General features: G+C 45.9%; 56 protein-coding genes and 1 riboswitch (1 of these 57 running past the window's edge). Of the genes, 42 read left to right on the top strand and 14 right to left on the bottom strand.

Annotated elements, in window-relative coordinates; translation table 11 throughout:
* Positions 1–18, top strand: partial view of a flavin monoamine oxidase family protein gene (locus ACFSUO_RS04365; protein ID WP_382391448.1) — the final stretch only. Its footprint begins 960 nt before the window's first position; only the last 18 of its 978 coding nucleotides appear in the window; its start codon lies beyond the left edge, outside the window; the stop codon is at positions 16–18.
* 408 nt (positions 19–426) lie between these two features.
* On the opposite strand, the gene ACFSUO_RS04360 is transcribed toward ACFSUO_RS04365, so the two are convergent.
* On the bottom strand, positions 427–600 hold the full coding sequence (locus ACFSUO_RS04360; protein ID WP_382391446.1) for a hypothetical protein: 174 nt from the start codon (positions 598–600) through the stop codon (positions 427–429).
* A gap of 240 nt (positions 601–840) precedes the next feature.
* On the opposite strand from ACFSUO_RS04360, the gene ACFSUO_RS04355 reads away from it, so the two are divergent.
* The 8 genes from ACFSUO_RS04355 to ACFSUO_RS04320 all read left to right on the top strand — a co-directional run bounded on the left by ACFSUO_RS04355 (position 841) and on the right by ACFSUO_RS04320 (position 6,489).
* Positions 841–2,088: a YeeE/YedE family protein gene (locus ACFSUO_RS04355; protein WP_382391643.1), complete on the top strand. Its 1,248-nt coding sequence runs from the start codon at positions 841–843 to the stop codon at positions 2,086–2,088.
* 149 nt (positions 2,089–2,237) lie between these two features.
* Positions 2,238–2,486: a type II toxin-antitoxin system prevent-host-death family antitoxin gene (locus ACFSUO_RS04350; protein WP_382391444.1), complete on the top strand. Its 249-nt coding sequence runs from the start codon at positions 2,238–2,240 to the stop codon at positions 2,484–2,486.
* Entirely contained in the window at positions 2,483–2,812 is a 330-nt protein-coding gene (locus ACFSUO_RS04345) for a type II toxin-antitoxin system RelE/ParE family toxin (RefSeq protein WP_382391442.1), read from the top strand. Before ACFSUO_RS04350 ends, ACFSUO_RS04345 begins: the two co-directional genes overlap by 4 nt.
* A gap of 88 nt (positions 2,813–2,900) precedes the next feature.
* Positions 2,901–3,653 carry a GNAT family N-acetyltransferase gene (locus ACFSUO_RS04340; protein ID WP_382391440.1) on the top strand — a complete coding sequence of 251 codons (753 nt, stop codon included), beginning with the start codon at positions 2,901–2,903 and terminating at the stop codon, positions 3,651–3,653.
* Positions 3,654–3,711: 58 nt separating this feature from the next.
* The gene (locus ACFSUO_RS04335) at positions 3,712–4,284 is read left to right on the top strand and encodes a Uma2 family endonuclease (protein WP_382391438.1); all 573 of its coding nucleotides are present in this window, start codon (positions 3,712–3,714) and stop codon (positions 4,282–4,284) included.
* Between the two features lie 125 nt (positions 4,285–4,409).
* Positions 4,410–5,327 (top strand): heme o synthase, encoded by a 918-nt coding sequence (gene cyoE, locus ACFSUO_RS04330; RefSeq protein ID WP_382391436.1) that lies wholly within the window; start codon positions 4,410–4,412, stop codon positions 5,325–5,327.
* Positions 5,328–5,461: 134 nt separating this feature from the next.
* Positions 5,462–5,737 (top strand): GNAT family N-acetyltransferase, encoded by a 276-nt coding sequence (locus tag ACFSUO_RS04325; RefSeq protein ID WP_382391434.1) that lies wholly within the window; start codon positions 5,462–5,464, stop codon positions 5,735–5,737.
* 92 nt (positions 5,738–5,829) lie between these two features.
* Complete coding sequence (locus ACFSUO_RS04320) at positions 5,830–6,489, top strand: transporter (protein ID WP_382391432.1); 660 nt, start codon at positions 5,830–5,832, stop codon at positions 6,487–6,489.
* A gap of 177 nt (positions 6,490–6,666) precedes the next feature.
* Here the strand turns inward: ACFSUO_RS04320 and ACFSUO_RS04315 are convergent, their stop codons facing one another.
* The 3 genes from ACFSUO_RS04315 to ACFSUO_RS04305 form a co-directional block, all read right to left on the bottom strand.
* Entirely contained in the window at positions 6,667–7,644 is a 978-nt protein-coding gene (locus tag ACFSUO_RS04315) for a DmpA family aminopeptidase (RefSeq protein WP_382391430.1), read from the bottom strand.
* A gap of 349 nt (positions 7,645–7,993) precedes the next feature.
* Positions 7,994–9,370 (bottom strand): alkaline phosphatase, encoded by a 1,377-nt coding sequence (locus tag ACFSUO_RS04310; RefSeq protein ID WP_382391428.1) that lies wholly within the window; start codon positions 9,368–9,370, stop codon positions 7,994–7,996.
* A gap of 234 nt (positions 9,371–9,604) precedes the next feature.
* Positions 9,605–10,267 (bottom strand): hypothetical protein, encoded by a 663-nt coding sequence (locus ACFSUO_RS04305; RefSeq protein WP_382391426.1) that lies wholly within the window; start codon positions 10,265–10,267, stop codon positions 9,605–9,607.
* Between the two features lie 206 nt (positions 10,268–10,473).
* A riboswitch (FMN riboswitch) is annotated at positions 10,474–10,619 on the top strand.
* A gap of 206 nt (positions 10,620–10,825) precedes the next feature.
* Between ACFSUO_RS04305 and ribD the strand changes: the two genes are divergently transcribed.
* From ribD to ACFSUO_RS04265, 8 genes are all read left to right on the top strand, one after another.
* Positions 10,826–11,932, top strand: a complete 1,107-nt coding sequence (ribD, locus tag ACFSUO_RS04300; protein WP_382391641.1) for a bifunctional diaminohydroxyphosphoribosylaminopyrimidine deaminase/5-amino-6-(5-phosphoribosylamino)uracil reductase RibD — start codon at positions 10,826–10,828, stop codon at positions 11,930–11,932.
* Positions 11,913–12,518: a riboflavin synthase gene (gene ribE / locus ACFSUO_RS04295; RefSeq protein ID WP_382391424.1), complete on the top strand. Its 606-nt coding sequence runs from the start codon at positions 11,913–11,915 to the stop codon at positions 12,516–12,518. The genes ribD and ribE overlap by 20 nt, the downstream gene beginning before the upstream one ends.
* 15 nt (positions 12,519–12,533) lie before the next feature.
* Positions 12,534–13,745 carry a bifunctional 3,4-dihydroxy-2-butanone-4-phosphate synthase/GTP cyclohydrolase II gene (locus ACFSUO_RS04290; protein WP_382391422.1) on the top strand — a complete coding sequence of 404 codons (1,212 nt, stop codon included), beginning with the start codon at positions 12,534–12,536 and terminating at the stop codon, positions 13,743–13,745.
* Positions 13,746–13,806: 61 nt separating this feature from the next.
* The gene (ribH, locus tag ACFSUO_RS04285; protein ID WP_382391420.1) at positions 13,807–14,277 is read left to right on the top strand and encodes a 6,7-dimethyl-8-ribityllumazine synthase; all 471 of its coding nucleotides are present in this window, start codon (positions 13,807–13,809) and stop codon (positions 14,275–14,277) included.
* A 322-nt stretch (positions 14,278–14,599) separates the two neighbouring features.
* Positions 14,600–14,731, top strand: a complete 132-nt coding sequence (locus ACFSUO_RS04280) for a hypothetical protein (protein ID WP_382391418.1) — start codon at positions 14,600–14,602, stop codon at positions 14,729–14,731.
* A gap of 5 nt (positions 14,732–14,736) precedes the next feature.
* Complete coding sequence (locus ACFSUO_RS04275; protein WP_382391416.1) at positions 14,737–16,617, top strand: ABC-F family ATP-binding cassette domain-containing protein; 1,881 nt, start codon at positions 14,737–14,739, stop codon at positions 16,615–16,617.
* Positions 16,618–16,723: 106 nt separating this feature from the next.
* On the top strand, positions 16,724–17,695 hold the full coding sequence (locus tag ACFSUO_RS04270) for a DMT family transporter (protein WP_382391414.1): 972 nt from the start codon (positions 16,724–16,726) through the stop codon (positions 17,693–17,695).
* A gap of 92 nt (positions 17,696–17,787) precedes the next feature.
* A complete protein-coding gene (locus ACFSUO_RS04265) occupies positions 17,788–18,459 on the top strand; it encodes a hypothetical protein (RefSeq protein ID WP_382391412.1) in 672 nt (223 codons plus the stop codon).
* 179 nt (positions 18,460–18,638) lie between these two features.
* Here ACFSUO_RS04265 and ACFSUO_RS04260 read toward each other — a convergent pair whose 3' ends face one another.
* The 3 genes from ACFSUO_RS04260 to ACFSUO_RS04250 all read right to left on the bottom strand — a co-directional run bounded on the left by ACFSUO_RS04260 (position 18,639) and on the right by ACFSUO_RS04250 (position 21,702).
* A complete protein-coding gene (locus ACFSUO_RS04260; RefSeq protein ID WP_382391410.1) occupies positions 18,639–18,878 on the bottom strand; it encodes a hypothetical protein in 240 nt (79 codons plus the stop codon).
* A gap of 26 nt (positions 18,879–18,904) precedes the next feature.
* Positions 18,905–20,245 (bottom strand): CoA-disulfide reductase, encoded by a 1,341-nt coding sequence (locus ACFSUO_RS04255; RefSeq protein ID WP_382391408.1) that lies wholly within the window; start codon positions 20,243–20,245, stop codon positions 18,905–18,907.
* Positions 20,246–20,367: 122 nt separating this feature from the next.
* Positions 20,368–21,702, bottom strand: a complete 1,335-nt coding sequence (locus ACFSUO_RS04250; protein WP_382391406.1) for a sodium-dependent transporter — start codon at positions 21,700–21,702, stop codon at positions 20,368–20,370.
* Between the two features lie 210 nt (positions 21,703–21,912).
* Between ACFSUO_RS04250 and ACFSUO_RS04245 the strand changes: the two genes are divergently transcribed.
* The 8 genes from ACFSUO_RS04245 (at position 21,913) to ACFSUO_RS04210 (ending at position 29,668) form a co-directional block, all read left to right on the top strand.
* Positions 21,913–23,094 (top strand): aminotransferase class I/II-fold pyridoxal phosphate-dependent enzyme, encoded by a 1,182-nt coding sequence (locus tag ACFSUO_RS04245; RefSeq protein ID WP_382391404.1) that lies wholly within the window; start codon positions 21,913–21,915, stop codon positions 23,092–23,094.
* Positions 23,091–24,758, top strand: coding sequence for a thiamine pyrophosphate-dependent enzyme (locus ACFSUO_RS04240; protein WP_382391402.1), 1,668 nt, complete (start codon positions 23,091–23,093; stop codon positions 24,756–24,758). Before ACFSUO_RS04245 ends, ACFSUO_RS04240 begins: the two co-directional genes overlap by 4 nt.
* A gap of 30 nt (positions 24,759–24,788) precedes the next feature.
* A complete protein-coding gene (locus ACFSUO_RS04235; protein ID WP_382391400.1) occupies positions 24,789–26,285 on the top strand; it encodes an aldehyde dehydrogenase family protein in 1,497 nt (498 codons plus the stop codon).
* Between the two features lie 371 nt (positions 26,286–26,656).
* Entirely contained in the window at positions 26,657–27,829 is a 1,173-nt protein-coding gene (locus ACFSUO_RS04230) for a saccharopine dehydrogenase family protein (protein ID WP_382391398.1), read from the top strand.
* Positions 27,830–27,906: 77 nt separating this feature from the next.
* A complete protein-coding gene (locus ACFSUO_RS04225; RefSeq protein WP_382391396.1) occupies positions 27,907–28,698 on the top strand; it encodes an IclR family transcriptional regulator in 792 nt (263 codons plus the stop codon).
* A complete protein-coding gene (locus ACFSUO_RS04220) occupies positions 28,695–29,012 on the top strand; it encodes a DUF3870 domain-containing protein (protein WP_382391394.1) in 318 nt (105 codons plus the stop codon). The genes ACFSUO_RS04225 and ACFSUO_RS04220 overlap by 4 nt, the downstream gene beginning before the upstream one ends.
* A gap of 240 nt (positions 29,013–29,252) precedes the next feature.
* Entirely contained in the window at positions 29,253–29,444 is a 192-nt protein-coding gene (locus ACFSUO_RS04215; protein WP_382391392.1) for a hypothetical protein, read from the top strand.
* Positions 29,441–29,668: a YczI family protein gene (locus tag ACFSUO_RS04210; RefSeq protein ID WP_382391390.1), complete on the top strand. Its 228-nt coding sequence runs from the start codon at positions 29,441–29,443 to the stop codon at positions 29,666–29,668. The genes ACFSUO_RS04215 and ACFSUO_RS04210 overlap by 4 nt, the downstream gene beginning before the upstream one ends.
* A gap of 99 nt (positions 29,669–29,767) precedes the next feature.
* Here ACFSUO_RS04210 and ACFSUO_RS04205 read toward each other — a convergent pair whose 3' ends face one another.
* From ACFSUO_RS04205 to mreBH, 4 genes are all read right to left on the bottom strand, one after another.
* Complete coding sequence (locus tag ACFSUO_RS04205) at positions 29,768–31,219, bottom strand: NAD-dependent succinate-semialdehyde dehydrogenase (protein WP_382391388.1); 1,452 nt, start codon at positions 31,217–31,219, stop codon at positions 29,768–29,770.
* A 21-nt stretch (positions 31,220–31,240) separates the two neighbouring features.
* Positions 31,241–32,443: an acyl-CoA dehydrogenase family protein gene (locus tag ACFSUO_RS04200; protein ID WP_382391386.1), complete on the bottom strand. Its 1,203-nt coding sequence runs from the start codon at positions 32,441–32,443 to the stop codon at positions 31,241–31,243.
* An 85-nt stretch (positions 32,444–32,528) separates the two neighbouring features.
* The gene (locus tag ACFSUO_RS04195; protein WP_382391384.1) at positions 32,529–33,680 is read right to left on the bottom strand and encodes a CaiB/BaiF CoA transferase family protein; all 1,152 of its coding nucleotides are present in this window, start codon (positions 33,678–33,680) and stop codon (positions 32,529–32,531) included.
* A 669-nt stretch (positions 33,681–34,349) separates the two neighbouring features.
* Entirely contained in the window at positions 34,350–35,357 is a 1,008-nt protein-coding gene (gene mreBH / locus ACFSUO_RS04190) for a rod-share determining protein MreBH (protein WP_382391382.1), read from the bottom strand.
* Between the two features lie 452 nt (positions 35,358–35,809).
* Between mreBH and ACFSUO_RS04185 the strand changes: the two genes are divergently transcribed.
* Entirely contained in the window at positions 35,810–36,685 is an 876-nt protein-coding gene (locus ACFSUO_RS04185; RefSeq protein WP_382391380.1) for a CAP domain-containing protein, read from the top strand.
* A gap of 37 nt (positions 36,686–36,722) precedes the next feature.
* Here the strand turns inward: ACFSUO_RS04185 and ACFSUO_RS04180 are convergent, their stop codons facing one another.
* Entirely contained in the window at positions 36,723–37,892 is a 1,170-nt protein-coding gene (locus ACFSUO_RS04180; protein WP_382391378.1) for an MFS transporter, read from the bottom strand.
* A gap of 262 nt (positions 37,893–38,154) precedes the next feature.
* On the opposite strand from ACFSUO_RS04180, the gene ACFSUO_RS04175 reads away from it, so the two are divergent.
* The 5 genes from ACFSUO_RS04175 (at position 38,155) to ACFSUO_RS04155 (ending at position 41,604) form a co-directional block, all read left to right on the top strand.
* The gene (locus ACFSUO_RS04175; protein ID WP_382391376.1) at positions 38,155–39,150 is read left to right on the top strand and encodes a glutaminase; all 996 of its coding nucleotides are present in this window, start codon (positions 38,155–38,157) and stop codon (positions 39,148–39,150) included.
* Between the two features lie 60 nt (positions 39,151–39,210).
* Positions 39,211–39,876, top strand: a complete 666-nt coding sequence (locus tag ACFSUO_RS04170) for an SOS response-associated peptidase (RefSeq protein WP_382391374.1) — start codon at positions 39,211–39,213, stop codon at positions 39,874–39,876.
* A gap of 76 nt (positions 39,877–39,952) precedes the next feature.
* The gene (locus ACFSUO_RS04165; protein WP_382391372.1) at positions 39,953–40,423 is read left to right on the top strand and encodes a low molecular weight protein-tyrosine-phosphatase; all 471 of its coding nucleotides are present in this window, start codon (positions 39,953–39,955) and stop codon (positions 40,421–40,423) included.
* Positions 40,424–40,443: 20 nt separating this feature from the next.
* Positions 40,444–40,740 carry a YtxH domain-containing protein gene (locus ACFSUO_RS04160; RefSeq protein WP_382391370.1) on the top strand — a complete coding sequence of 99 codons (297 nt, stop codon included), beginning with the start codon at positions 40,444–40,446 and terminating at the stop codon, positions 40,738–40,740.
* Positions 40,741–40,770: 30 nt separating this feature from the next.
* Positions 40,771–41,604 carry a YihY/virulence factor BrkB family protein gene (locus tag ACFSUO_RS04155; RefSeq protein ID WP_382391368.1) on the top strand — a complete coding sequence of 278 codons (834 nt, stop codon included), beginning with the start codon at positions 40,771–40,773 and terminating at the stop codon, positions 41,602–41,604.
* Between the two features lie 20 nt (positions 41,605–41,624).
* Here ACFSUO_RS04155 and ACFSUO_RS04150 read toward each other — a convergent pair whose 3' ends face one another.
* Positions 41,625–43,562 (bottom strand): heavy metal translocating P-type ATPase, encoded by a 1,938-nt coding sequence (locus tag ACFSUO_RS04150; protein ID WP_382391366.1) that lies wholly within the window; start codon positions 43,560–43,562, stop codon positions 41,625–41,627.
* Between the two features lie 296 nt (positions 43,563–43,858).
* Between ACFSUO_RS04150 and ACFSUO_RS04145 the strand changes: the two genes are divergently transcribed.
* Positions 43,859–44,725 (top strand): transporter substrate-binding domain-containing protein, encoded by an 867-nt coding sequence (locus ACFSUO_RS04145; protein WP_382391364.1) that lies wholly within the window; start codon positions 43,859–43,861, stop codon positions 44,723–44,725.
* Positions 44,726–44,728: 3 nt separating this feature from the next.
* Positions 44,729–45,406, top strand: a complete 678-nt coding sequence (locus ACFSUO_RS04140; RefSeq protein ID WP_382391362.1) for an amino acid ABC transporter permease — start codon at positions 44,729–44,731, stop codon at positions 45,404–45,406.
* A 47-nt stretch (positions 45,407–45,453) separates the two neighbouring features.
* Here ACFSUO_RS04140 and ACFSUO_RS04135 read toward each other — a convergent pair whose 3' ends face one another.
* A complete protein-coding gene (locus tag ACFSUO_RS04135; RefSeq protein WP_382391360.1) occupies positions 45,454–46,704 on the bottom strand; it encodes an MFS transporter in 1,251 nt (416 codons plus the stop codon).
* Between the two features lie 263 nt (positions 46,705–46,967).
* On the opposite strand from ACFSUO_RS04135, the gene ACFSUO_RS04130 reads away from it, so the two are divergent.
* The 9 genes from ACFSUO_RS04130 to ACFSUO_RS04090 all read left to right on the top strand — a co-directional run bounded on the left by ACFSUO_RS04130 (position 46,968) and on the right by ACFSUO_RS04090 (position 57,570).
* A complete protein-coding gene (locus ACFSUO_RS04130; RefSeq protein ID WP_382391358.1) occupies positions 46,968–47,360 on the top strand; it encodes an OsmC family protein in 393 nt (130 codons plus the stop codon).
* A gap of 276 nt (positions 47,361–47,636) precedes the next feature.
* Positions 47,637–48,458 (top strand): YfkD famly protein, encoded by an 822-nt coding sequence (locus ACFSUO_RS04125; RefSeq protein ID WP_382391356.1) that lies wholly within the window; start codon positions 47,637–47,639, stop codon positions 48,456–48,458.
* A gap of 163 nt (positions 48,459–48,621) precedes the next feature.
* Complete coding sequence (locus ACFSUO_RS04120) at positions 48,622–49,932, top strand: Na+/H+ antiporter family protein (RefSeq protein ID WP_382391354.1); 1,311 nt, start codon at positions 48,622–48,624, stop codon at positions 49,930–49,932.
* 61 nt (positions 49,933–49,993) lie between these two features.
* Positions 49,994–50,794 (top strand): delta-lactam-biosynthetic de-N-acetylase, encoded by an 801-nt coding sequence (gene pdaA, locus ACFSUO_RS04115; protein WP_382391352.1) that lies wholly within the window; start codon positions 49,994–49,996, stop codon positions 50,792–50,794.
* Between the two features lie 404 nt (positions 50,795–51,198).
* Positions 51,199–52,776, top strand: coding sequence for an acyl-CoA synthetase MbcS (gene mbcS / locus ACFSUO_RS04110; protein WP_382391350.1), 1,578 nt, complete (start codon positions 51,199–51,201; stop codon positions 52,774–52,776).
* Positions 52,777–53,037: 261 nt separating this feature from the next.
* Positions 53,038–55,170, top strand: coding sequence for an ATP-dependent Clp protease ATP-binding subunit (locus ACFSUO_RS04105; protein ID WP_382391348.1), 2,133 nt, complete (start codon positions 53,038–53,040; stop codon positions 55,168–55,170).
* A 330-nt stretch (positions 55,171–55,500) separates the two neighbouring features.
* Complete coding sequence (locus tag ACFSUO_RS04100) at positions 55,501–56,370, top strand: ComEC/Rec2 family competence protein (protein ID WP_382391346.1); 870 nt, start codon at positions 55,501–55,503, stop codon at positions 56,368–56,370.
* A 156-nt stretch (positions 56,371–56,526) separates the two neighbouring features.
* A complete protein-coding gene (locus ACFSUO_RS04095; RefSeq protein WP_382391639.1) occupies positions 56,527–57,372 on the top strand; it encodes an SPFH domain-containing protein in 846 nt (281 codons plus the stop codon).
* Between the two features lie 15 nt (positions 57,373–57,387).
* Positions 57,388–57,570 (top strand): toxin-antitoxin system HicB family antitoxin, encoded by a 183-nt coding sequence (locus ACFSUO_RS04090; RefSeq protein WP_382391344.1) that lies wholly within the window; start codon positions 57,388–57,390, stop codon positions 57,568–57,570.
* The last annotated feature ends 101 nt before the right edge of the window (positions 57,571–57,671 follow it).

Below are 57,671 nucleotides of genomic sequence, written 5' to 3'. Positions count from 1 at the left end.
TACAAAATGCATTTATGATACGCTTAATCTGACAACATACCTCAGACACTTTTTTGATGGAACTTTCTTCTTCAGTAAAAAAGTTTCATCAAAATTGTAGAAGTTTTTTGATGCATACAAATGGTGAATGCAAGTGGGTATGATTAAGGTGATTAAAGGGGCAGGTAACTATTACTGCACCCTTTTTTCATATGTCAAAAAGTAGGTGTGTTTTGGACAATAGTAACAACTGTTATTTTATGAGGTAGCGAGGAGGTAATAGTAACCAGGATACCGTTGATGAATGAATAAAAGGGATTGAATAAGTAAAAAGAAGAACGAAATGAAAAGCCATTATCTATTGGTGTCATTGCGACGTCAATAGGTAATGGCTTTTTCACTTAACCAATAGGAAGACTCACAGGTAGTATATGTTTAATTAATCAATTATAGCCGTCCTGTTAATTGAATAATTCTATTGTAAGTTTCTTCTCTGGCCTTCGGAGGCAAGCCTGGATCTTGAAATAGGGAAATTAAGTCCTGTACTTCCTCAATTAATTCATAATAGGAGAAGTCGCATTGTTTGATGTTTCCTGTAAATAAAACTACATTATCTTCCATCTATGAAACCTCCAAGGATGAAATGTCGCCCATGTCACACTACCGCTATTACCCGTTTAAAAAATTTGTTAAACATACATATTTAAATTAATCATGATTGATGGCAGATGAGTTTATGTACCTGAACGATCTGAAATTCCGCCACGGGAAAAAGTCTTTGACACATAAGTGCTGACACGCTATTATAATAACTGTAATTCATAGTAATTTTATAGGAAAAGGGTGTTTATATTGGGATCTATAAATGTTCAGCCGATAGATAATACCAAACCACCGAAAAGGCAAAAAGATACCGAACTGAATAGACCGCAACTGCCGCTCATTATCGGTGGGCTGGTGGTTGGGGCGGTACTGCTGGTGTATTTGATGGTAACACAGACAATTGTGCAGCCGCTATTGCTTGTGATTGGTCTTTTGCTTGGGTATACGTTATTCCACGCGAGATTCGGCTTTACTTCGGCATTTCGCCGGATGATGAGTGTCGGAAATGGTCAGGCAGTAAGATCGCATTTAGTTATGCTCGCGGTTGCCGTTACATTGTTCGCGCCGATTCTGGCTTTTGGCTATTCCTTTTTTGGTGACGGTGTTTCTGGTTATGTATCACCAGTTGGCGTCAGTCTCTTCGTCGGTGCATTTATGTTTGGTGTTGGAATGCAGCTTGGCGGGGGGTGCGCTTCCGGTACATTGTACGCAGTTGGCGGTGGACGCTCAGTTATGTTCGTGACATTATTATTTTTCATTGTTGGTTCCACGATCGGCGCATACCATCTGCCGTTTTGGACGGAGGATTTACCGGCTTTTGAACCAGTATCGCTTGCGACATCAACAGGCCTTGGCTATACCGGTGCATGGGTGCTGTCGATAGGTCTGTTTGCATTGATTGCCTGGATTACACTGGTCGTGGAACGAAAGAAGCGGCCACCGAGAATGGCGCCGAAACCGTCAGCAAATGGCTGGAAGCGGATTTTCCGGGGATCCTGGCCACTATTTGCAGCAGCGGTCGTACTTGCCGTGCTGAATGCGCTGACCCTTATGACCCGTGGTGCACCATGGGGCATTACGTCGGCTTTTGCTTTATGGGGATCCAAAGTGGCACAGTTTTTCGGAATTGATGTGGCCAGCTGGGGGTACTGGCAAGGTGCCAATGCAGCGGTGCTGGATGCATCCATTTTCGCTGACTCAACAACGGTCTTGAATTTCGGCGTTATTTTGGGAGCATTTCTGGCTTCTGCTGCTGGCGGGTTGTTTAAGCTGTCCAGATTCAGCGGAAAAAATGCGGCGGCCTCCGTGTTTGGCGGCTTGTTAATGGGCTATGGCGCCCGTTTAGCTTTCGGCTGTAATATTGGTGCTTATTTCGGCGGCATTGCTTCCTTTAGTCTGCATGGCTATATCTGGGGTGTGATGGCACTTGCCGGAACTTTCCTGGCGCTATATTTAAGGCCAATGTTTGGATTATCCGTGCCAAAACCAAAAGATTCCTTCTGCTAGATGAAAGCAGCTCAAAAACAGGGCATTCCTTTGTGGAGTGTCCTGTTTTGTTATAGGCTGGATGGTTAATATTCATCGTAAAATGTTACGTTGTATTTTATGTATTATTAGCATATAATATCATTAACTATTAATGGAGGTTTTAAAAAATGACTAATATTAAACCGGTTTCGGATTTGAGAAATTACAACGAAGTTCTACGTTCTTGCCAAATTGGTGACCCGGTATATTTGACTAAAAATGGGAGGGGCCGTTATGTTCTCTTAGATATTAAAGAATACGAAAAACAACAAGCCGTCATTAAGTTGTTTTCCAAACTGACAGAAGCTGAAGACGCAGTGAAAACAGGTGAAGAATGGAAAACACTTGATGATTTAAAGAAAGAGTTGGAGGGTTGATTCTGAAGTACAACATCCGAATTAATCCGATGGTTATTAGCGATGTTCAAGAAATGAAGGCTTATATATCCGAGGACAACCCTGAAGCAGCAAAGAGTATGAGTGAAACTATTTTTTCTAGAATTGAAAGTTTAGCAACGTTTCCGGAAATGGGTGTTTCCCTAGCAGCAAAAACGCATTTGAACACAGATTATCGTTTCCTTGCTTGTGGAACGTATTTAGTTTTCTATAAAATTGAAGGTGAATTTGTTTCTATATATCGTGTTTTAAATGGGGTGCAAGATTATTTAAACATTCTTTTTGGTGATGATTTGACACAAGACTAGTGAAGGGCAGTATTTTCGTGGATCGTAGACCCTGTTGATAAAAATTAGGTGATATACAAAGATAAATACTCGGGGGAGGGCACTGCATATGGGAATGCCAACATTTGGGAACATCCTGACAATCGGCCATGTTCAAGCGGAAAACGAACTGTACAAGCATTATCATTATCCGGAGATGCTGATCAGGTATGACAGTAATTTCATTGCGTTTAAACGGATGCCGTCTATACATGAATTCAAGGAGACGGAGGAATTTCTAAAAGCCTTTCATCTAGTACATAATCAAAGCCACTTAAAATTTGAATTCCCGGATAATGAAAAGCCGGATGAGGGGTTATGCCAGTATTTTAAGGACAGCGGATATGATGTTGGGTGGTTGGAACTTTATTTCATTCGGCCTCATGACTTTTTGGGATCAGGCAAACATGCTGCTATCACTGTTTCCGAGGTGACGGAAAGAAATTTGAATGACTTCATTGATTTGCAATATGAAACAGACAAACAAAATGGGGAAACCTTTGCCGAGGGGAAAGTGGATCTGAACAGGCAGCAGTTTGAAGATGAAAAATTTATAAAGGTTCTCGCTTATTACGGAGGCGCACCAGCTGGGACAATGAATGTGATTGTCTCGGACAAATTTGTAGAAATTGATGATCTCGCTGTGCAGGAGGTGTTCAGGCGTAAAGGTATCGGTTCTCAACTGCAGCAGTTTGTCATGGACAGGTTTCCGGATCATACGGTGATTCTCGTTGCTGACGGGGAGGACACACCAAAAGAGATGTACCAGCGGCAGCGGTATAAGTGTGCTGGTTTCAAGTATGAGGTGCAAAGGATTGATTAAGGAAATAGGGATAGAAAAAATGGTATAATAAAGGAAAATGAACCTTGAGGTGGTTAAAGTGTCAATACCTAAGGACAATCGGATATACACGTACTCCGACTATATGTCATGGCCGGATGATGTCAGAGCTGAAATTATTGAAGGGATTCCTTATATGCAAGTTGCTCCTTCCAGAATTCATCAGGAGATATTATCAGAAGTGCATAGGCAGATTGCTAATTATCTGATTGGGACAGGGTGCAGCGTATATCCCGCTCCATTCCATGTTGTGCTTGACGCAGAAAAGGAAGGGAAACAGGATGGCCAAAATGTATTTGAACCTGACATCACGGTTGTCTGTGATCAATCCAAGCTGGATGAAAACGGATGTCAAGGGAGCCCTAATATGACAGTGGAAATCACGTCACCATCAACAGCAAGAAAAGACAAAATCGAAAAGTTTAATAAATATGAACAGGCTGGCGTAAGAGAGTACTGGATTATCGAGCCGCAGGAAAAAGTCGTCACTGTTTTTACTCTCCAGGAAAATTACCGATTTGGCAGACCGGGACTGTATTCGACGGAAGACAAAGTAGAAGTTTCCATTTTTGATGATTTGATCATTGATTTGAAAATGGTGTTCGATCGGTAGTTTGCTAAAAGGGGGAGGCATTGCTCCCAGGTGGTTCGTCCTCCATTATCTCCCAATACATTCTGCTTACATATTTAGCTCAAAACTATTACAATAGAGAGTGAATATATATGTGATAAGGATGAATGGGAATGAGTAAGACTGCTTTAGATATAAATGCATCAGCTAATTCATCGCGATGGTCGGATTTGCAGTCCCTGTTTAAGGTTACGGTGCTGGTGGCCAATGCGGTACCGGTTTTTGCTGGCTTCTGGCTGGCCGCTTATTTTACAGGGGCATCGTTTGCGGCTAACCTGGATATATTCCTGTTGGTGATGATTGGCAGCACATTGGTGATGGGCGGTGCGCTCGTTATCAATAATTGGTATGATACCGATATTGATCAGATCATGGCCCGGACGCAATCACGGCCGACCGTAACTGGAAATATTCCACTCCGGACTGTGCTGTGGATTGGAATCGCCACCAGTGCTCTTGGATTTATTTTATTAATGTTTACGACATGGGAAGCGGTGCAATATACGTTTATCGGCTGGTTTACGTATGTGGTGCCATACACGATGTGGACCAAACGCCGTTATACGCTGAACACGGTGATCGGCAGTATTTCCGGTGCGGTGACACCGCTTATTGGCTGGGCCGCGCTTGCACCGGCGTCACACATTGTGCCAATTGTTCTGGCGCTTATCATTTTTATTTGGCAGATGCCGCACACCTTTGCCATTGCCATCCGCAAATATGATGAATACAAGGCGGCGGATGTGGCGATGCTGCCAGTTGTTCATGGCATGGAAATAACGAAGCGGCAAATGGCTATCTATATAGCTTGTTTGCTGCCGCTGCCATTTTATTTATTTTCACTCGGAACCACATTTGTCGTAATTGCAACGGTGCTTAACATCGGTTATTTGGTATTGGCAATGAGCGGACTGTTCACCAATGATGATGAAAAATGGGCGCGTAAGATGTTCCTTGTGTCGGTCAATTATCTGATGATTATCTTCGTCATGGCGATTGTCGTGACGCTGCCTTGGTTGGGATAATGACCGGAGATTACTTTTGCCTGTGATGGGAAAACTATCATAAAGGATGTTTTCATGGAGGCAGCACCTACTCCAAATTAAGCTGGGAATGGTGATTGCCTGTGTGGATAAAATTGAGGTAAGGAGGCTGTTCTATGGAAATAAAAAAAGGCGACGGAAAATTTTACATCGGGGATGATGAACAAAATCCTACGGCAGAAATTACGTTTAAGCCACAAGGTAATGATACATTCGATGTGGATCATACGTATGTCTCGGAAGAACTCCGTGGACAGGGGATCGCCGGAAAGCTGACAGACAAAATGGTATCCTTTGCACGTGAGGAAGGCAAGAAAATCAAGCCGACATGCCCGTACGTTAAAGAAAAAATGGAAAAAACATCGGAATACCATGACATGCTGGCTGACTAATAGCCGTACTGCACATGGAAAACAGCGCCAGGGTTACGTCACCCTGGCGTTTGTCGTATAATCGCCATAGGAAAAATAGAAGAGGGATACCCATGCAAAAAGTGGCAAAAACAATCTATGAAACGATTATGATTCTCCTCGTCATGCTTACCATTGTGACGATATGGACCAATGACACGTATAATACCACGATTAGCTGGATTGTGTGGGGTGTATTTTTTCTCGACTTCACGGTTCGTTTCATGACGGCTGAAGCGAAGTGGACTTTCATTAAACAAAATCCATTTCTGTTCATTGCCATTATCCCATTTGATCAGTTTTTTCAGATGGCCAGAATTGTCCGCATCATCTATTTGTTCCGGATCAAAACGATTGCTAAATATTATGTCGTCCCCTTCGTTGAAAAACTGACAATTCGGTCCAAATCTCTGATTCTGTTATTTGTTCTCGCTTTGCTGCTCGCAGAAATGGTGCTTATTCAGACGGTGGAGCCATCGATTGAAAGCCACTTGGAAGCATCACTGGCAGTGTTCGGCTACTTGCTCTTTTTTGGACATAGAGTGTTTGAAATCGAACAGGCTGTATCTGTCTGGACACTGACAGCCGTCTCCGTTCTCGGCATTGCCATGCAGGGACTGGCGCTGCAATGGGTGTTTAACAGGGTGGACCTACTTTTCCAGCGGTTTAAAGATAAGCACGCGCGTGAAGCGGAAAGGGAAGAACAGCCGGAATTTAAAGCAAACGGAAAATAGATTCGTTTCGAGAGGTTATCTCATCAGGATATTAATGGGATAACCTTTTGTTTTTTAACGATATATTGAAAAATGCCAAATTCTAGTGTGACAACGCCGAATTTTGCTGCGAAAACGCTAAAATTGATCTGAAATCGCCAAAGTTTAGCGTGGAATCGCCAAAGGCTGGTGTCTAATTCAATCCAGCGGTGCTTTTTCCACCATACGTCCTTTCCGTCCTTCTGTTGTTTCGGCATTTCGTAGCGAGCTGATGACCGCTTCTTCTGTTGCTTCCACGACGGCCTGGAAAAGTTCGTTCATTACCGGGTGATCGTCACGGATAAACGACAGGCTGTCCATCTGTGAGTCTGATTGATGATCATACGTATTAGCGGTGGAAAAAGCGAAGGCAATATCACCGCTGCCATGGCTGATATGGCTGCCGGCCCTGCCTAGTCCCGCAGCACAGCGTTTGGCAAGCCGCTGCAGCTGTCGGTCATAAAGCGGTGCGTCCGTTGCGATCACAATCATGATGGATCCATCCGGGGTATCCATTTGTACCTGGTTGAAATCGGCAAAACGTGCATCCTCCCGTTTGCCGAAGTTGCTGAGTACGAGACAGCCGACGGTATAGCCTTCTGCGACGCGTGACGCTGTTCCAATTCCGCCTTTATACCCGAAGCAGACCATCCCTTTGCCTGCACCGATGGCTCCTTCTTCAACCGGACCATCGGAAGCGGATTTGATTGCTTCAATCGCATGTTCCGGTTGGACCGCCTGCAGCCTCATGGCATTTAAATAACTGTCATTGCATTCGCCGACAACGATGTTGATGGAACTTTCCGTATCACCGATGCCTGGATCCTGTTCTAGCATATAAGTCAGCGTTCCCTGCATGACCGCACCAACGCTGAATGTGTTTGTAAGCATGATCGGTGATTCGAGCAGCCCCAGTTCATCTACTTGTACCAGTCCGGCCGTTTTCCCGTAGCCGTTGATGACTGCGCTGCCTGCCCGCACTTTTTGGCGGAATAAATTCCCGTCATGGGGTAGAATAGCAGTAACCCCAGTGCATACTGTATCCTGGTCATTGACTTTTTCATATAGCGTTACATGGCCAGTTTTAACCCCGGCAACATCAGTAATACCGTTCATTTTTCCCTTCCTCAGCTGCATATCGCTGCTCCTTTCCGTGAAAAACTCTACCTGTATTATAGCAGACTAATCCCGAGTGGGAAGGAATTTTGAAAGCAGAGAAAGATTTAAGAAGAGAGATTGCGGTCACGCTTATAAAGAAAATATCCCCCCGGCGCGGGGGTATCGACCTGTTGGCAAGAAGTATCAACCGGTTTAAGTAGAAAATCGACCAGAATGGTGGAGAATCAACCGGTGTGGCTGGAATATCAACCGGTTGCAGAGAAGTATCAACCCGTTTGGCGGAGATATCAACCTGATAGTTTCTTATCTCCAGGTTCCTCAACCAAAAAAGCTGCCACAATAAAAGTGACAGCCAGAATCTATTCATCTACTTTAAAAAGTTGAAGACTTCGTTTGCGATATCTGTGTTGTCGATGAGGCCTGAGAATACTTCGCTTTTCGGCCCGTATGCGTAGACAGGCACATCAACACCGGTATGGCCGCTTGTGGTGAATCCCGCACCAGCGCGTTTGTTAAATACGTCGGAAATGGCGCTGTATACTGTATCGAAATCATCCGATGCAGCAGCCTTTTTAATGGCATCCAGTTCTTTTTCTGTGAATGTGAATTCCACGTACTCATTCAGAACACCTTCAACTGTAGCACCATCCACGATCTCCTGTGCCATGAATTCTGGTGTGCGCTCCGTTGCTTCAATTGCCTCTGGGTAAAAATTATAGTCACCGTCACGTCCAATAGAGAATCCGCCGGTCGAATGATCCGCTGTCAGCACAACTTGGGTATGCTTGTCCTGTTTCGCAAATTCAATAACAGTTTCAAAAGCCTTGGCGAGGTCTTCCATTTCGCTCATGGCACTGACAGCGTCGTTGGCATGTGCTGCCCAGTCAATCTGGCTTCCTTCCACCATCAGGAAAAAGCCGTCTTTTTCTTTATCAAGCTGTTCCAGCGCTTCTTTGGTCATGTCATCAAGTGATGGGATGTTTTCTTCGCGGTCAATGGCTTTCGGGAGCCCAACCGGTGCAAACAAACCAAGAAGCTGCTCACTATCATTTGCCTGCATTTCTTCCGTTGACGTTACATAATTGTAGCCGTCATTTTTAAATTCTTTAACCAAGTTCCGGTCTTCACGCTTAAAATAGTCTGTTCCGCCGCCAAGCATGACATCGACCTTGTGTTTTCCACTTATCATGTCGTCATAAAAATCATCGGCGATTTCATTATAGTTGTGTCGGGACGGATCGTGTGTACCAAATGCAGCTGGCGTCGCATGGTTGATTTGAGATGTTGCAACAAGGCCTGTTGCCATACCTTTTTCTTTAGCAGCTTCCAGCACAGTTTTGACATTCTCCCGGTCGTTATCAACGGCGATCGCACCATTGTATGTTTTGACCCCGGCAGACATGGACGTTGCGGCAGCTGCCGAGTCGGTGACATTTTCCTCAGAGTCCTCAGGGTTCGTAACGGCATTGCCGACAAAGTGATTATCAAATACTGTTCTTTCCATTTTAGCAGTGGACGGGTCGTCATTCATGTATCGGTATGCTGTCGTGAACGATGGACCCATGCCGTCGCCAATCAGGACGATGACATTTTTCACTTTTCCATTATTGGGCGCATTGAAATTACCTTTTCCATTTCCGTTGCCGTTTCCATTCCCCGCTTGGGAAGATTCCGTGTTCACCGCCAGAAAAGTTCCGGCAACCAGAATACAAACAGCAGCCAACGTCAGAATTCGTTTGAACATCAATTCCCCTCCTAAAAATATATGAATCTATTTCTATCGTATAGTATACCGATTTCATGTGAAATAGTAGTTTAGGTGTGAGTTTTTCCCACGTGAAGGGCTGAATCTAGTGCTTTGGTATGGAACGTAACTAGTCCATAAATCTTTCTATCTATTTTATACAGTCAGAATGTACCTTCTATTAGATCGAATAAGAAAATGGCACACATAGTAATGTGCACCATTTATAGTAAGTTATTTTTTAAGATCCACTTCTATATCAATTTCTTCGCCAATATCTTCAAAGTTGTCATTACTTGCAGCGCTAAAAATTAGTCGTATCGATTCCACGTTTTCAGCCTTGGAATTTTCCAAGATATAAAAGGAGGTTCCTGATTTATTTACCTGACCTATGAATTCTCCATCTATATGTTCACTCATTAACATATCTGGCTCTAACTGTTCACCAGTATTCGTTGTCATGGTTGCCTGAGAAGCATAAAAGCTGACTGTTTCTTCTGATGTATTTTCCACATTCATATCAACTTGAATATATTCTAATTGATCTGTTTCCATTATTTCTGCTAGATCCCCCTTGAGATTCGCTGACACACCATTTACTTTTTCAATGGTTAAGTTAATGGGACCTGACTCAAACGTACCTACGTCATCTGTACGGCTAACAAGTGTTTGTTCGCCATTGTCTGAAGTTACCGTATCCCCTACTTGGGCTTCGGTTTCTTTATTTTCCTCTTGTGTCATGGTTTCTCCATCATCTGCTGTATTCGAATCTTCTTCATTTTGTTGCTCTGTACCCTGGTCATCGGATTCCTTTGCTGCGTCGTTATTGCTGCTTCCCTGCCCGCAGGCTGACAAAAATAAAATTGCTGACAAAAGTAATACCGAAAATTTCCTCATGGTTGAGTTCCCCTTTTAATAAAATTAAGCCCATACCGAGATGCCATTTATCTAGGATTGTGTGTTCATCTCTAGGCTCAGTTTAATTATACAAATAAGGGTGTACAAATTAATGTATATCTTTTTAGTCGTAATTGTTGACTAAATCCGTCAACATAAGGTACATTTATCATAATCAGCTAAAATAAAATAACTGAATACACAAGATATTCCTTCGGGGCAGGGTGAAAGTCCCTACCGACGGTGATGAGGCACAGCTTCAAAGTCCGTGACCCGTGCGGTTTTATACCAAGCGGTGGACCTGGTGAAAGTCCGGGGCCGACAGTGACAGTCTGGATGGGAGAAGGAATTTTTCGGGTGGTATGCAATTGGACTGCATACAAGTAGCGTGTTTGGCTGCTTGTGTGTGGCTGTTTTGTATATAGTACATACCTGTAAAAAATTCTGCTCTTATACCTCTGAAGGAAATTCAGGGGTTTTTTTAATGTGCTGAAAAACAATGATGCGATGAACGAAGACAGCCCAGAATGCTGTCAGGACTCGTGGAGGTGTGCTGTGATGGATGATGAATACTTTATGAAACTCGCCCTGAACTTGGCCGGGTCTGCTGTGGGGCAGACAAGTCCCAATCCCCCGGTTGGTGCCCTTGTCGTCAAAGATGGCGAAATTCTTGGAATGGGTGCCCATATGAAGGCGGGGGAGGCTCATGCCGAGGTGCACGCGCTTTGGATGGCGGGAGACAGAGCGCATGGTGCAGACATCTATGTCACACTCGAGCCGTGCAGTCACCATGGGAAAACACCGCCATGTGCCGACCTAATTGTGGAGAAAGGAATCAGGCGTGCTGTCATTGCTGTCATGGACCCGAATGAAAAAGTCGCCGGGCGCGGAATCGAGAAATTGCGTGCGGCTGGAGTCGATGTGGAGCTTGGGCTGCTGGCGGAAGAAGCCACGAACGTTAATCGCGCGTTTTTTCATTACACGCAAACAGGAATGCCGTATGTAACGTTAAAGACAGCAACCAGCCTTGATGGGAAAACCGCGACAAAAACAGGGGACAGCAAGTGGATTACTGATGAGGCGGCTCGTACGGATGTACACCGGTATCGTCATGCGCATGATGCTATTTTGGTGGGGGTGAATACGGTGCTGGCTGATAATCCGCGTCTGACGGCCCGATTGCCGAAGGGCGCGAAAAATCCGCTCCGCATCATTCTTGACTCCAATCTGCGCACGCCACTGGAAGCCAATGTCGTTTCTGACCGGCAGGCGAAGACATGGATCATTACCGGCGAACAGGTGTCAGATGCAGCGATTAGCCCCTATGAAGAACTTGGCGTAACAGTGATCCCGCTTCCGGCAACAGATCCTGATACAGTTCTTCGCTATCTGGGACGTCAGCGCATCATGTCATTGTTCGTGGAAGGCGGTTCGGCCGTGAATTGGTCGTTTATTGGGAGCGGACAGATCAACCAGCTGGTGCAGTACATGGCTCCAAAGCTGATTGGCGGGAAGGATGCACCTGGTGTTGCTGGTGGAGAAGGATTTGATTCCATGAAGGATGTTTTGCCGATCAGGATTACATCTACGGAAATGATTGGGGAAGCTATCAAAATAATTGCCGAGCCACAGGAGGTTGATGCAGATGTTTACAGGAATTGTTGAAGAAATGGGGAGGATCAGACAACTGGATCAGGTTTCTGAAACAGCGGTGAGGCTGACAATAGACGCGGCAGTTGTGCTGAAAGACGTGCGGATTGGTGACAGCATCTCAGTTAATGGCATTTGTCTGACAGTTACCGATGTTTCGGATGATGCATTTGGGGTGGATGTCATGCCGGAAACGATGAAGGCTACTTCTCTGCGCATGTTGAAAGAAGGCGCATTTGTTAATCTCGAGCGTTCCATGCCGGCTGATGGCAGGTTTGGTGGGCACTTTGTCACCGGCCATGTCGATGGAACGGGCACCATTGTCCGAAAAACAAAGCAGGAAAATGCAGTTTACTACGATGTGGCCATCCAGCCGGAATTGACCGCTTATTTCATCATGAAAGGTTCGGTGGCTATCGATGGTGTCAGCTTGACGGTGTTCGGTATCAGCGGCAATGAAATTACCCTGTCACTGATTCCGCATACCGTGTCGCAAACCGTACTTGGAGCAAAAGGTGAAGGAGATTGTGTCAATGTGGAATGTGATGTACTGGCAAAACATGTGCACAGCTTAATGAACCATCCACGCAAGCAAAACTAAAACCAGACAAAGGAAGTGGATAGGATGTTTAATAGCATTGAGGAAGCAATCCATGACTTGAAAGCGGGGAAACCGGTCATTGTCGTTGATGATGCCGACAGGGAAAACGAGGGTGACCTGGTTGCGCTATCGGAAAAGGTAACACCGGATATCATCAATTTTATGATTACGCATGGGAAGGGGCTCGTTTGTACATCCATTAAGCAGGAATTGGCCCGGAAACTGGAGCTTTCACTTATGACGGGGGAGGACAGCGATCCTTTTGAGACGGCATTCACGGTTAGTGTCGACCATCAGGACACAACGACAGGTATCAGTACGGGGGACCGGTCCGAAACGATTCGTGCATTCACCCACCCCGATACGGGGGCGGCAGATTTTAAACGGCCTGGCCATGTCTTTCCGCTGATCGCCAAAGACGGCGGCGTGCTGGAGCGTCCGGGCCATACAGAAGCGTCTCTTGATCTTGCAGAATTATGCGGGGCATTCCCGTCGGGGGTTATTTGTGAAATTATTAAAGACGACGGCACAATGGCACGTGTCCCGGATCTAGATAAAATGGCGGAAGCATTTGATCTCACACTGATAACAATAGCTGATCTCATCACATACCGCAAACAGCGAGAAATACACGTCAAGAGAGAGGTGGAGACAAAACTGCCGACAGCATTCGGAACATTTCATGTATATGGGTACACGAATGATTTGGACGGCAAGGAACATATCGCACTCGTCAAAGGAAACATCCATCCGGAAGAGTCGGTGCTTGCCCGGGTGCATTCGGAATGCTTGACCGGTGACGTATTCGCCTCTCATCGCTGTGACTGTGGTTCCCAGCTGCATGAAGCGCTGAGGCAGATGGACGCGGCCGGTTCCGGCGTGCTCATCTATATGCGCCAGGAGGGCCGTGGTATTGGGCTTTTGAACAAATTGCACGCTTATCAGCTGCAGGATGCCGGGATGGATACGGTGGAAGCAAACGAACAGCTGGGATTTGCACCGGATATGCGCGACTATGCGATAAGCGCACAGATATTAAGCGATTTGGGTGTCACACATGTGAAGCTCCTGACGAATAACCCGCAAAAACTGGATGGACTGCAGGCTTATGGAATCGGAATTGACGAACGGATACCGCTTGAGACAGGTGTTCGGAAGGAAAATGAGCATTACATTCATACAAAGATACACAAGATGGGCCATTTATTGCATTTGCAAAGGGACTGAAACCCTCCCTGTAGGCAGTTGTCTATTGGAGCAACAAATTACTTTTAAGGAGATGTTCGTGATGGGAAAAACAGTGGAAGGAAGTCTGGTTGGAACGGATTTGAAAATCGGTATTGTTGTGGCCCGGTTCAATGAATTTATTACTGGAAAATTGCTTGATGGTGCACTCGGCACACTTAAACAGCATGGGGTTAACGAAACAAACGCAGATGTTGTCTGGGTGCCGGGGGCTTTTGAAATTCCGGTCATTGCCCGTAAAATGGCAGTGAGCGCTGACTATGATGCGGTGATCACGCTTGGTGCAGTCATCCGTGGGGCAACCCCGCATTTTGACTATGTTTGCAGTGAGGCAGCGAAAGGGGTATCCAGCGTCTCAATGGAGTCCGGCAAGCCAGTTATTTTCGGGATTTTGACGACCGAGACGATTGAGCAGGCCATCGAGCGCGCAGGAACAAAAGCGGGCAACAAAGGAGCAGAAGCAGCGGTGGCCGCAATAGAGACGGCTAATGTTGCGCGAGAATTGGATGCATGATACTACACCGGGGGTCGCTTTCCCCGGTTTTTTGCTGGGTGGATCCAGGCATACAGATTTTCCTTTGAGCCAAGGAACACGGCATAGTTTTTCATAATAACGTCAGGAAGTATAAATTATGGATGACCTTATAAGAAAAACTCCGGCATACGCTATGAGGCAAGGCGAATGCCGAGTTTTTCTAATGGAAAAGTGACGGCTGGTGAGATAAACTAGAAGGAGAGTATTCGTATGTCTGGAGGGACGGACAATTAAATTTTTAGGCTATCAAATTATTGGAATTGGCGTCATTTGGGCTGGTATGGCCTTTTTCTTTCAGGAAATGGACCAGCTGAGTAAGATTATATTTTATGCTGTGACTTCGTGGCTGCTGTTTTTAGTCGTGCTGTTCATTAAACAGCTGCTGAAAGGCAAAAAGCAGAATGATGACGATGAGTCTGCATTAGGAAGGTAATAAACATGCTTACAATCGATAATCTATATAAATCATACGGCGAGAAAACGTTACTCAATGGGATATCCTGCATGATAAAGCCGCACGATCGAATTGGGCTGATCGGTGTGAATGGGACAGGAAAGTCAACATTTCTGAAAATCATCGCTGGCATTGATACTGCTGAACGTGGTTCCATCAGCCATGCCAAAGACTACCGGGTGGAATACTTGGCACAAGAGCCTGACCTTGACCCGGATCTGACGGTCATGGAGCAGATTTATTATGGGGACGCGGCCATCATGAAGGTGATGCGCGAATATGAACAGACGCTTCTCGATCTCCAGCATGCACCCGGCGATGAGGCGATTCAGGAAAAACTGCTTGCGAAACAGCAGCAAATGGATGAATATGAGGCATGGGAAGCCAATACGGCCGCTAAAACGATACTTACCAAATTGGGGATCACTGACTTCAGCCGGCATGTGCGGGAACTATCGGGTGGCCAGCGGAAAAGGGTGGCGATCGCCAAAGCATTGATCCAGCCTGCCGATTTGCTCATTCTTGACGAGCCGACCAACCATCTTGATAATGAGACGGTGGAATGGCTCGAACATTATTTGACATCGTATAAAGGTGCACTATTGCTTGTTACACACGACCGTTATTTCTTAAATCGTGTTACCAATCAGATTTTTGAACTTGACGAGGGCAATTTGTTCACTTATGAAGGAAATTATGAAGTATTCCTGGAAAAGAAGGCAGAACGAAAAGCACTGGAGAAAAGCTATGAGGAGAAGCACCGCAGCATGCTGAAGAAGGAAGTCGCCTGGTTGAAGCGGGGACCAAAAGCCCGTGGCACCAAGCAAAAAGCACGCATTGACCGGGTTGAAGAAATGAAGCAAAAAGAATATGCTTCCGAATCCCGTGATGTGTCCTTTGAAGCAGGATCAGCCCGGCTCGGGAAAAAAGTGATGGAACTGGAGGGCATTGCCAAATCCTATGATGGAAAGCAACTGCTTGAGGACTTTAATTTCCTTATAGTGCCGGGGGATCGCCTTGGTATTGTCGGTCCGAACGGTTCAGGCAAATCAACGCTATTGAATATCATGGCTGGTCGTGCGGAATCGGATCATGGTCATGTGGAAACAGGTCCGACGGTTAAGATTGGTTATTACACGCAAACGGATGAAGAACTGGACGGCAGCAAACGGCTTATTGACTATATTCGGGAGACAGCTGAGGTCATTCAGACAAAAAGTGGCGATGAAATCACGGCAGAACAGATGCTGGAACGATTTTTATTTTCCAGGTCCGAACAGTGGAACTATATCCGTAAACTGTCAGGTGGCGAGAAGCGGCGTCTTTATTTATTGAAAATCCTAATGGCTGAGCCGAATGTACTGCTTCTCGACGAGCCGACTAATGATCTGGATACACAGACATTGGGTGTCCTGGAGGAGTATTTGGAGCAATTTCCGGGTGTTGTTATTACGGTATCACACGATCGCTATTTCCTTGACCGTGTTGTCGACCACATGCTTGTCTTCAAAGAAGAAGGGCAAGTGGAACATTTCTACGGCAACTATCACGAATTGCTGGAACATGAAAAACAACAAGCACAGGAACAAAAACAAGCAGAACCGAAAAAAACACCCAAAAAGCCTGCTCAGAAAAAAATGTCCTACCATGATAAAAAGGAGTGGGAAACGATTGAGGATGACATAACTGAATTGGAAACCCTCATCGAAGGACTGCAGGACCAGATTGCTAATGCTGGAAGTGATGCCGGAGCGGTGCATGACTTATATAAGGAACAAAAGGAACGGGAACAGGAACTGGAAGCCAAACTGGAACGCTGGGAAGAACTTTCTCTGCTGGCAGAGGAACTGGAAAACAGGCAATGACCGGAATGAATAAAGATCGGCCCATCCTTTTGCAGCCCGGCATTGGCAGGATAATGCCGGGTGTTGTATGTACGCTTTACCACGGATCAACAGGAGATGAATCACGATGAAGAAACTATTGACGACTAGATGGGCAGTCATCAGCATTGCTGTTTTCTGTTCTATTTTATGGGGGAGTGCCTTTCCGGTATTAAAGGTAAGCTATACGGAACTGCAAATGGCAGCAGATGATGTCATTGCGAAGATTGTTTTTGCTGGGATACGCTTTTTGCTGGCCGGGCTCATTTTATTGGTCGGCATGGCGTTAATACGTCCGAAAGCATTGAAAGTTACCCGGAAGCAGGTGTTGGTGCTGACGATTTTTGGTATTGTCCAGACCTCACTGCAATACTTTTTCTTTTATAACGGACTTGCCAATACATCGGGAATGCAGGGTGCCATCCTCGTGTCCAGTGGAACGTTTTTCACGGTGCTGCTGGCGCATTTCTTTTACCGGGATGACCGGCTGAACTGGGCGAAAACAATTGGGCTTGCTGCAGGATTCACTGGCATTGTCGCAGCCAACTGGGGAGAAGAGTTTCAGTTCAGCTTTCAACTGACAGGGGAAGGATTTATGATCATGGCCGCTTTGACAGGTGCAATCGGTACCATCATGGCCAAAGAGCTGGCTGTTGGCATTCACCCGTTTGCCCTGACCGGGTGGCAGCTAACCATTGGTGCCAGTCTTATGCTTATATTCGGCCTGCCCCAGATGGAGCCTGGCGCAATGGTGTTTACTCCGCTTGGCTGGGGGCTGCTTTTATATGCGGCCGTTCTGTCAGCAGTCGCGTTTGCCTTATGGTACTCCCTGCTGAAATACAATAAAGCAGGCGAAATCAGTATTTATAAATTTATGACACCGGTATCCGGAGCCATCCTATCAGCGATGTTCATTCCAGGCGAGAACCTGACCATCATGATACTAGGTGCACTCGGGCTTGTGGCTGTAGGAATCATGGCTGTTAACCGACAGCGTGAAAAACCGCTGCAGCAGGAAAATGCGGTCGAGTTGAAAGAAAAGGCAGAAAGCAAGGCATAAATTTGTGTTTTCACTAAAATTATGTTTAATTTATATGGTATGATGGAAAATAAAAAACGATATAATGTTTGTATATAGAAGGAGGTATCATCATGAAGTTATTTCAGGTCAGAAAAGGGCAGTTCGTTTATTATAAAAACGAACTTCACAAAGTATATTCCGTGAAGCCAATGTTCAAGCAATCCGTTCACTTGTACCGACTGAAAGACATGCAGCAGGACATAACAAGTGCGCCTAACATTGAACCGTGCCGGCCAAAACATCATGATACATTCATTTTTTACGGCAGACGGTATACAATCGATAAGAATAAGAAGCCTGAAACTGGTGACTACATTCTAATTACGAAACCGGCACCTGACTTTCTGGATCATTATTCCTTGAACGAAATTGAAAAAGTCGACAGCGTGGAAGATGGAAACGTGGTGACGACCAGGGATAATGGAGTTAAACATAGTGAATATGTTGTCATGGTTCCAGGCAAAACGGAAGACAGCGAAGATATAGCATATTATGACAAAGCACTTGTATCCGAGGCACAGCTCCAGGAGGACGAAACCGTTGGCCTTTCGGAAGAGAATGATAACTTTGATGGCCCAGTTGTCGGCGACATTTATTATGATGCCGAAAATAATGTAAAAGCAATGATTGTAGCGATGACGGACGATGAAGTCATCTTCGGTCATCAGGTGAGAGCACATGTGAAAGACTTGATGGATGAGAACAAATACAAACTGATTTACCGCTTTGAAGAAGGATTTTAAGAGTAGCTCCTGAAGGTTTTGCTTTCGGGAGCTTTTTTGTGTAGGTTTTTATCGCATACCGTTTGATTGACTGCCCTGAGCGGTTGATATTCCAGCCACACCGGTCGATTCTCCGCTGCAACCGGTTGATATTCCAGCTACACCGGTCGATTCTTCGCCGCAACCGGTTGATACTCCAGCTACACCGGTCGATTCTTCGCCGCAACCGGTTGATATTCCGGCCACACCGGTCGATATTCTGCCGCAACCGGTTGATATTCTGTCACATCGGTCGATACTCCGTCGCCACTGGTTGATATTCTAGTCACTCCGGTTGATATACTGCCGTAACCGGTTGATACTCTCCGCAAATGGGTTGATGTTACCGAATCCAATCTGTCCTCTTTTTCTTCTCCTACTAAAAAAGGAACACCAGCCACACAACAAGAGCGGCTGGTGCCTATATCTATTCCAGCATGCTGGAAGCTTTATAACCAATAATGTTGACCGGGTCTTTCGGTGATGAATAAGGCGGTGCGTAGGCAAGCTCTAAATCGGATAAGTCGCGTACGGTCAGTTTGCCTTTCATGGCGGTAGTCAGTACTGCAAGCCGCTTATCAACGCCATCCTTGCCGACAACTTGTGCTCCGTACAGCGTTCCATCCTGCGCACCAAACAGCAGCTTTATCATAAGTTTCTCTGCACCTGGATAATACCCGGCGTGGGAGCGTGCTTCGTGTTTCACTTCCCGATAGTTGACTCCCAGTTCGTCCAGTGAATACTTATTTTCGCCGGTCGCGCCAACAGTCATGTCAAACACTTTGAAAATTGCCGACCCTTGTGTTCCGCTGTAAGCAAGATCTGAACCATTTAAATGACTGGCAATGATAAATGCCTGGCGGTGTGCCGGCCATGCAAGCGCAACATGCCGAGGTGTCTGGAACTGGCGGTCATTTGTCTCCACCACGTCACCCAAGGCATAGATATCCGAATCGTTTGTCTGCATAAATTTATTTACCTTAATGGCGCCGGTTTCGCCGATTTCCAGTGAACTGCTGACAGCAAGCTCTGTATTCGGTTTAATCCCCGCGGCCAGCAATGTCATGTCAGCCTGGACACTTTTTCCACTGGACAGGTGCAAGACGGCTCCATTATCGGAAAAAGAAGCAAGCTCCTCATCCAGCAGGAGCTGTACCCCTTGTTCCTGTAAATGATCTTCAATGGTTTTTGCCATATCTTCGTCAACCAGTTTGGCCACTTGTTTTGACCGGTCAATGACGGTGCAGTGAATGCCGATTTCCTGCAGATTTTCCACCATTTCCATCCCGATAAATCCAGCACCAATAATCGCACATGTTTGTGGTTTATGAGCTTCAATATACTGATTTATTCGGTCCATATCCGGAATGGTGTGCAATGTGAACGTCCGGTTTTTGTTCATTCCCTTAAAGGATGGCATAACTGCCGTGGCCCCGGGGGATAGAATCAGCTTGTCATATGTTTCGTGATGTTCACCCGATTCATGCTGGCAGGTTACCTGTTTTTGTGACCGGTCAATTGCTGTAACTGCTGTGTTTGTTTGGATATGCACATCGTATTTTTGGGAAAACTTCTCTGTGTCAACGAGCAAATGATCCCGTTTTTTCACGGCTCCGCCGATATAGTAGGGCATTCCGCAATTGGAAAACGCGATATGCTCGCCTTTATCAATGAGCAGAATCTCCGCATCCTTATCCTGTCGCCTAAGCTGTGCTGCAACGGTTGCACCACCACCAACGCCACCAACAATGACAATTTTTCTAGCCATGCAAATTACCCCCTTGAGGTAGAATCCCGATATTTGAAGTGAAAATCCCGAAGTTCACAAGAAAAATCCCGATGTTCACATTAAATTGCCCGAAGTTCACAGGAAAAATCCTGATGTTCCCATTAAATAATCCCGAGTGAATACAGAAATACAACTAGGATGGTGATAGGAGTAACCCAGCGCATAATCTGAAACCAGACCTGGAAACTTCCTGCTCCCAAACTGCTACTGCTTAAAAATTCATTCTGCATCAGGCTGCGGTCCATTTTTAAGCCGATAAACAGGGCGATTAAAAAGCACCCTCCAGGCAGCATAATGTTGCTGACAAGAAAGTCACTGGCATCAAAAACAGTCAGCCCGAAAATTTTGAAGTCTGCCAGAGTATTGGAGGATAAGGCAGCCGGGATTCCGGCAATAAAAACAACAAGCCCCGTCAGCCAGGCAACTTTGGTCCGCGAACGGTCTTTGCCAGCTGTCATTGCTGCGGTTATGATTTCCACCATACTGAATGCTGACGTAAAGATAGCGAACAGGAATAACAGCAGGAATAAACTGAGAAATACCTCACCCATCGGCATTTGGGCGAATGCTGCCGGAAGCACCATGAACAGCAGCCCGGGCCCTTCCGCAGGTTCCAGTCCGAATGAAAAGACAACAGGAAAAATAGCCAGTCCGGCCAGCAGTGATACAAAGATATTCATAATGGAAACAGATATTGCTGAAAACGGCAAGCTTACTTCTTTTCCCAGATAGGAACTGTACGTTACCATCACAGAAATACCTACTGCCAGCGCAAAGAATGACTGCCCAAGCGCATATAGTATCCCTTCGGCAGTAATTTTTGAGAAATCAGGTTTCAAAAAGAATGCCAATCCCTCCGCTGCTCCTGTAAAAGTTACAGAACGGATAACCAGGACAATAAAAAAGATGAACAATAATGGCATCATGATTTTGTTTGCTCGTTCAATCCCGTCTTTAATGCCAAACGATACGATCAGAATAGCGATTGCCAGAAACAGTCCGAGCCCGGTAATGGATATCAGCGGACTGCCGGTAATCGTACTAAATAATTGTTCATAGTCTGCCCCCGGTGAAATGACCGTACCTGTAAGAGACATGCCTGCATAAATGAGCACCCAGCCACCGACAACACTGTAAAACGACAGAAGAATGAATGCACCGGCCACCCCCCAGCGGCCAATGATGGACCAGCCAGTCCCTGGAGCAAGTTTCTTGTACGCGGTGACCGCCTCCTGCTGAGCTCCTCTTCCAATAATAAATTCCGCAATTAAAAGCGGAAGGCCGATAATCAATGTAAAAGCGATAAACAGAAGGAAAAAAGCGCCCCCGCCGTTCATCCCAGTCATGTAGGGAAATTTCCAAATTGCCCCAAGGCCGATAGCAGCACCGGCCGATGATAAAATAAAACCAACTTTCGTTGACCATTGTTCACGCATAAAGAATATATCCTTTCTATCAAAACATATGCCATATTATATACTATTTCAGCATCTTACTACAATTTCACAGGCAAATTTAGTAACCTCCGACTGTTTTTTGTTGAAATCTGTATATTATCAACAATTGCAATTTTTTTATTGCTGATTTATACTTGTAACAGACAGATATGAAATGGCATTTCAAATACTGAAATAGGGGGATGCTGCGTGTCTTTTGCCTCAGTCAAGGTGAAAAATTTGCCTCCATATTTATTTTCGTCGTTTCAGCAGAAAAAGAAAGAGCTCGAAGCCGATGGGGTGGATGTAATCGATTTGGGTATTGGCGCACCGGATCTGCCGGCACCTTCTTTTGTCGTTGACCGGCTTGCTGAGGAAGCGAAATATGCCGCCAACCATCGCTACTCCACCTACAGCGGATGTGCAGAATTTCGGGAAGCGGTCGCTCATTTTTATAAAAGTGAGTATGATGTTGACCTGAATCCGGAAACAGAAGTACTCGCTCTTATTGGTTCCAAGGAAGGTATCGCGAATCTGATGCATGCGGTTATCGATCCCGGTGATACGGTTCTCGTGCCAGATCCGGGATATCCAGTTTATCGGACAGCGGTGCAGTTGGCCGGCGGGGTAAGTTCTCCATTGCCGCTTGATCATTCAAATGGCTACGTCCCGCTGTATGAACAGGCTGGGCAGGACGTGATGAACCGGGCAAAAATGATGCTTTTGAATTATCCGGGGAATCCGACAGCTGCTACTGTAAAATTCGACACTTTTTTGGAAGCGATTGCAAAGGCTGCGAAACATGACATGCTTCTTGTACACGATGCTGCTTACGACATGATTACGTTTAACGATTATGAGGCACCAAGTGTGTTGCAGGTGCCTAATGCCAAAGATCGTGCAGTCGAATTCGGGTCACTGTCGAAAAGCTTCAATATGACTGGGTGGCGGATCGGTTACGTTGTCGGCAATGCGGAAGTTATCAAAGCACTGGCAACACTTAAAAGCAATATGGATACGAGTCAGTTTTTGCCGATTCAAAAAGCGGCAGCGGCTGCACTAAGAAGTAACTTTTCAGCGGTGGAGGAACACAACAGAATTTATCGTGCTCGCATGGAGAAATTGCACTCAGGATTTCGTGAATTAGGCATTCGGGCAGACAAACCAAACGGCACTATTTTTCTCTGGGCACAAGTTCCTGACGGCTATTCATCCATGGAATTTGCCGACAAATTACTGAATGAGGCTGGTGTGATTGTGACTCCCGGCCATGCATTCGGCTCACGTGGTGAGGGGTATTTCCGGGTTGCGCTCACCGTTAGCGAAGACCGGCTGGATGAGGTGGTCGCCCGAATGAAAAAACTGGACATAAAGGAGGGGAGTCGCCCATGAGGACTGCGGAGGCAGCGCGGCGAGCGAAGACGATGACAGCGGCACAGGCCATTGTCGAATGCATGAAAATAGAACAAGTGCGCGATGTGTTCTGTGTACCGGGAGAAAGTTATCTTCCGTTATTGGATGCACTTCATGATGAAGAATCCATTCGGCTCATTTCTGCCAGACATGAAAGCGGGGCAGCATTTATGGCGGAAGGGTATGCAAAGTCCAAATTGAAGCCCGGTGTTGTGATGGCTACAAGAGGGGTTGGTGCGGCCAATTTGTCCATTGGCGTACATACGGCATATCAGGATTCTTCACCAATGGTCGTTTTCCTCGGTCAGGTGCACAGCAAATTCCGCGGCCGGGAAGGGTTCCAGGAAGTCAATCTGGACAGGTACTTCGGCCACATCGCCAAGTGGGCGGTGGAGGTCAACGATGCGGACCGGATGCCAGAACTTGTGCAGCGGGCGTTCCGCATTGCGCAGACCGGTCGGCCGGGGCCGGTGGTAGTTTCCCTGCCGGAAGATGTTCTCCCGACTGAAGCGGCTATGTCATTCGGCCCGGCCACTGTCAAACCCAAGCCGGCACCATCACAGGAGGAGACGGACAGGGTGGAAGAACTGCTTAGTAAAGCAGAAAAGCCGCTCATCATCGCAGGTGGAGGCGTAAAAAGCGCCCAGGCTGAAGATGCACTTGTAACGTTTGCGGAAGACTTTCATTTGCCTGTCATTGCCGCATTTCGCAGGCATGACGTGTTTCCGCATGATCATCCATTATACGCCGGGCACTTGGGACTTGGAACCAATCCGAAGATACTGGAAACCGTGGAGGAAGCGGATCTAATCATTGCACTCGGCACCCGCTTGTCCGAGGTCACGACGCAGGATTATAAGATCATCACAGCCGATAAACAGCTGATTCATATTGACATCAGTGTCGACACCATTGGAAAAGTTTACAGCCCGGATGTCGGCATTACAGCGGATGCAGGAGAAGCACTAAAGAAATTTTCTGGAATGGAACTCCATCTCCACTGGAAAAATTGGGCTGATGCGCGCTGTAAAGAATACGAGCGTGCCAGCAGCCTGGATGTTTCAAAGAATGATGTCATTAATAAACACTTGCTGGCCATTTTGGATAGCAAGCTGCCGGATGATGCACTCCTGACCAATGATGCCGGCAACTTCGCCGGCTGGCTGCATGCGTATTATAAGTTTACAAAACAACATACGTATGTCGGCCCGACGTCCGGTGCAATGGGGTACGGGATGCCGGCAGCACTTGGGGCAAAGCTGGCTATGCCGGATAAGCCGGTGGTTGCACTGTCAGGGGATGGCGGTTTTATGATGACAGTGCAGGAATTGGAGACAGCCGTCCGCTGCCATATTCCGGTCATATGTATTGTATTTAACAATAAAATGTATGGAACGATCCGCATGCACCAGGAAATGCATTACCCGGAAAAAGTTATTGGCACGGATTTAGGAAATGTTTCCTTTGCTGATTTGGCGGCGAGCGTTGGTGCAGACGGTCATACAGCGGAATCGCCTGAAGAATTTACCCAGGTGCTTGAAGCGTCGATTAAAGCTGATCGGCCGACGGTTATTGAAGTGTTTACGGATAAAGAACAAATCTCTGTTTCATCCACGATTACCCAAATCCGTAATCGTGTTTAACAATAAATATCAATACAGGAGGAATTTTGCATGGCTAAAACACTGCTTGAAGCAAAGAAATTGAACAATTTTATTGATGGAAATTGGGTGGAGACGAATGAAACGGCTGAAGTGATCAATCCGGCAAACGGGGAAACGATTGTACATGTTCCGCTCTCTGATAGCGGTGCCGTCGATACAGCAGTTGAAGCAGCGAAGAAAGCGCAGAAGGAATGGGCGAAGGTTCCCGCACCACAACGGGCAGAAGTGCTATTTGAAGTCGGCAATAGGATGAAAGAACGGAAAGAGCGGCTTGCACAGCTTTTGACCATGGAAAATGGGAAGGTACTGGAAGAAGCGCGCGGGGAAGTGCAGGAAGGCATTGATATGGCCTTTTACATGGCTGGAGAAGGCCGTCGCCTGTTTGGCCATACAACACCTGCAGAGCTGCCGAATAAATTTTCCATGAGCCAGCGCTGTCCGGTCGGTGTAGTTGGTATCATCACCCCGTGGAACTTCCCAATTGCCATTGCTACATGGAAATCATTCCCGGCGATCGTTGGCGGCAATGCCGTTATTTGGAAGCCAGCGACAGAAACGCCGATTATGGCGCATGAATTGGTGAAGATTTTTGAAGAGGCCGGCCTGCCAAAAGGTGTCCTGAATGTGGTGTATGGCAAAGGATCGGCAGTTGGTGATGCGATGGTGCACCATGATGATATCCGGGTTATTTCATTCACTGGATCCAATGATACCGGGCGTAATATTGCCAGTGACTGTGGGAAGCAATTGAAAAAAGTATCTCTGGAGATGGGCGGAAAGAATGCCATCATTGTCATGGATGACGCAGATCTGGACCTGGCCGCCGAAGGAATCATTTGGAGTGCGTACGGCACAAGCGGTCAGCGCTGCACAGCGGCCAGCAGAGTGATTGTTCACGAAGATGTGAAGGAACGCTTGGAGGAGCGGCTGCTTGCTGAAATCGAGAAGCTGACCATCGGTGACGGTCTTGACGAGGCGAATAAAGTCGGTCCGATTATTAACAAAGCCGGCTTGGAAAAAATTCAAAGATATATTCAGATTGGTAAAGAAGAAGGCGCTAAACTGGTTGCCGGCGGCTATGTGCTGGAAGACGGCAACCTCGCCAAGGGGCATTACTTTGCACCGACATTGTTTACCGATGCGACACCGGATATGCGCATTTCCCAGGAGGAAATTTTTGGCCCGGTCGTCTCTCTGATTCCGGTTAAGAGCTTTGAAGAGGCGATTGAAGTGAACAACGGTGTTTCATACGGACTGTCCAGCTCCATTTTCACAACGGATGCCAATCGTGTGTTCCAGGCACAGCGCGACCTTGATACAGGTATTGTTTATGTAAATGCTGGTACAACCGGAGCGGAAATCCACTTGCCATTCGGCGGTACAAAAGGAACCGGTAATGGTCACCGCGATTCCGGCGTACAGGCACTGGACGTGTTCACCGAGTGGAAAGCCGTGTACGTGGACTACAGCGGCAAACTGCAGCGTGCACAAATCGATACCGAATAAGAGGCACGAAACAACGTAACGGCCCGGCGACAGGGAACTTAAGTCCGGGAGCTTTTTTGAAGGGATCAGGACCGGACGTTCCCGTGCCTGGCGGGAAATATTCTGTACAAGTGCGTGTTCAAAAAGGAGGATAAAAAGGACCGGCAGGCTAAGTTCGCGACGTCCTGTCGCAACGCCTGCACTAGCACGTCCTGTGCGTCGAAAGTTCGAGGCGACGTAGTTTCGAGCATAAGGAAAGCTACCCTGAACTGCATCGCACGCAGGAAAAGCGGTTTTCTTTTCCAAGGAGCGGAGAAACAAGTCAACGAAGAAATTCGATGTGTCATTTTTACCGGACTTTTTGAACAACCTATACAAGGAGTGGTGACTATATGAAAATAGGTGTACTGGGATCAGGACTGATGGGCAAAGAAGCAGCAAGGGATCTAGCTGCAAGTGAAGGTGTGACGGCAGTAGGGCTTGCCGATATTGATTTTCAGCGTGCACAAGAGGTCTGTCATCAGTTGAATTCTCCTAAACTGACAGCCTATCAGGTGAATGCCAAAGATAAGCAGGACCTGGGAAGCTATATGCGGCAATTTGATGTGATCATTAATGCATTATTTTATTCCTTTAATGAAATTGTAGCGGAGACCGCAATTGAGGTAGGCGTTCATTCCGTCGATCTGGGCGGACATATTGGTCATATTACGGATAAGGTGCTGGAGCTGAAAGAAGACGCGCAGGCAGGTGGTGTTACGCTTATTCCTGATTTGGGCGTTGCTCCCGGCATGATCAATATTTTGTCTGGTCATGGGGCAAGTAAACTGGATGAACTGGAAGAAATCAAGCTGTACGTCGGCGGGATTCCCGTCCATCCAGAGCCACCGCTTGAATACAATCACGTTTTCTCAATGGAAGGTGTTTTCGACCATTACACCGACCCAGCTCTGATTATCCGTGATGGCATCAAGCAGGAAATCGCGTCATTGAGCGAGGTGGAGCGTGTCCATTTTGAAAAATACGGCCCGCTTGAGGCGTTTCATACATCAGGTGGTACATCCACCCTATCCATATCTTATCCAAATCTGAAAACACTGGAATACAAAACGATCCGCTACCCGGGGCATGCGGAGAAATTCCAGCTGCTCGTCGACCTGAATTTGACACGAGCGGATCACACGGTTGATGTAAACGGTGAACAAGTTAGCCCGCGAGATGTGTTTCTGAAAGTGCTGGACCCAATTGTGGAGCTTGGTGACAAAGACGACGTCGTGCTGCTCCGGGTGAAAGTTGGCGGCGAAAAAGCCGGCAGTCCGGAAACACATGTATTTGAAATGACAACGTATAAAGACAGAGAAAACAATGTCACAGCGATGGCACGGGTCACAGCCAATTCCATATCCGTGGTGGCACAGATGATTGCAAACGGAACAATCTCGAAACGAGGCGTGTATCCGCCTGAACAGATCGTTCCGGGCGATGCCTATATCAGCGAAATGGCCAAACGTGGTGTGAACATCTATGAATCGGTCAGCGAAACAAAAGCGCACGTTAAAAGCTGACAATGGGATCGGGGCTGCTAGTGGACAGCAGCCTCTCCCGTCCAAATGATTGAGGCAGGCGGCAAGGAGAAGTAGAGATGAATCAGAGTGTATTGAAGGCATTGAAACTGCTTGATTATTTTTCTGCAGAAACACCGGCACTGACACTGAAAGAAATTACTAATAAATCTGGTATGCCCAAGCCCACAGTGTACAGGCTGCTGACGGCGCTGGAGCATCACCACTTTCTATCGAAAACGAAAGAAAATGAGCATGACAGCAAATATCAGCTTGGGCTCAAATTGCTGGAGCTCGGGCAGATTGTCACTGACCAGCTTGAAGTAAGGGCCATTGCACTGCCTTATATGGAAGAACTGGGCAGAGAAATCAATGAAGTGATTCATTTGGTCATCGTTGATCACGACGAGGCTACATACATTGAAAAAGTAGACAGTTCAAGGGCACTGCGGCTGAATACTAGGGTGGGCAAAAGTTCTCCGCTTCATCTGGGATCCGGTCCTAAGATGCTTCTGGCTAACATGCCATATGAACGGCAGCAGTATATAATAGAAAAATCTGGACTGCAGCGCCCTGACAGCAGCCGTCCGATCGATGAGGATGAGCTGCAGCAGGAACTGAAAACCATCTATGAAACAGGCTATGCGTACAGTATAGGAGAACAGGACGCGGACACGACAGGGATCTCCTATCCAATTTATGATTACAGCGGAAAGGTCATTGCCGCACTGGCTGTAAGCGGTTTGTCCAGTCATTTTGAGGGGGAGAACTTACACGTCCTGAAAGCAAAAACAAGACAAACAGCTGAGGCGATTTCCAGAAAACTCGGGCTTCGCGGGCCAGCATTGCAGCAGGGGGATGAGGATAAATGAATACAGTATTTATAGCCGGACATGCCAGACTGCCATCCGGCATGGCAGCCAAGAGCATGTACGAAACACTGACCATAACAGCAGAAATAGATAAAAAATACGGTGTGATTGTGGCGGCCAATTGTACGCTGGCAACCGAACACGGCAGGCATTTTGTCCACCATCTGTTAAGGGGACACAGCCTCCAGGATGGCATTGATACCCCTTCACAAATGATGAAAGAACATTATTTGGGAAAAGCCGGTAACGCACTTGTATCAGCCTTGAATGATCTGTACAAGCAGTATGAACATTACAGAGAGAGTCACAATTAAAAGAAACCCGCCATGTTTTATTGGCGGGTTTCTGACGTTGCTTGGGGAATTGTAGTCAACCTGCGCTGACTTACGGACGCGGGTTATGAAGAGATTTTAAAAATGATAGCGAAGAGGTTAATAGGCTGTGTTTGGTTGAAGTAAACGGAAAATGAAACTATTTTAGCACTCATTCGTAAAATGATTAGGAATTCCGTTAGAAATTTATGATGTGTTATTTTATTTGAGGCGGTGACTAAGTTGGATTTATTTTTCTACATTACAGTTATTATCAGTCTTTCTCTTTTGTATTATGGATATGTCAAGAAAAAAGATAATGAGTTAAAAGAGAAAGAAATAGCGTTAGAGGAGAAAAAAGTAGAGTTGGAAATGAAAAAACTAGATCATAATAAGGAATATCAAGAACAGGGTGAAAAGGAGCGTGAAGTTTGAAAGCAGCTAGAATTATTTTAGCAATTGTTGTGGTCTTTTTAGCAGGGTATAGTGTAGTTGCAAAAGAATTTGGGGTAATGCCTTATGCACTTTTGTTTACGGGATTAATGAATTTAGTTTTTGGGATTTCTGAATTCCAGGAAAAACGAAAAGAAAATGCCATGACTCTTTTCTTAACTGCAGGTTTTGTTTTGTTTGTTTCTATTTATATTCTACTAATGTAGGCTGAAAACGGTATTAGGTGCCAAAGTTAAAAAGAGCAACGCATTTAATACGTTGCTCTTCCGCCTAACTCTGCTGTCAGCATATTCCCGCTATTTCCTTCACTCGTCAATTCCCATCGATACATATTTCATTTCCAAAAATTCATCCATGCCGTGGTGGCCGCCTTCTTTGCCGACGCCCGACTGTTTGATGCCGCCGAACGGTGCTTCGGCCGTGGCAGGGAAGACGTCATTCACGCCGACAATGCCATAGTCGAGTTTTTCGGATACGCGGATGGCGCGGCTCGTTTTTTCGGTGAAAATATAGGCTGCCAGGCCATAGTCAGTATCATTCGCTTTGTCGATAACAGCATCCTCGTCACTGAACACTTGCACTGGCATGAGCGGTCCGAATGTTTCTTCGTTCATGACGAGCATGTCATCGGTCACATTGGACAGGATGGTAGGCTGATAGAAATGGCCGTCCAGTCCTCCGTTCCACTTGGCACCGCCACAAACAACATCCGCTCCTTTTGCTGCAGCATCATCAAGGTGTTTCTGGACTTTGTGAGATGCCTGTTCATTAATCAGCGGGCCAAGGTCTGTCCCTTCTTCTGTCCCGTCTCCGATTTTGAGCTGCTCAACTTTTTCAGTCAGTTTGTCATGGAAAGCGTCTTTGACGGAATCGTGGACATAGACACGATTGGCACAAATGCATGTCTGCCCGTTGTTCCGGAATTTGCTCGACAAAGCCAGTGAGACTGCTTTATCGATGTCCGCATCATCAAAAACAACAATTGGTGCGTGACCGCCGAGCTCAAGCGATAGTTTTTTTACATGATCGGCACTTTCCCGCATCAAATATTTGCCGACTTCAGTGGATCCGGTGAAGGTCATCAGACGGACGTCTTTGCTGTTCAGCATCGTGTTACCGATTGCTTCTGCATCCCCTGTGACAAGATTGACGACACCTTTTTGCATGCCGGCTTTTTCCATGATTTTGACGATTTCAATGGCTGACAGCGGTGTTTCCGGCGCAGGCTTCAATACGACCGTGCAGCCTGCAGCAAGTGCGGGTCCAATTTTTCGGGTGATCATGGATGCCGGGAAATTCCAGGGCGTAATGGCACCCACAACCCCAACCGGCTGCGGGATAACGAGCAGGCGCTTGGACTTTTTGGATGATGGAATCCATTCCCCGTAAGCCCGGCTCGCTTCTTCGGCATACCAGAGCAGAAAGCTGGCAGCTCCTTTTACTTCGCCAATTGCTTCTTTCAGTGGCTTGCCTTGTTCGGTTGTCAGAATTTCGCCGAGGCGTTCGGCATCGTCAAGCATCAATTCGTGTGCTTTGTACAGAATCCGTGAGCGTTCCCGGCCGGTCATCTCCCGCCAAGTTTGGAAAGCACGAGTTGCAGCGCTGATTGCCGCCTCGGTTTCTGCTTTTCCGCCATAGGCAACTTCTGTAATCGCCTCAAGTGTTGCCGGGTTGTAAACCGTGCTTGTTTTCTGTCCGTCCGTATCACGCCACTGGCCGTCAATAAAAATACTATTGGTTTTGCTTTTAAGTTTCATTTGGGAACCTCCTTTGCAGCATTATACTTTAGCGTGATTGCCTTCCCATGCAGGGAGCATTTTGTTTAATGGTTTATCCTGACGGTAGCCAAGCGCATACTCAGCTTGCACGATCGTGTGTACTTCCCGGGTTCCTTCGTAAATGACTGGGGCTTTTGAGTTCCGCAAATAACGTTCCACCGGATACTCATCTGAATAACCGTATGCACCGTGTACCTGGACGGCGTCATCAGCAGCTTTATTGGCAAAGTCGCACGCCTGCCATTTCGCCATTGATGTTTCCTCCGTGTTGCGCTTTCCTTCGTTTTTCAGCTCGCCGGCACGGTAAACAAGCAGGCTGCTCATTTCCAGTCCCGCTTTCATGTTGGCAATCATGCGCTGGACAAGCTGGTGCTGGCCGATTGGCTTTCCGAATGTTTCCCGTTCATGGGAATAGTTGACACTTGCTTCCAGGCAGGCACGGATTTGCCCGACAGCACCTGCAGCAACCGTGAAACGACCGTTATCGAGTGCGGCCATGGCAATTTTAAACCCTTCTCCTTCTTCACCGAGCAGGTTTTCTTCCGGAACTTTTACGTTATCAAAGAATATTTCACCGGTATTGCCGGAGCGGATGCCAAGTTTCCCTTTCGTTGCTTTGGAGTCAAATCCTTCCCAGTCCCGCTCCACAATAAATGCGGAAATGCCTTTGTGGCGTTTTGCTTTATCTGTGTAGGCGAACACAAGGAAGTGATCGGCTGTATCACATAGCGAAATCCATGCTTTGGACCCGTTCAAAATATAATGGTTGCCCTGTTTGACCGCTGTGGACTGCAGGGAAGCGACGTCGGAACCGGCAGCTGGCTCGGTCAGTCCGTAAGCGCCGACTTTTTCTCCTTTTGCCTGCGGGACAAGGTATTTTTGTTTCTGTTCTTCAGTACCCCATTGCAGCAGTGTCATGCTGTTCAGGCCCGTATGAACGGAAACTGCTGTCCGGAAGGCGGTGTCTCCACGCTCCAATTCCTCACAGACGATGGCCAGCGAGTTGTAGTCCATGCCGCTTCCGCCGTATTCTTCGGGGATACAGACACCCATCAGTCCAAGGTCAGCCAGCTTCTGCATAATGGACGGGTCAAATTGGCCTTCCCGATCCCATTCGGCAATATATGGCATAATTTCGTTATCAACAAAGTTCCTGACTGTTGAACGCAGCATAGTTTGTTCTTCTGAAAAATGAAAGTTCATGTGATCAACTCCTAATTTAATGGATAAAATTTTTCACTGGCAGTTGGCTGCCGGTATTGGTGTGTTAATGCCGGGATGAGCCGTGTTATTTGATGAAGCCAAACTGTTTCAGCAATTCTTCATTGTGTTCACCGGCATTCGGCGGATGGTTCTTCGTTTGCACCGGGGTCCGTGATAACTTAAGCGGACTGCCAATCATACGTATATCACCGGCGGTCGGGTGATCGGCATCGATAAACATATCCCGCTCGTTCAGTTGCGGATCATTGGCTACTTCATCGATTGTCTGGATCGGACCGCACGGGATATTGTTTTGCTGACATTGCTTTTGCCAATAGGCAGTGGACCCGGTCGAAAATACCTCCTGAAGCATTGGGATTAACGTTTCCCTGTTAGCCACGCGGTCAGGGTTTGTCCGGAACCGCTCATCTGATGCATATTCGGGTTTTCCTAAAATGTTGCATAAATTCCGGAACTGATTATCATTGCCGACTGCAATTACCATTTCGCCATCCATCGTGGAAAACGTCTGGTATGGGACAATATTGGCATGCTGGTTTCCAAGGGCCGCCGGAATTTTCCCTGCCATCAGATAGTTGCTTCCAACATTGACAAGAGCGCTGACGGCTGAATCATACAAGGAAAGATCAAGCTTTTGCCCTTTGCCTGATTGCGTCCGCTCAAGCAATGCCCCCTGGATGCCAACACAAGCGTACAGCCCGGTCAAAATATCCGTGATCGCCACTCCGACTTTTTGCGGACCGGATTCACTGTCACCAGTAATGCTCATCAGACCGCTCATTGCCTGGATGATAAAGTCATATCCCGGCATACTGCTGTACGGACCCGTTTCGCCGAATCCGGTAATCGAGCAGTAGACGAGGCCGGGGTTGATCTCCGACAATGTGTCATAATCAAGTCCAAGGCGTTCCATCGTTCCGGTTTTAAAATTATTAATGATAACATCACTTTCACGGACGAGACTTTTAATCGCTTCATGACCTTCCTCGGATTTTAAGTCAAGTGTGATGCTCTTTTTATTCCGGTTGGCGCACAGATAGTATGCACTGACCTCGTTTTGAAACGGGGGACCCCATTTGCGTGTCTCGTCACTGCCGCCGGGGGCTTCCACTTTAATCACCTCGGCGCCAAGGTCACCAAGGATCATGGTGCAGTACGGACCAGCCAGAACTCTGGACAAGTCAAGAATTCGGATGTTTTCGAGTGCTCCAGCCATTTCTTCACTCCTTCCCAATTAAAATAAGCCACTCCAAACAGACGACAGTTTTTTATCTGCGGCAGTTAAGGAAATTAACATATTTTCTTAACTGCATAAGGCAACTAGGGCAATCGCCTGAGCCTAAAAGGCCTGGCGCTAGCCAAGTTTTCTTTACTGTACGTCTATTTGAACTGGCTTTTATCTGTTGAGACAGAACTGGAATGGAACTGCAAACAGATTGGACAGTTATCATTTGTTGTTCGAAATAATTTAATGCCAGAGGCGGCTTTTGGAAATACCGAGTTCGTTTCATCCTGCCTCTGATCGTTTGCCTTACTTAGGGCATCATGCGTTGTAGCGTGGAAGCGCTTTAACATGACTACAGTTATTATATACTATTCTGAAATATTTGTAAACCTGTTTTTATAATTTTATGGAAGTAGGTGTGTCAGAAGGTGTGATGGTTGTGCTGGCTAAGGAGGGAGATTAAGTTGGAATGTGGGGGGCGAGAATCAACCGATCGGGTGTGGGAATCGACCGTTCGAGGTCAGAATCGACCAATCGGGGGAAAGAATCAACCGGACAGCAGCGGAAATCGACCGGTCTGTAGCAAGCAACCATCCATCACACCCCGCAAAACATAAAACAACCGCGCACATAGAGTATGAGCGCGGTTGTTACCAATTGTTATTTTGCAGCTTTTTGCAGTTTGGAAATCATCTTCAGCGACCGGCCGGTTCCGATGGCAACGGATTCGAGTGGGTTTGGCGCGAGATGCACCGGAACGAACAGTTCATCAGAAAGCCAGTCTTTTAACCCATTCAGCATGGCACCGCCGCCGGTCAGTACGATACCGCGGTCAACAATGTCACCGCTCAACTCAGGCGGGCAATTTTCGAGTGTCATACGGATGGTTTCGAGAATTTGGTCAAGCGATTCTTTCAGAGCAGCGTAAACTTCTTTGGAAGAAACCGTGACTGTTTGCGGGAGGCCTGAAACCATATCCCGACCGCGGACATCCATGGATTCCTCGGTATGATTTTCATCGGCATGTCCGATTTCCATTTTAATGTTTTCTGCTGTCCGTTCGCCAATCAGAATGTTGTATTTCTTCCGGATAAAGTTGACAATTTCTTCATCCATTTTGTCGCCGCCGGTGCGAATGGAATTACAGGAGACAACACCGCCAAATGAGATGATGCCTACTTCGGATGTGCCGCCACCGATATCAACGGTGACATTGGCGATTGGTTCATCGACTGGCAAATCTGCACCAATGGATGATGCAACAGGTTCTTCAATCAAATGCACATGTTTTGCGCCATAGCTGCTAACCGCATTATGGATCGCACGACGCTCGACCGTTGTGCTTCCGGATGGGGTGCAGACAACTACCGTTGGCTTACGCATGGACAGGCCGATTTTTTTGCTCACTTTCTTCAAAAATTCTTTCAGCATTTGTGCTGTTACGTCATAGTCGGCGATAACCCCGTCTTTCAATGGCCGGATCGGGACAATGTTCTGTGGTGTTTTGCCAACCATTTCTTTCGCTTCTGCACCTACAGCAACGACATTTTTCGTGTTTAAGTCAATAGCCACAACTGATGGCTCATTCAGGACAATTCCTTTTGTCTTGGAATAAATCAATATATTTGCGGTACCCAGGTCAATTCCGATTTCTGCTGTTGATAACATGGTATGTTCCTCCAATAATAAATTAAAATCTATATAACGAATAATCCGAAATGGCGATGCACAGTAACAATATAAATGTCCTTAAATACCATTTCTTAAGTATACCACAATTTCTGGGGGTCAAAAAACGACAAAAAAATATCTACTTCTTATGTATTGTGCCCATTATCAAGGGAGAATGCAAGTAACATTTCGGTTACATCTTTTTGCCGAATGTAACATAAACGGTAGTTTCGGAAGCCTGTCAATATGCAATTACATGAAGTTTATTCCAATGAACAATATAATTTCCAACAGGCACTGCAATCAACGTGGGATAAACCCTATAATGATGCGGCTTTTTTGAAAAATACATAACACTGTTATGGTCATGGCAGCGCCTTCCAGAAATATTACAGAAAAAGCATGGTACGATAATGCCGTAACAAAAAACACGAGAGAGGTGTCGAAACATGCATAATAAATTGATCGTCGGCTCTATGACCGCCGCACTCCTATTTGGCGGAGCATTTCAAAGCACAGCGGACGCATCTGCCAGCACAGCGAATGCACAGAATTCTTCCAATCAGCATAAAGTCTATTATTCTATGAATGGAAGTGGCATGGGTGAACTTTCATCTGGCAAATTCCAGGAATATGTAAAGCAATATTTCCCGCAAGTCACTTGGAATTGGGAGAGCCAAAATAGTAACAATGAGCAGGAAAAGCAAGAAAAGCCCGAGCAAGAGCAGGAACAGTCAGAGCCAGAACAGCAGCCTGAATCAAATAAACCGGAATCCAATCAGGAACAGTCTGATAACAATACACCATCTGAACCACAACAAAACGAGGCAACAGAACAGGTTACGGAACAGCAGGAAGAACAGCCTGCTAGAACGCCTGAAGCTCAAACACCACAGCAGCCTGCTGAGCAGAAGGAACAGCAGCAAAAGCCATCACAGTCGCAGCAGCTGAATGAATTTGAGCAGCAAGTGGTGGAACTGACGAACCAAGAGCGGACAGCACAAGGCCTGGAACCGCTTAAAGTGGATACGGAACTGAGTAAAGTCGCGCGTGAAAAGTCCCGGGATATGGCAGCGAACAACTATTTCTCTCATGACAGTCCGAACTATGGTTCACCATTTGATATGATGAAGCAATTCGGCATCGCCTACCAGACGGCCGGGGAGAACATCGCCAGAGGCCAGCGTACACCGCAACAGGTGGTTGATGGATGGATGAACAGTGAAGGTCACCGCGAGAATATCATGAATCCGAACTTCACCCATATTGGCGTTGGTTATGTGGAACAAGGTAACCACTGGACCCAGCAGTTTATTGGGAAGTAAAAAATATCAATACTAAAAAAGGGACTGATCACAATGGTCAGTCCCTTTTCCTATATGCTTCTTTCGACTGCTCTTTTCCATACATTGACACAACGGCCGCACCAACAGCGAGCATGACGAGCAAGCTGCCGACTGTTGCATTTTGTTCAACGGAAGCTTGTTCAATAACAAGACCCCCAATAAAAGAACCGAAAGCAATCCCAAGATGCAGTGCCGAGTTATTCAGGCTCTGCTGGATGTCGGACGTTTCCGGCGACAGGCTGATCAGATAACTCTGTGTTGCCGGAGCTAATGTCCAGCTTAGCAATCCCCAAACAATGAGGATAACCAGAAATGCCGGGAGTGCAAATGTCATGTTTGGAATACCTACCATTACCGCTGTAAACAGTACTGTCGTCAGCATGATGGTGCGTTTTGGACCTATCGTGTCAGAAAGATACCCGCCGACACCGCCACCGCTAACCGCTGCAATACCGAAAATCAAGTAAATAAAGCTGACCCACGTTCCACTGGCATCCATGGTTATTTTTGCAAATGGAGTCAGGTACGCGTATAGCGTTGTGTGCCCTGCCAGAAACAGAAATGTGATCATCTGCCCAAAAAATATTTTCCGGTTTTTCAATGTTGCCAGCTGCATCTTAAGCGGACTGGATGGTTTTGGTTCAACACGGTCCATCAAGATAAAAACCCCAGCTGTGGAAAGAATGGTTAGAAACGTAATCATCACAAATGGGGCACGCCAGCCAAATGCATTGCCGAGAAACAACCCGACTGGCAGTCCAAGTACAATGGATGCGCTGACCCCCATGGACACAATTCCGATAGCCCGTCCGCGATATTTCGGATGAACGATGGATGGTGCAATCGTCAGACATAATATGATTAATAGTGCCCCGCTCAATGCCAGAATGATGCGTCCGATAAATACAGCGGCATATCCCGGACTGAATACAGTTATGATATTGCCTGTCAAAAATACGGCAAGTGACATCAGCATAAGCCGTTTACGCTCAATAGCTGCCGTTAAAATCAGTAAAACGGGTGAACCAATGGCGAAAATGAGCGAAAAGATGGTAATTAGAAAACCAACCTTTCCAAGCCCTACATTTAAATCTGCTGCCATCAGATCAAGTATCCCACCGATGATCAATTCAACCATTCCGACAACAAAAGCAACGATGGTTAGAAAATATACTTGTTTATTCACGTTAAGACGCCTTTCTGGTAAGTTGAATGGATAAGATAAATCTTTCTTGTCCAAGATTCCATCGTAACGCCGGCAATGTCAAAATACAAGAGAAAGTTTTTTCTAAACACCTCTGTTACTGGCAGCAGTCAGTCCTGAAACATGGTTTTCCTTTCATGCCCCGGCTGCCGTCTGTATAATTGGATTAGAACAGTAAACGGTAAAAAAATCATGCAGAAAATCCTCTCCGGATAGGCATACTACTATATGAAGAGGTGATAGAATGGTTCAAGGCATAGCAAACTGGAATACGGGACAGACACAAGAATGGCTGCAGCAGTATGTGGACGACTGGGTTGCTTTTTACCGGAAGCATACCAGTGACGGTGAAGTCGCCTCATACATACCTGTTCTGCAGCAGGCAGATCCTGATGACCTTGGGATTTCCATCATCGGTAAAAGCGGCATGACTGTTCGTTCCGGTGATACGGAAATTCCGTTCACACTGCAAAGCATTTCAAAAGTAATCAGTTTTATCGTCGCCTGTATGGAACGCGGTGTTTCCTATATGCTGAACAGGGTTGATGTGGAACCATCAGGCGAAGCGTTTAATTCGATTATGCATTTGGAAATGCATCAAGTTGAAAAGCCGTTCAATCCACTGATTAATGCTGGTGCGATTACAGTCTCATCTATTTTGCCCGGCAAAACATCGGATCACCGCCTGGAACCGATATACCTGCTGCTTGAGCAAATATTGGGGTACCGTCCTGAATTAAATGTTGAAGTGTATGAGTCGGAGCGGGATTCATCGATGCGAAACAGGGCGATTGGTTATTATTTATTGGAAACTGGCTTTTTGGAATCTGATCTGAATGTCACACTGGAGACGTATTTTAAGCAATGCTCAATAGAAGTGACAATAGACGACCTGGCCAGGATTGGCATGGTTCTTGCCAATGATGGAATGGATACGAAGACAGGGGAAGAGATTATTCCGAGGCAGATTGCCCGGATTGCAAAGGTGCTCATGCTGACATGCGGCATGTATGATGCGTCCGGAAAATTTGCTACTTATGTCGGCATTCCGGCGAAAAGCGGGGTGTCCGGTGGTATTGTTGCAGCAGTGCCGCCACGGGTCAGGGAAGAAACAATGCCATTTACAGACGGCTGCGGGATTGGCGTTTATGGACCGGCGTTAGGGGATAAAGGAAACAGCATCGCCGGCATCCGGCTGCTCCGACACATCGCCAACCAGTGGGACTTCAGTATTTTTTAATATGGCTGTTTTCTAAAAGAGTGTTTTTTTCACGTTGATTTGTAAGAGAGGAGTAAAATCATGTGTGGACGGTTTACATTGCTTGCGGATGAAGTGAAGATTTTGCAGGAATTTGGCATAAACCAGCCGATCGATCATTACCAGCCCAGCTACAATATCGCACCCGGACAAAATGTGCTCGCCATTATTCATGATGGCAAAGAAAAGCGGGCCGGCTATTTGCGCTGGGGCCTTATTCCCTCGTGGGCAAATGATGAAAAAGTCGGGTATAAGATGATCAACGCCCGCAGTGAAACAGCCCATGAAAAGCCAAGCTTCCAACGTCTCATGGCCAGGAAGCGCTGTCTGATTGTTGCTGACAGTTTTTATGAGTGGAAACGTGACGGCGGCGAAAAACAGCCGAAGCGGATTCAGCTGGGTGATCGCGAATTATTTGCGTTTGCGGGGCTATGGGATAAATGGGAGCACGACGAGCAAAAGCTTTTCACATGTACAATCCTGACGAAAGCGGCTAATCCGTTTATGCAGGACATTCACCACCGCATGCCAATCATTTTGCCGAAAGGACGAGAGGACGCGTGGATTGAGGCTGGCGAGCAATCACCGGAAGAGGCCTATCATTTTTTGCAGGCGTTGGAAATGGAAGAGCTGCAAGCATATGATGTTGCAAGTTATGTAAATTCGGCGAAAAATAATGATGCTGAATGTATTGCCCCGCTCGCATAGTAGAGGAAAGTGGAATTTACGGTCGGCTCCTATTATAATAAGGTTGGAAAGAATCGATTGGAGCAGGGGTGAGCGGATGATACGTGTCTTATTTATATGTCTCGGGAACATTTGCCGGTCTCCGATGGCAGAGGCTATTTTCCGGGATTTAGTGAAAAAAGAAGGACTATCTGATAAAATCGAAGTGGATTCAGCCGGCATTGGTCCGTGGCATAGCGGGGACGCACCGCATGAAGGGACGAGAAAAATACTGGACAGGCAGGACATCTCTTATGATGGAATGAAGGCCCGGCAAATACATACGAATGATTGGCATCGTTTTGACTATATGATTGCCATGGACGATGATAACATCCGTGCTTTACAAGGGATGACGGGTGCAACGGATGGTGCTGTTGTCGCCAGGCTGATGGATTATGTTCATGAGGCGGAAACGGCTAATGTGCCGGATCCATACTTCACGGGCAATTTTGATTATACGTATGAACTGGTTTCAGATGGATGCAAGCAGCTGCTGAATCAAATCAAGACTGAAAATAACACATAACGTAAAAGGAGCGATAACAAATGGGTAAACGAAAATTATGTCTAGGGTTAGTAGTCGGATCGATTGCAGGAGGGCTACTTTCCTTGCTTGACCGTGATGCAAGAGACTATGCAAAAAGAAAAGCGGCGGATGTAAAGAATGAGTCGTCCTACTATGCGACCCATCCGTCGTCAGCGGTGAAACGTGTGAAGGATTCGTTCGACCGGTTCAATGCACAATTTACAGCAGGCGCAGATAACGCCATCAATGCACTGGAGCAAGTGGAGAACACGTTGGAACAGTTCACAGGCAGTGAAACAAAAAAGTTGGAAAAATAACAGGCAAACAACTTAGGTGAGGCTGATAGGATGTGGGAGGAAAGCAAGGAATTCATCAAAAGATTGTACCGGCGGATTACGGATGATGACATTTTTGGTCTGGGTGCCCAGTTGGCCTATTTTTTCCTGCTTTCCTTATTTCCTTTTTTGTTGTTTCTGATGACGCTGGTTGGATATCTGCCGTTGAACGACCTAGACATTATTGAATTCATTGAAACGTATGCACCAGGCGAAATTTCAGAACTGATTAACCAAAATGTTCAACAGCTGGTCAGTAATCAGAATGGACAACTTCTATCGATTGGAATTATTGGGACACTGTGGTCAGCGTCCAATGGTATCAATGCGGTGATGCGTGGTTTTAACCGCGCATATGATGTGGATGAAGACCGCTCGTTTATTGTTACGCGGCTGATTGCTATCGTTTTGACCATTGCCATGATTTTCGTTATTTTTATAGCATTCTTGCTTCCCATTTTTGGAAAAGCCATCGGAGTATATATTTTTAAGTTTTTCGGTGCATCTGGGGAGTTTCTGCAAGTATGGGATGCCATGCGCTGGGTTATATCATCGGTGGTTTTCTTTATTGTACTGGTGGCGTTGTACAAGATGGCGCCCAATAAACGAATATATTTCAAAAATGTGGTCTGGGGTGCGTTGTTTGCAACAATTGGCTGGCAGCTGACCTCACTGGCTTTCTCTTTTTATGTCAGCTCGATGGGCAATTATTCCGCAACGTATGGCAGTCTTGGAACGGTCATCGTCCTAATGATCTGGTTTTATTTATCCGGCGTTATCATTATGATCGGCGGTGTCATCAATGCCACACTCAGAGAACAAAATAAAACAGGCAATAAAAAATAGCTGTCACGTATATGTGGCAGCTATTTTAATAATCGGAGCCCGTTTAAGATGACGAGTATGGTGCTTCCTTCATGTCCGATGACGCCAAGTGGCAAGTCAAGTATTTGTGTAAAATTGGATAGGATGAGCACCGCGATGACAGCCAGAGAAAAGACGACATTTTGTTTGACGATTTTATTCATGCGGATGGACAGTGCTATAGCGTTTGTGATTTTGGGCAATTCGTTTTTCATCAAAACGACATCAGCTGTTTCGAGTGCCACGTCTGTTCCTTCTCCCATAGCGATGCCTGAATCGGCAGCGGCCAGTGCGGGTGCGTCATTGATACCATCCCCAACCATGGCGACATGCCCATATTGCTCCCGAAGTTGCTTTATGTGATCTACCTTTTCTCCAGGTAGACATTCCGCCCGAAAATGATCGACACCGGCTTCTTCGGCGATGGCTTTTGCCGTCTGTTCATTGTCGCCGGTCAGCATGATGGTATGAATGCCTTGCTGCTTCAATGCGCTGATGGTACGCTTCGTATCCTTTCTGATGGTATCTTTTAGTGCATAAAGGGCTGCAATCCGGTCATCTTCCTTGACGAATAGAACCGTTTTTCCTTCGCTGGCCAGCCGCTCTGCTGCACCATGCTGGAAACGGAATGCCTCTTCTTCGCCAACAAAAGCTGCTTTGCCAATTTTCCAAGTCACGCCATCAAGAACTGCTGTAACGCCATTTCCATTCACCGTTTTTACTTCCTGCGGCTGGATGGAAGACATTTCTGTGGCTATATGGTCTCTTGCATGTGCTGTAATTGCCAGTGCCAGCGGGTGGGTGGATTCGTTTTCGATTGCGGCTGTTACAGCCATGATATGATTGCGGTCCTCGTCAGGTAATGTGATCAGTTCGGTAACGACTGGCTTTCCGTTTGTCAGTGTGCCGGTTTTATCAAAGGCAACCGCGTTCATGCTGCTAAGTCCTTCAACGTGAACACCGCCTTTAAACAGTACACCCCTTTTCGCACTGTTGGATATGGCGGACAGTGTCGCAGGCGTGATTGACGCGACAAGTGCGCAAGGGGATGCTACTACCAGCAAAATCATAGCCCGGTAGATGCTTTCAGACAAGGCCCATCCGAACAACATAGTCGGCAAGAACATCATGATGGCGACGACTGCCAACACTGCTTTTACATACGTTCCTTCAAACCGTTCGATAAACAACTGTGATGGTGACTTCTCATCCTGTGCATTCTGGACAAGTTGGATGATTTTCTGGAACAGGGTTTCATGTGCCGGCTTGGTGATTTGGACGGTAATCGATCCATCGAGTGCCATCGTGCCAGCGAATACGTCTTGATCATTCGCTTTAGTGACGGGAACGGATTCACCTGTAATCGCACTTTCGTCAATGGAAGTGGTCCCTTTGATGATTTTGCCGTCTGCCGGGATTCGCTCACTGGCACGAACGAAAATATAATCACCAGTTTCCAGTTCCGAAACGGGTACCAATTCTTCTTGATTACCAATGAGACGAATGGCCTCTTCCGGCTGCATTTCCATCAGGGAAGCTATTTCACGGCTGCTTTTATTCATCGTGTACGTTTCAAGTGCACCGGATAAAGCAAAAATAAATATGAGAATCGCACCTTCTGTCCAATAGCCGATAGCAGCTGCTCCGATTGCGGCTATAATCATCAGCATTTCCACATTCAAATCTTTCTGCTGAATCGTTTCTACTATTCCTTCCTTTGCCTTGGCATACCCGCCAATTGCAAACGCGGCCAGGTGAAGCGTGATCCACCAGCCTGATGTGACGCTGTCTTCCAATAACCATGCAGTCAGAACGATAAGACCACTGGCAAGTGCAGCAATCAATTCGCTATGTTCATAAAGTTTGCTGCTTTTGAAGCTGGTAGACTTGTGCGATTTTTCCTTTGTTGGCTGTTTTAGAGCAGTCAGGTCTGCGTTCATTTTCATTCTCCTCCATCTAATTGATAATAATAATCATTTGTGGTTAAACAAAAAACTCTATTTACATGTATGTACACGGTGTTAGGTTGTTATTTATAACAATTCTAATTTAATATGTGTTTTAATAATAACGCTGCTTTAAGTGAGTGTCAATGGAAAAAATGAAAAATCAGCGAGCGACTAGTACACATGTTATTTAATATGAATACAGTTCAGAATAATGTTGAATTATCAGTTATATACTGTTATAATCAATTCAAAATTTTATATATAACAAAAGAGAGGGGATGGGATGTATGTCTATCAAGAAAGCTGCCGTTATGCTCTTTGTAATTGTTTTCGTCTTAAGTGCATGCTCCGACAATGCTGCGGAGAGCAGCGGTGAGGAGAATGGCAATAATGAAAAGTGGAAAGAAATTCAGGAAGCCGGTGAAATCGTTGTTGGAACATCAGGTACACTAATTGCAGCTTCCTATTACGAAGGAGAAGGGAAAGACAAGGAACAGCTGACAGGGTACGAAGTGGAAGTTATGCGAGAAGTTGCCAAGCGTCTCAACTTGGATATCAAATTTGAAATAATAGGATTCGACAGTGTGCTAGCTGCCATTAAAAGCGGACGAATTGATATGGCAGGGATGGGAGTAACGGATAAACGAAAGAAAAAATTCGCTTTCAGTGAACCAATTAAATATTCGTATACAACCATGGTGGTCAGAGAAGATGGTTATTCGGGCATACATAAACTTGAAGATCTGGAAGGGAAGAAAGCTGGAGGAGCGGCCTCCACTGTTTACAGTGAAATTGCACGCAAGTTTGGGGCTGAGGTGAAAACATATGGTAATGCACCAAATGAAGCTTACCTCCGTGATGTAAATAATGGCAGAACCGATGTCGTTATTAATGATTATTATCTTTCCAAGTTCGGTATTGCCGCTTTCCCGGAATTTGATCTTACGCTGCACCCGGAGTTGAAGTTTCACCCGACAAAACAAGGCGTCATCATGCAAGATGGTGCTGATAAGTTACAGGCGAAAGTCAACGATGTATTAGCTGATATGCGGAAAGATGGCACACTAACGAAACTGGCCAAAAAGTTCTATAAAGAGGATGCCTCGAAAAAACCCGAGGGGGACATTCGGGAAATTGATGGATTGGACTTTTAAAGAATGAACGGATTTGATTTTGGCGGCGTTTTTGATGTGAAACTGGCATGGGAAAGCTTACCGTTTATACTTAAAGGACTGCCGGCAACAATTGGTGTTGCTCTGGCTGGAATGGCTCTTGGCCTTGCTTTAGGATTGTTTCTCGCATTGGCGCGAAGTTCTGCAAATGTCATTTTACGATGGCCCGCACGCGTTTACATTTCATTTATGCGCGGAACGCCAATTCTAGTGTTTCTGTTTATCCTGTATTTCGGCCTGCCGTATTTGGGAATTGAGCTTGGTGCAATCATGGCGGCATCCCTCGGCTTTGGACTGAACAGTGCTGCCTACATTGCAGAAATTGATCGTTCATCGCTGAATAGCATTAATGATGGCCAATGGGAAGCAGCTAAATCACTTAATTTAGGGTATTGGAGGACGTTGTGGCTGATTATTTTGCCACAGGCTGCAAGAATTGCCATCCCGCCATTGACGAACGTGTTCATGGATATAGTGAAAGCAACGTCACTAGCCGCTGTCATCACTGTCCCGGAATTGTTTCAGCGCACCCAAATTGTCGTTGGCAGGGAATTTGATGCCATGACACTGTATATATTAGTTGCATTGATTTATTGGCCAATTTGTATACTTATTTCTTTTATGCAGGACCGGCTGGAGGCCAGGTACAGCAGGTTTATATGATAAAAAAGGGCACTCGATAGGAGTGTCCTTTTTGCATGCCATAGCATTCAGCTGTATTGCACATGTTTGTCGCGTTTAACATAAATAGTAATGAACAGAACGGCAAGCATAAAGATGATGACGGTGAAAAACGATACACCCGGGAAAACGTCAAGAAACAGCCCACTCAGGAAAGGGCCGATAATGCTGCCAATGCTGAATGAAATGCCTATCATGAGGTTGCCCGCCGGGAGGAGTGAAGATGGCAATAAATCGGTCATGAACGTAATGCTCAGCGAAAACAGCGAGCCAATCAGCATACCCGAAACGGCAAATGAAATGAACAGTGCTATTACCGATGTTTCAAAAAACGCGGTCAGAAAGAAACAAGCACTGCCGCCTGCGATGACTCCGAGTAGGATCTTTCTTCTGCCGACTTTGTCGCTCAGCATGCCCAAAGGAATCTGCGTTATGATACTGCCCGCTGCAAAGCAAGGGATAATCAGTGATAACAGATCAACATCATGCCCGATACGAAGTCCATATACAGGAAAAATGCCATGCAGGGTTGCTTCCAAAAAGCCGTACCCAAATGCCGGCAAAAAAGCAACCCAGGCGATTTTAGCCGTTTGAATGAACCGGCTTATGGAACTTGTGCTTGTTGTGAAGTTATCGTCTTCTGGAAATTTGTTGCGGACAGCGAACATCAATGACCAGACAGCAAGGCTAAGCGCCGCTGACACAAGGAAGGGAAGCGCCTGATGGACTTCTAAAAGTCTTGTCATCAGTGGCCCAATCGTAAATCCGAGTCCGAATGACAATCCATAGTAGGATATGTTTTTCCCGCGTGATTCCTCGACGCTCGTTGTTGTGATCCACGTCTGCGTACCAAAGTGCAGCATGTTGTCCCCGATGCCAATCATGACACGCAGGATAAACCAGAACCATAGCGACTGCCAGACGGGGAAAAGTGCCAATGATGCAAAGACAAGCACACCGCCAAGCATGATAAGTGGCTTAAAACCGAATTTGCGGATTGGTTTTTCCATAAATGGCGATGCAATGAGCACTCCTATGTATAGTCCTGTTGCGTGCAGTCCATTAATCGCTGAGGAGACATCATTTTGTTCCAGGATAATACCCATCAGCGGCAGAATCATTCCCTGTGAAAAGCCAGAAATAAAGACAAGTGCTATGAGTATCCAAAATCGTGTTTTTGCCGAAACCATGTGCATCACCTGTTTTCGAAGGGTGCTAATCCGATTTTTAATGTACTTGTTCTCTTTTGAAAGGTCAACACAAATGATTTTATCACGCATTAACGGGCTGTAACACCTCACCTCTAAACGTGGAAAAGCCAGAGACGTGAAGATGGGGGATAAACAGCCCGGCCGATAAACGCGACGTCCTCGACAAAAAGAAAAGCACTTTTTCTCACGATGATGCTTTGCTGCCGCATCTTTCCCTGTCCTATGCGTCGAAACTCCCACTGATTGAAGTTTCACTTTATGAAAACATGTGTATTAGTGTACGATAAAGGGGAAGGAAGGTAGCAGGATCATATTATAAAGGAGCGAAAACGATGGATTTTCATTTGAAAGAAGAAGGCATGCGCATTGATCTTGAATATGGACAATTGGATATATCCGGAGATGAAACATATGGATTCCGGCCATTCCAGCTGATGGTCGCCTCCATCGCCGGGTGCAGTGCTTCGGTATTCCGTAAAATTTTAAAGAAACAGCGGACAGAAATTGCGGATCTGACTATCCAGACTAAAGTGGAGCGCAACCCTGATGAAGCGAATCGCATTGAGCGGATTGATCTGCATTACGTCATTAAAGGGTACAACCTGGATGATGATAAGCTGTACAAAAACCTGGCCCTTGCAAGAAAAAATTGTTCCATGGTCCGCTCTGTTGAGGATAGTATTACAATTGAAGAAACCCTCGAAACGATTGAACTGAGCCGCTGAAAATAAAAAGTATAATATCCATGTGTCCGAAAAAACTATACTTAAAAGCGTAAGCGACCGCCTAGCGACGTATGGACTGCGCCTGCGCATCGCAGGTGGTTCGGCGTTGTCGCGCATCGCGACGATTTTAGCCGAACTTCTTAACTGGCCGCACGGTGAGCATAAGTGAATCGCTGTTGACTTACCGGACGGAGGTGAAGGAAGTCCACTAGTCGCTGGTCGCTGGAGCTAGATAAATAAAAGCGTAAGCGACCTTTTATGAAAGGAATGGGACACATGAAAAAGTGGAAATACTTGATAATAGCTTTGGTTCTTGTACTCCTTTTTCCTATCAACGGCATGGCCGAAGAAAAAGAAAAGGATAAGGATAAAGCGGACGAAAAGTCAGAAGAAAAAGCAGAATTTGAAGTACCGAGCCATGTCCTGAACATTTCCAAAGAAAATACGTACCCGAACTCAACCGAGGATCAGGAAGTGGTTGAACCAAGTGATTTGACAAAAGAATTGATCGAAGGGGCGGATGTGAAGATTACCAACCCCGATCTGATCAAAATGCTTAATGAGACCTCCATTAACCCTTCTCCACTTGCTTTTGGGTACCGGGGAATGGTGTACATTGGTCGGTGGCCGCTGCATTATAAATCAGGTGAGACAACCATTAACTGGGAATACCAGAAAATAAACACGAATGAACTGAACAACATAGGCGGCGATTCTGAAAAGGAAATGCACTATAATCAAGAGAAAAAGAAAGAAATAAAAGGTGCACTAACGAACAAAATTGCCAACCCGGACGACATAAAAAAGATGATGCTGTTAAAGGCGAAGGATAAGGTGGAATTGCCGCTCGCCTATTCAGCTGTCGTTGGAAAAAATACGGAGAAGGAAAACTCGTACAGTGTGCCGCCGAAAAAATTCGGACAGCTCCAGGCATTCGCGCCGGCAGTGAACGAAAAAGGCCAAGTGACATTCGGCGAAGTGTACTTTAAGCTGAAAGGTCATGACAAATCCATTGTCGTAAAAAACGTGACTAAACAAGGAATCGGTTCATGGATACCGATTCAGGATCACGTTTCCTTCTCGTTTAAATTGGAATAACCAGAAACCCTAAAAACCCCGGGACTTCCGGGGTTTTTTAATGGGGCGTTTATAAATGTTGAGTGAATCTTTTCCATAAAAAAGTCATTTGAGGGGTTGATTTATTCGCTTCATTGCTTTATCATGATAAAGTATAAAAGGAAGGCAGAGAGGGGAAACGCAGATGGAATGGGTTGTGATCATATCCGTATTAGTGCTGACGATTCTCAGCTTACTGCGGGTCAATGTTATTGTTTCGATTATCGCTGCTGCTATAACGGCAGGTCTCTTGTCCGGGCTTAATGTGATTGAATCAATTGAACTGATGGTTAGCGGCATGGGTGGCCAGGCCAGCACAGCGTTAAGCTATATTTTGCTTGGTGCATTTGCTGTAGCGATTAGTTATACAGGAATTACAGCTATTTTAGTTAATTTTTTAATCAGAGTATTAACCGGGAAGAAAACGATGATGCTATTGGTTATTGCCGGCGTTGCATCATTGTCACAAAACCTTGTGCCGGTACACATTGCATTTGTACCGATTTTAATTCCGCCATTATTGAAACTGTTTGATGAAATGAAAATAGACCGCCGCGGTGTAGCAACTGCACTGACATTTGGTCTGAAGGCGCCTTATGTGATGATCCCGGCCGGTTTCGGTCTGCTTTTCCATGAAACAATTATGAATGGGATGACCGAGAACGGTGCTGACATTACAATTAGAGAAACAGCACTTTCCATGCTGATTCCGGGGTCTGGCATGATTGTGGGTCTTTTGATTGCGATCTTTTTCACGTATCGGAAGGAACGGGAATCTGTTCCAGGTGCGGGTGGAAGTGATGTGGATTTTACTGCGCCTGATACGAAAAACGTAACGTTTAATAAAAAACACCTTTTGACATTGGTGGCTATCATCGGAGCGCTGGCAGTACAGCTGGCATTCGGCAACTTAATTGCAGGTGCACTAACAGGACTGATTCTGATGTTTGCACTTGTCGTTGTCCCATTTCGAAAAGGAGAACAGGTCATGGCAGATGGTATTGCGATGATGGGACAAATCGCCTTTGTTATGCTGGTCGCATCCGGCTTTGGTAAAGTTTTGACGGAAACGGGCGCTGTTGATGCACTCGTGGAAATGTCGTCAGGTTTCCTTGGTGATAACCAGGGTGTGATTGCTATTATCTTACTTCTTGTTGGGCTGTTGGTAACAATTGGCATAGGATCGTCGTTTGGAACAATCCCGATTATTGCAGCGCTTTATGTTCCAATCTGTCTTGCTGCCGGATTTTCCACGATGGCCACGGCCGCGCTAATTGGTACTGCAGGTGCACTCGGGGATGCTGGTTCACCTGCTTCGGATAGTACGCTCGGTCCGACATCAGGCTTGAACGCTGACGGGAAGCACCACCACATTTGGGATACATGTGTACCAACATTCATCCACTTCAATATTCCACTAATTCTGTTTGGGTGGATTGCCGCAATGGTTCTGTAGATCAGAGAATAAAATAGATTGCTTATGGACAAAGTAAGGAAAAAATAAAGTGGGGTGCGCTATGCGAAAGGTTATTGCTTTAGCTGCGATGCTCTTCATGTTTTTCCTTGCTTTTTCTTCATTTCCGTCAGATGCCGGTGCGCAGAGCGGATATGGCTGGGGATTCAAGAAAAATGAAGAACATAAACTGCCGGACATTGGCAAATATAAGCAGATTCTCGAGGAGTATGGTGCTTATTACGCTGATGATTCCGGGGAAAAAGTATTGTATCTTACGTTTGATAACGGGTATGAGGAAGGATATACCGACAATATTCTTGATGTGCTTAATAAGCATAATGTGCCGGCAACGTTTTTCCTAACCGGGCATTACGTGGAAAGCGAGCCCGACCTTGTCAAACGAATGGTAGACGAAGGTCATATTATTGGGAACCACTCCTACCATCACCCAGATTTCACGGTTGTGACAAAGGAGACGATGCGCAAGGAACTTGAATCGCTCGAGGAGGCAGTTTCAAAGGTTTCCAGCCAGGAGGACATAAAATATTTGCGCCCGCCAAAAGGGATGTTTAATGAGAAAACGCTCAAATGGTCAAAAGAATTGGGCTACATTCATACATTCTGGTCGCTGGCATTCGTTGATTGGGACACAGGGGATCAGAAAGGGTGGAAATATGCGTATGAAAATATTATGGATAACATACATCCTGGAGCGGTCATCCTTCTTCATACCGTATCATCTGACAATGCCAAAGCACTGGATAAGCTGGTCACGACCCTTAAGAAACAAGGCTATCAATTTAAAAGCCTGGACCATATGGTAATGAAAGATATGCTTCCGCGTCCTATTTATGGGTATTGATTGACCGGGTTGAAGCAAAAACAGCAACGCAGCATGTGAAATGGAAAAAATATTTCACATGCTGATTTTTTTTGCACGGATTAGCGCAGCCACATGATACGGTTGTTACGATCTGTTACGGCTGGTCGTGGCGTGCTAACCGAAACCAATCGGGGAATTGTGAGTGGGTTTGAAGAGTGCTGGGTATTAATTTAGCAGTGTAATTGCTGATAAGGGTAAGAAAACCCTGATGGAGTGCGGAATCATCTCGGTCTCTCGGATTTTTCAGCTGTTTTCGATTGATTATTCATCAGCAGCGGGTTATTTAATATGAAACAGTCACACGTAAGCTTTTCAGTATGTTTATTTAAAATTTTCCCAAGGTTTGTTATACTAAATATAATTCTAAAATTGGAGTTGATAGGATGAAGCGGGAAGATTTGATTGCTCCGGAAACATATAACATTGTGATGGAAATGGAACGTTATGCAGCAGAAAGTCCTGGCAGACAAGCATTGATCTGGCATGATGAAGCTGGGGATACACAGGAGATTACGTATGGTCGTCTGATGAAAAATGTAAATAAAATTGGCAACGCTTTCATAGAGAAGGGGCTCAAGAAAGGTGATAAAGTACTCGTCATGATACCGAGGCTCATTGCGGCATATGAAACGTATCTTGCTGCTCTGAAAACCGGGATGATCGTCATTCCCAGTTCGGAAATGCTGAAAACAAAGGATCTGCAGTACCGGATCAGCCATGGGGAAGTGAGTGCGGTTGTCAGTTATTATCCGTTCGTTGATGAATTTAAGGATGTAAAGGAATATGATCAGCTGACATTGTTTACGGTCGGCGGCTCTGCTGATGGGTGGCATCATTTGGATGTGCTAAAAGCTGAAGCTTCCGATGAACTGGCAATGGCGGATACGTCCAGAGATGACGTTGCCTTTCTGCCGTATACGTCAGGAACCACCGGAAATCCAAAAGGGGTCGTACATACGCATGGTTGGGGATTTGCCCATTTAAAAACAGCACCGGCAAACTGGCTTTCCATTAATGAGGGAGACCGTGTCTGGGCAACAGCAGGTCCTGGCTGGCAGAAATGGATCTGGAGTCCATTTCTGTCTGTGCTTGGATGTGGCGCAACTGGTTTCGTTTATCTTGGCAAGTTCGACCCGAAGACATACCTCGGACTGCTGCAGGATTATGACATTAATGTACTGTGCTGTACCCCGACCGAATACAGACTGATGGCAAAAGTCGATAATCTGGCAGACTATCAGCTCCCAGCCCTTCGCAGCGCGGTATCGGCGGGTGAACCGCTCAATCGAGAAGTGATTGATACATTCCGGCATTATTTCAATATAACAGTAAGAGATGGGTATGGTCAGACAGAAAATACGCTCCTGCTTGGTGTCATGGAAGACATGGAAGTGAAACCGGGCTCCATGGGAAAACCGACGCCAGGCAATGAAGTGGAAATTATTGATGAAGACGGGCACCCGGTTCCACCAAATGAAATCGGTGATATTGCTGTTAAATTAGACAGCCCGGCACTGTTCCTTGAATATTATAAAGACCCTGAACGCACAAAGATGACCCAACGCGGTGACTACTACGTGACAGGTGATCAGGCATCAAAAGACGATGATGGGTATTTTTGGTTTGAAGGCCGGAGTGATGATATCATTATCAGTTCCGGCTATACGATCGGACCGTTTGAGGTGGAAGACGCATTGGTCAAACATCCGTCTGTCCAGGAATGCGCCGTCGTGGCAAGCCCGCATGAGGTCCGCGGCAATATTGTCAAAGCATTCGTCGTGCTGCAGGCAGATGCAGTTGACAGTCCGGATTTGGTCAAAGAACTGCAGAATCATGTAAAAGAATGGACAGCACCGTATAAATACCCAAGAGAAATTGAGTTTATCGATGAATTGCCGAAGACGGCATCAGGGAAGATCAGACGTGTCGAGCTGAGGCAGAAGGAAAAAGTAAAACAATAGTATTCCATTAGAAGCTGCTCCACGTTTGGGGCAGCTTTTTAATGGTAATAACACTAAGGAAAGACCTGAGATATAATATAGAAAACGTTCGTGGTACGACAGCTGCGCAAACAGATAAAATTTTTATCAAAAAAATTGAGCGTAGGTACTTGAAAGTCAAAGAAGGTCAGAGTATAATAACAATTGAAAGGTCAAAGAAAGTCAAAGTCAAAGTCAAAGTTAATGAAAAATGACCTTCACATAATAAAGGAGGAATCGGATATGCAATGTCAAAATTGTGGTATTCGTCCAGCAACAATAAACATGTCTATGCAGATTAACCAGCAAAAAATGAACATGCATCTATGTGATCAATGTTTTCACGAAATACAAAATGGTATGATGAGCGGTGACTTCAGTCATGGCCAGCAAGACAACTTTGCATCTGGCTTTTTCCAGGGCAATGGTGGCCAGGGCCAGGGATTCACTGGAACGAAAACGAAACAGCAATCCGGCAATGATAACAGCCTGCTGGAACAAATGGGCAAAAATGTCACCCATGAAGCCAGACAAGGAATGGTTGACCCAGTCGTCGGACGCGATAATGAAGTCAAACGCGTTATAGAAACATTGAACCGCCGGAATAAAAACAACCCGGTGCTAATTGGTGAACCTGGTGTCGGTAAAACAGCCATTGCTGAAGGACTGGCGTTGAAAATTACAGAAGGAAAAGTTCCTGCCAAACTGATGAACAAAGAAATTTACCTTCTGGATGTCGCTTCACTCGTAGCCAACACAAGCATGCGCGGACAGTTTGAGGAACGTATGAAACAGCTTGTTCAGGAGATGCAGCAACGAGACGATGTCATCCTGTTTGTCGACGAAGTACATCTTCTGGTTGGCGCCGGCACAGCGGAAAGCTCGCAAATGGACGCCGGCAACATACTGAAACCGGCGCTGGCACGCGGCGATCTCCAGCTGATCGGTGCAACGACCCTGAAAGAATATCGTGAAATCGAAAAAGACGCTGCACTCGAGCGCCGCTTCCAGCCGGTCATGGTGCACGAACCATCTGAGGAAGATGCTGTTGCCATTCTTAACGGCATTAAAGACCGGTACGAAAAATTCCATGAAGTGCGCTATTCCGATGAGGCGATCCGTTCATTTGTGACACTGTCCAAGCGTTACATCCAAGACCGTTATCTGCCGGACAAAGCCATCGACCTGATGGATGAAGTCGGCTCACGGCTTAACTTGGACAACGCCGAAAAGGATTCCGACTCCATTCAGAACAGGCTGAATGAAATCGTCCGTGAGAAAGAGCAAGCAGCAGAACGAGAAGACTATGAACGGGCAGCACACTTGCGTTATCAGGAAATCCAGCTGCAGAAACAGCTTGAAAAAGCAAAAGACGAACAGCAGGATATCGATGTGGATATTTCCGATATTCAATTGATTGTAGAGGAAAAGACCGGTATCCCTGTCACGAAACTGCAAGCAGATGAACAGGAAAAAATGCGGAATCTTGCTGAACAGCTTGGTGCAAAAGTCATCGGCCAGGATGAAGCAGTTCAGAAAGTGGCTAAAGCTGTTCGCCGCAGCCGTGCTGGACTGAAATCAAAGTCCCGTCCAATTGGTTCATTCCTGTTTGTCGGACCGACCGGTGTCGGAAAAACGGAATTGACCAAAGCACTTGCGGAAGAACTGTTCGGCACCCGTGATAGCCTGATCCGGCTAGACATGAGTGAGTATATGGAAAAACACGCTGTCTCGAAAATCATTGGATCACCACCTGGATATGTCGGACATGAAGAAGCCGGCCAGCTGACCGAAAAAGTTCGCCGGAATCCGTACTCCATCTTGTTGTTGGATGAAATTGAAAAAGCACATCCAGATGTGCAAAACATGTTCCTGCAAATTATGGAAGATGGCCAGCTAACCGATTCACATGGACGCACGGTAAGCTTTAAAGATACGGTTATCATCATGACCAGCAATGCGGGAACAGGCGAAAAACAAGTAAACGTCGGCTTCAACCGAGATGAACATGATTCTGTATCAACACTGGAAAATTTAAGTGGTTATTTCAAACCGGAATTCCTGAACAGGTTTGACAGCATCATCCAGTTCAATGAGCTGGAAGAAGACAGTCTCTTGCACATCGTTGACCTGATGCTTGCCGACCTTGAGGATACGATTGAAGCAAATGACATCTCCATCACCATTACCGATGAAGCCAAGGAAGAGCTGGTAAACATTGGTTATGACCGCCGATTTGGTGCACGGCCACTGCGCCGCGTCATCCAGGATAAAATCGAGGACCAGCTGACGGATCTGATCCTGGAAAATGAAGAAATAAAAAATGTGAAAGTATATGTAGACAATGGCGAAATTGTTGTTGGAAAAGACGAATAATCAATAAAGAAAAAAGGAAAGCCGCTGACTCGCTCAGCGGCTTTTTGTTTGCTGGTATGCGTGAATGGAGGATGAATGTGATAGGTATCAACCAAAGCATGGAAATATCAACCTGTTCGAGGAAGAATCAACCAAATTTGTGTCAGTATCAACCAGTATAAGGCAGATATCAACCAAAGCATGGAAAAAATCAACCTGTCCACATCTAAGACCAGTCCGAGTACAATGAAACTCCATCCAATTAGAAATATTTCCATTCATTCATGCGCATAATAGAACCCTCAATCCGTGAAAAAATAAAACATAACCAGAATTAAAAGGATGTTTTTTATGCACCGACATACAATCATATTCACGCTTACCATCATTTTTACTTCCATTTTAACGCCTTCAGCACACATACATGCAGAGCAGCAGTCAGATTTGGATGTACATTTTATTAATGTTGGGCAAGGGGACAGTATGCTGATTCAGACTCCTTCTGGCAAGAACATCCTCATCGATGGTGGCCGGCCAAAAGCAGGGAAAAAGGTCGTAAAGTTCCTGAAGGAGCAAAACGTCAATAAAATCGACCTTATGATCGCCACACACCCGGATATTGATCATATTGGCGGCTTGATTCAAGTTATGAAAACATTCGAAGTAAAACGGATACTCGATACCGGGAAGATGAATTCGACTAGAACCTATGCCAGATATGTCAGTCAGATTATAAAACAGCAAATTCCAATCGATATTGCTGAGCGGAATGATCTGATTAAACTGGATCCTAAGCTGAAAGTACGAATATTGAACACAAATAAAGGAACCAAATCAACCAATAAGTCATCGATTGTTATGAAAGTGACCTTCAAAGAATTGGATTTTTTGCTAATGAGTGATGTGGAAAAAGAACAGGAAAAGAAACTAATGAAAAAGTACAGCTTGGATTCGGAAATAATGAAAGTGGCTCATCACGGTTCACATACAAGCACCTCGCTGGAGTTTCTTAAGGAGGTTATCCCCGAAGCAGCCATTCTCACCTATGGCAAAAATAATAAGTTTGGCCACCCTGTTGACCGGGTTATGGAGAATTTGCGAAAAGTGGATACGGCCATTTATCCTACAGCAACGTTCGGCGATATAACTGTCCGAACCGATGGAGATGGGTATGTAATTATAAATGAAAAAAGTCCAGTCAGCAGTTTGGAAGTAGGCTAGGACTTAGGATAAAAACTTCGGCACCGTTTTATAGCGAATGCCGAAGTTTTTATTAGAAAAAATATTCGTAAATATAGGTTACAAAAATATACAATTGTGATATCATAATAATATAGAATTAATATAACTATTTAGGAAGGTGTGGTTATCACGGTGATACGAGAAAAAGAAGCGTGGATGATGAATGGGTATGCAGGTATTCTTGCAATTGCTGTCCTGTTGGCTGTTACCGTTTTAAGCTTTTTTGAGGAACATTTTGTTTTAGGTGCTATTAGTTTGGTGATCGCTATCGTACTCGGAAGCGGTATAACAGTGGTCCAGCCGAATCAGTCAGTTGTTGTTATTTTTCTTGGAAAATATATGGGCAGTATTCGAAAAGAAGGTATTGTTATAACAGTTCCATTTTCCGTCAGACGGACCATTTCACTCCGCGTTCGGAATTTTAACAGTCAAAAGCTGAAAGTAAATGATGTCAATGGGAATCCAATTGAAATAGCTGCTGTCATCGTATTTAGAGTAGTTGACGCTGCAAAAGCTGTATTTGATGTGGATCGATACGAAAAATTTGTGGAAATTCAAAGTGAAACAGCCATTCGTGCTGTTGCTACAAAATATCCATATGACACATTCACCGAGGATGAAATGACACTGCGTGGAAATGCGGAAGAAGTGTCCAGCCATCTGGCAAAAGACTTACAGGAACGGCTGACAGTTGCTGGGGTAGAAGTTATGGAAACGCGCCTGACCCATCTTGCCTATTCTACAGAAATTGCGCAGGCAATGCTTCAGCGTCAACAGGCAAGTGCCATTATCGCTGCCCGCAAGCAAATTGTTGAGGGAGCTGTTGGCATGGTGCAGGATGCCATTGAGCAGCTTGAGCAGGACGGCGCAGTCGAATTGGATGAAGAGCGGCGTGTTGCGATGGTTAATAATCTGCTCGTATCGATTGTTTCGGAAAGCGGTACACAGCCAGTCGTCAACACGGGTTCATTGTACCAATGATAAGCGAGGGTTTCGATGGCTAAAAAAAAGAATTTTCCATTAAGGATCGACCCGAAACTGTACGAAATCCTGCAATCCTGGGCAAAAGATGAATTCCGGAGTGTCAATAGTCATGTCGAGTTTTTACTGCGGGAATCAGCCAAAAAAGCTGGCCGCCTTCCGAAAACACAAGATAATAAAATCGGCGAAGATGAATGAAAACCTCGCACTGGTATAGGTGCGGGGTTTTTCGTGCGACGGGCAGTCGCACCTAGTGTAGATTACTACACTGAACTAACTTTTAAAGGATTGGAGTACGA

It is taken from the genome of Lentibacillus juripiscarius, assembly GCF_042685205.1.
Lineage (GTDB): Bacteria > Bacillota > Bacilli > Bacillales > Amphibacillaceae > Lentibacillus > Lentibacillus juripiscarius.
This window is presented reverse-complemented; position numbering and strand designations above follow the sequence as displayed.

Excerpts from the sequence above, each read along its gene's own strand:
- ribH (WP_382391420.1), top strand. The coding sequence starts at position 13,807 with ATGGGAAAAACAGTGGAAGGAAGTCTGGTTGGAACGGATTTGAAAATC.
- ACFSUO_RS04350 (WP_382391444.1), top strand. The coding sequence starts at position 2,238 with ATGACTAATATTAAACCGGTTTCGGATTTGAGAAATTACAACGAAGTT.
- ACFSUO_RS04220 (WP_382391394.1), top strand. The coding sequence starts at position 28,695 with ATGAATACAGTATTTATAGCCGGACATGCCAGACTGCCATCCGGCATG.
- mreBH (WP_382391382.1), bottom strand. The coding sequence starts at position 35,357 with ATGTTATCAACAGCAGAAATCGGAATTGACCTGGGTACCGCAAATATA.
- ACFSUO_RS04230 (WP_382391398.1), top strand. The coding sequence starts at position 26,657 with ATGAAAATAGGTGTACTGGGATCAGGACTGATGGGCAAAGAAGCAGCA.
- ACFSUO_RS04255 (WP_382391408.1), bottom strand. The coding sequence starts at position 20,245 with ATGGCTAGAAAAATTGTCATTGTTGGTGGCGTTGGTGGTGGTGCAACC.
- ACFSUO_RS04310 (WP_382391428.1), bottom strand. The coding sequence starts at position 9,370 with ATGTTCAAACGAATTCTGACGTTGGCTGCTGTTTGTATTCTGGTTGCC.
- mbcS (WP_382391350.1), top strand. The coding sequence starts at position 51,199 with ATGAAGCGGGAAGATTTGATTGCTCCGGAAACATATAACATTGTGATG.
- ACFSUO_RS04270 (WP_382391414.1), top strand. The coding sequence starts at position 16,724 with ATGAAGAAACTATTGACGACTAGATGGGCAGTCATCAGCATTGCTGTT.
- ACFSUO_RS04195 (WP_382391384.1), bottom strand. The coding sequence starts at position 33,680 with ATGGCTGGAGCACTCGAAAACATCCGAATTCTTGACTTGTCCAGAGTT.
- ACFSUO_RS04160 (WP_382391370.1), top strand. The coding sequence starts at position 40,444 with ATGGGTAAACGAAAATTATGTCTAGGGTTAGTAGTCGGATCGATTGCA.
- ACFSUO_RS04135 (WP_382391360.1), bottom strand. The coding sequence starts at position 46,704 with ATGCGTGATAAAATCATTTGTGTTGACCTTTCAAAAGAGAACAAGTAC.
- ACFSUO_RS04205 (WP_382391388.1), bottom strand. The coding sequence starts at position 31,219 with ATGAAACTTAAAAGCAAAACCAATAGTATTTTTATTGACGGCCAGTGG.
- pdaA (WP_382391352.1), top strand. The coding sequence starts at position 49,994 with ATGCGAAAGGTTATTGCTTTAGCTGCGATGCTCTTCATGTTTTTCCTT.
- ACFSUO_RS04315 (WP_382391430.1), bottom strand. The coding sequence starts at position 7,644 with ATGCAGCTGAGGAAGGGAAAAATGAACGGTATTACTGATGTTGCCGGG.
- ACFSUO_RS04175 (WP_382391376.1), top strand. The coding sequence starts at position 38,155 with ATGGTTCAAGGCATAGCAAACTGGAATACGGGACAGACACAAGAATGG.
- ACFSUO_RS04265 (WP_382391412.1), top strand. The coding sequence starts at position 17,788 with ATGAAGTTATTTCAGGTCAGAAAAGGGCAGTTCGTTTATTATAAAAAC.
- cyoE (WP_382391436.1), top strand. The coding sequence starts at position 4,410 with ATGGGAATGAGTAAGACTGCTTTAGATATAAATGCATCAGCTAATTCA.
- ACFSUO_RS04360 (WP_382391446.1), bottom strand. The coding sequence starts at position 600 with ATGGAAGATAATGTAGTTTTATTTACAGGAAACATCAAACAATGCGAC.
- ACFSUO_RS04320 (WP_382391432.1), top strand. The coding sequence starts at position 5,830 with ATGCAAAAAGTGGCAAAAACAATCTATGAAACGATTATGATTCTCCTC.
- ACFSUO_RS04165 (WP_382391372.1), top strand. The coding sequence starts at position 39,953 with ATGATACGTGTCTTATTTATATGTCTCGGGAACATTTGCCGGTCTCCG.
- ribE (WP_382391424.1), top strand. The coding sequence starts at position 11,913 with ATGTTTACAGGAATTGTTGAAGAAATGGGGAGGATCAGACAACTGGAT.
- ACFSUO_RS04280 (WP_382391418.1), top strand. The coding sequence starts at position 14,600 with ATGGACCAGCTGAGTAAGATTATATTTTATGCTGTGACTTCGTGGCTG.
- ACFSUO_RS04100 (WP_382391346.1), top strand. The coding sequence starts at position 55,501 with ATGCACCGACATACAATCATATTCACGCTTACCATCATTTTTACTTCC.
- ACFSUO_RS04090 (WP_382391344.1), top strand. The coding sequence starts at position 57,388 with ATGGCTAAAAAAAAGAATTTTCCATTAAGGATCGACCCGAAACTGTAC.
- ACFSUO_RS04250 (WP_382391406.1), bottom strand. The coding sequence starts at position 21,702 with ATGCGTGAACAATGGTCAACGAAAGTTGGTTTTATTTTATCATCGGCC.
- ACFSUO_RS04125 (WP_382391356.1), top strand. The coding sequence starts at position 47,637 with ATGAAAAAGTGGAAATACTTGATAATAGCTTTGGTTCTTGTACTCCTT.
- ACFSUO_RS04130 (WP_382391358.1), top strand. The coding sequence starts at position 46,968 with ATGGATTTTCATTTGAAAGAAGAAGGCATGCGCATTGATCTTGAATAT.
- ACFSUO_RS04120 (WP_382391354.1), top strand. The coding sequence starts at position 48,622 with ATGGAATGGGTTGTGATCATATCCGTATTAGTGCTGACGATTCTCAGC.
- ACFSUO_RS04240 (WP_382391402.1), top strand. The coding sequence starts at position 23,091 with ATGAGGACTGCGGAGGCAGCGCGGCGAGCGAAGACGATGACAGCGGCA.
- ACFSUO_RS04150 (WP_382391366.1), bottom strand. The coding sequence starts at position 43,562 with ATGAACGCAGACCTGACTGCTCTAAAACAGCCAACAAAGGAAAAATCG.
- ACFSUO_RS04340 (WP_382391440.1), top strand. The coding sequence starts at position 2,901 with ATGGGAATGCCAACATTTGGGAACATCCTGACAATCGGCCATGTTCAA.
- ACFSUO_RS04185 (WP_382391380.1), top strand. The coding sequence starts at position 35,810 with ATGCATAATAAATTGATCGTCGGCTCTATGACCGCCGCACTCCTATTT.
- ACFSUO_RS04275 (WP_382391416.1), top strand. The coding sequence starts at position 14,737 with ATGCTTACAATCGATAATCTATATAAATCATACGGCGAGAAAACGTTA.
- ACFSUO_RS04105 (WP_382391348.1), top strand. The coding sequence starts at position 53,038 with ATGCAATGTCAAAATTGTGGTATTCGTCCAGCAACAATAAACATGTCT.
- ribD (WP_382391641.1), top strand. The coding sequence starts at position 10,826 with ATGGATGATGAATACTTTATGAAACTCGCCCTGAACTTGGCCGGGTCT.
- ACFSUO_RS04325 (WP_382391434.1), top strand. The coding sequence starts at position 5,462 with ATGGAAATAAAAAAAGGCGACGGAAAATTTTACATCGGGGATGATGAA.
- ACFSUO_RS04145 (WP_382391364.1), top strand. The coding sequence starts at position 43,859 with ATGTCTATCAAGAAAGCTGCCGTTATGCTCTTTGTAATTGTTTTCGTC.
- ACFSUO_RS04140 (WP_382391362.1), top strand. The coding sequence starts at position 44,729 with ATGAACGGATTTGATTTTGGCGGCGTTTTTGATGTGAAACTGGCATGG.
- ACFSUO_RS04170 (WP_382391374.1), top strand. The coding sequence starts at position 39,211 with ATGTGTGGACGGTTTACATTGCTTGCGGATGAAGTGAAGATTTTGCAG.
- ACFSUO_RS04235 (WP_382391400.1), top strand. The coding sequence starts at position 24,789 with ATGGCTAAAACACTGCTTGAAGCAAAGAAATTGAACAATTTTATTGAT.
- ACFSUO_RS04225 (WP_382391396.1), top strand. The coding sequence starts at position 27,907 with ATGAATCAGAGTGTATTGAAGGCATTGAAACTGCTTGATTATTTTTCT.
- ACFSUO_RS04155 (WP_382391368.1), top strand. The coding sequence starts at position 40,771 with ATGTGGGAGGAAAGCAAGGAATTCATCAAAAGATTGTACCGGCGGATT.
- ACFSUO_RS04305 (WP_382391426.1), bottom strand. The coding sequence starts at position 10,267 with ATGAGGAAATTTTCGGTATTACTTTTGTCAGCAATTTTATTTTTGTCA.
- ACFSUO_RS04200 (WP_382391386.1), bottom strand. The coding sequence starts at position 32,443 with ATGAACTTTCATTTTTCAGAAGAACAAACTATGCTGCGTTCAACAGTC.